The organism is Mesorhizobium sp. WSM4313 (assembly GCF_002294725.1).
Lineage (GTDB): Bacteria > Pseudomonadota > Alphaproteobacteria > Rhizobiales > Rhizobiaceae > Mesorhizobium.
Genome location: NZ_NSFT01000005.1, coordinates 281,200 through 335,603, shown reverse-complemented (window position 1 = coordinate 335,603; position 54,404 = coordinate 281,200). Strand labels below are relative to the sequence as shown.

The window sequence follows — 54,404 nt, the reverse complement described above, 5'->3', positions numbered from 1 at the left end:
GTCGGCCGCTTCGAACATGACGCGTTCCGGCGCGGCATTTGTTGCCGTGCCGGTCATGATTTCGCCGGAAACAGGGCGCGCGGTTCTCTCGTCAGCCATTACGGCACCAGTGCAGTCTTCGTTTCTTTTGCGTAAACGCAATTGGTTAACGCTTCCCCACCGGAATGGCTTTGATGCATGCTGGACGTTGCAAAATTAACCGCCGGTTAACCATGCCGGCCGATGGTCTGTTAGAGTAGATTGTGGCGCGTCGCCGCCGAGAGTTTCCAGGTCGCCGAACGTGATCCGCTTCGAAAATGTCGGCCTCCGCTATGGCATGGGTCCGGAGATCCTCCGGGACATCTCCCTGCACATTCCGGAGCGCTCCTTCCAGTTCCTGAGCGGCCCCTCGGGCGCCGGCAAGACGACCCTGCTGCGCCTTTTGTTCATGTCGCTGAAGCCGACGCGCGGCCTGATCACCATCTTCGGCAAGGACCGCTCGCGCATTTCGCGCGGCGAGCTGCCGCTGCTGCGCCGCCGCATCGGCGTGGTGTTCCAGGACTTCCGCCTGCTCGACCATATGACGACCTACGAGAATGTCGCGCTGCCCTTGCGCGTGCGCGGGCGCGAGGAGGCGAGCTACCGCACCGACGTCACCGAGCTGCTGAAATGGGTCGGGCTCGGCGACCGCATGCATGTGCTGCCGCCGGTGCTGTCGGGCGGCGAGAAGCAGCGCGCCGCGATCGCCCGGGCCTTGATCGAACAGCCGGAGATCCTGCTTGCCGACGAGCCGACCGGCAATGTCGATCCGCCGCTGGCGCGCAGGCTGCTAAGACTGTTCATCGAGCTTAACCGGCTGGGCACCGCCGTGGTGATCGCCACCCACGACCTCGGCCTGATGGAACAGGTCGATGCGCGTCGCATGATCCTGGCCGGTGGAAGGTTGGACGTTTATGACTGACCTTCCGGCCGATCACCTCCAGCACGAAACGCTCGAGAAGACGACGGTCCGGCGTGTCCAGCGCAAGACGGCGCCGATCGTGCCGGCGCAGAACATCGCTGGACGGGCGCTGGTGCTGGTCATCGCCATCATGACCTTCCTGTCCTGTCTCACCTTCGGCGCCGTGACGCTGGTGCGCGATACCGCCTCCGTCTGGGAGAACCAGATATCGCGCGAGGCGACGATCCAGATCAAGCCGGCCGACGGTCTGGACATGGAGGCGGCCCTTGCGCAGGCCTCGCAGATCGCCAGCGAGTTCCCCGGCGTGAAGGGCACCAAGATCATCGACCGCGACGCGACCGCGCGTCTTCTGGAACCGTGGCTGGGCAGCGGCCTCAACATTGACGAGCTGCCGGTGCCGCGCCTCATCATCGTCACCATCGACGAGGCCAGCCCGCCCGATTTTGCCGCCATGCGCGCCGCCATCACGCCGAAAATACCGACCGCGGCACTCGACGATCACCGCACCTGGGTCGACCGGCTGGTCGCCATGGCGCGCACGACCGTGACGATCGGCATTGCCGTTCTGGTGCTGATGCTCTCGGCAACCGTGCTGACGGTGGTGTTCGCCACACGCGGCGCCATGGCCGGCAACGGCCACATCATCGAGGTTCTGCATTTCGTCGGTGCCGAGGCGCGCTTCATCGCGCGCGAATTCCGCTGGCATTTCCTGGTCACCGGCATGAAGGGCGCGGCCGCCGGGGGCGCCCTGGCGATCGCCGTCTTCATCGTCTTTTCCTGGTGGTCGTCGCGCAACATGGCGACGCCCCAGGCCGACCAGGCAACCGCGCTGTTCGGCAATTTCGCCATCGGTTCGGCCGGCTATTTCGGCGTCGGTCTGATGGTGCTGGTGATCGGCGCGCTGACCGCGGCCACCTCGCATGCGACCGTCGTCGCCTATCTCAGCGATATCGACGTTCGCCAGCCGGATGCGGGCTGACCCATGAGATCAATCGGAAACCGGCGCAAAGCGCTATAAACAAACAAGACAATGATCACACGCGGGATACCTGCCGTAACGCAATGTGCGCCGTCTCACCTATCAACGGCCGCATTTCGGAGTTAACCATTAGAGGCTTTCAGGATTAACCTGGGGATGATGGAAGCGCGGGATTCGATCGAGACGGCTGGACGAATGCCGGCGATGCGTGTGCGCAGCGCTGCCTTCGCCGGGTTCGGTCGTTTGAGGCTCGCCCTGCGCGTCTGCGGTTTCGTGGTTCTCGCCGCGCTGGCGCTTTTTGCCGGCGGCTTCGGCTGGTTTGCCGACAGGGTCAGCCATATGACGACTCCGGCCAATCCCGCCAGGGCCGACGCCATCATCGTGCTCACCGGTGGGCAGTCGCGGCTCGACGCGGCGATGGACCTGTTAGCCTCCGGCAAGGGCGAACGGCTGCTGATCAGCGGCGTCCATCCGTCGGCAACCAAGCGCCAGCTGCAGGCGGCGATGGGCGGCGACAAACAGCTCTTTTCCTGTTGCGTCGATATCGACCGCGCCGCGCTCGACACCATCGGCAATGCCGAGGAAAGCGCCAAATGGGTGGAGAACCACGCCTATGGCAGCATCATCATCGTCACCAACAATTACCACATGCCGCGCAGCCTGCTTGAGATGGGCCGGCTGCTGCATGGCGCGCGCCTGGAGCCCTATCCGGTGGTCAACACCAATCTCGGCAACGGCGGCTGGCTGACCAAGCCGGAGGCCCTGCGTGTGCTGCTCACCGAATACAGCAAATATGTGCTGTCTCTGGCGCGCGGCTTCCTTCCGCTGCGCGCGACGCCCGAAGGCGTCGCGCTCGCCGAAGCCTCGACGGTGGTGAAGAATTAGACTTCGCCTGGCGTGCGCAGGCGCGCAATCTCCTGCTCCAGGCCGGCGATGCGCCGGTCGCGCTCGGCAAGTGCGGCCGCGACATCCGCCGCCTCGAAGCGCTGCGGGATGTGCTGCGGGCAATTGGCGTCCCAGGCGGAGACCGTGAACAGGATCGCCTGCTCCGGCCGCGCCTTGTAGTCCGCGGGCATCAGCTTCGCCGTCAGCTCCGGGTCATTCTCGACGACGCGCGCCCTGCCCCAGATCTTGATGCGCTGCCGGAGCATATAGTCAATCAGGAACAGGAAGGCCTGGTCATTGTCCTCGAGATTGCCCTGGGTGATGAACTGCCGGTTGCCGGAAAAATCCACAAAGCCGATCATGTGCTCGTCCAGCACCTTGAGAAAACCGGCCGGCCCGCCGCGATGCTGGATATAGGGCTGGCCTTCGGCGTTGGCCGTCGCCAGGAACACGCTGGTCTGCGCTTCGATGAAGGCGGCGAGGTCCGGCGTGATTGTTGCCCGCCAGCCGCCGCGCTGCTCGACGCGCGCATAGGAATCGCGCGAGCCCTTGCGGGACTGGATGGCCTTGACGGTCGGCGTGAAGGCGACGTCGCTGGTGAATTCATTCATGCCGGCGCTCCGCGAACGGGGTCGCTCACCAATTAGGCTCTTCCGAAAACCGGATGTAGAGAGCATATTTGCAATCTGTCTTTCCATATTTCGGAAGAATAATGGATCGCCTCGACGCTATGTCCCTGTTCGTCGCCACGGCCGAGGCCGGCAGCCTTTCCGCCGCCGCGCGCCGCGCCGGCATCCCGCTGGCGACCGTGAGCCGCAAGCTCTCCGAACTGGAGAAGCACTTGGGGACGCGCCTGCTCAACCGCTCGACGCGGCGCCTGACGCTGACCGATGCCGGCCAGTCATACCTGGCTGCCTGCCGTCGCATCCTCGACGAGGTGAGCGAGGCCGAGCGCGATGCTGCCGGCGAATATTCGAGCCCAACCGGCGAGCTGGTCATCACGGCGCCGGTCGTGTTCGGCCGCCTCCATGTGCTGCCGGTGATCGCCGGCTTTCTCGCCGTCTACCCGCGAGTGGATGTCCGCTTGACCCTGTCGGACCGGATCACCCAACTGGTCGAGGAGCATATCGATCTCGCCCTGCGCATCGGCGAGCTGCCGGATTCGGCGATGGTTGCGATCCGCGTCGGCTCGATCCGCCGTATCGTCTGCGCAAGCCCCGCCTATCTCGCCTTGCATGGCACGCCGACGACCCCGCAAGACCTTGCCGGCCACGACTGTGTCACCTTCGAAGGTCTCGCCGCTCCCGCGGCATGGAGCTTCGGAACCGGCAAGACGGAAACGACAATCCCTGTTCGCTCGCGCCTGCAAGTCAACACCGCCGAAGCGGCCATCGATGCCGCGATTGCCGGGCTCGGGCTGACGAAAGTGCTCTCCTACCAGGCGGATGCCGCCGTGCGCGCCGGCGCGCTGCGGCTGGTACTGCAGCCCTTCGAACCGCCGCCCTGGCCGGTGAGCCTCGTCCATGCCGGCCAGGGCCGGCTGCCGGTCAAGCTGCGCGCCTTCCTCGATTTCGCCGCGCCACGTCTCAAGGAACGGCTGGCCAGGTCACTCTAGCGGCACCATTCGACAATGGCGGCGTTTCCTTTTTGCCGCCGCTTGGTGTAACCAACGCACACTTCCTCACGGGCCCCTTGCATGCTCATCATCCGCTCGCTGGCGTTCAACTTCGTCTTCTATCTCAGCCTGATCGTCCAGATGATCTTCTGGACGCCTTTCTATTTCCTGTCGCCGCGCCACCGCGCCTGGTTCGTGCCGAAATTCTGGTCGCGGACCTCGATGTGGCTCTATGACAAGATCGCCGCGACGAAGAGCGAGATCACGGGTGTCGAGAACCTGCCCGAAGGCTCCTTCATCCTGGCGCCGAAGCATCAGTCCTTCTGGGACGCAATCGCCTTCTTCCCCTATCTCGACGACGCGCTCTACATCCTGAAGCGCGAGCTGACCTGGATCCCCTTTTTCGGCTGGTACATCTTGAAGATGCGCATGATCCCGGTCGACCGCGGCAACCGTTCGAAAGCGCTGAAGGCGGTCGTCGTCGCGACCAGGCAGGAGATGAACCGCAATCCGCGCCAGCTCATCATCTATCCCGAAGGCACCCGCCGCCCGCCGGGCGCCGAGCCGTCCTACAAATACGGCATCGTCGAGCTCTACACGCAGCTCGGCGTTCCTGTGGTCCCGGTGGCCCATGTTGCCGGTCTCTACTGGCCGCGCCGCAAGTTCCTGCGCTATCCCGGCACCATCAAGGCCCGCTTCCTGCCGCCGATCCCGCCAGGGCTCGGCAAGGAGGAATTCATGCAGCGGCTGATCGGCGAGACCGAGGCCGCCTGCGACCAGATGCTTGTCGAGGCGGCGCAGGCGCCGAACCCGCCGCCGATGCCGCCGACGGCGGTGAAGCGGCTGTCGGAACTCGGCGTAACCGCGAAGACCTGATCGGCTACCGCAGCACCGCGAACAGGGTCGTCAGCACCAGCGTGGCGGCAAACACCAGGTTGATGATCCGCGAGGCCAGCGGAAGGCGCAGGACGCGTGCGAACGCTGTTCCGGCAAGCAGCCACACAACGTGGATGGCGACGATCATCGCGGCAAGCACCAGCAGCCTTGTGGAAACGCCGAGCGCATCGGCCTGCGACGCGGCGCCGGCGAAAACCGCTGCGATCGCCACATAGGCTTTTGGATTGGCGACGGCGAGCATGAAGCCGCCGAGAAAATCGGGCTTCGTCCCCGTGCTCCCGCGCTCCGCCAATGGCGGCGCTGTCGCTATTTTGAAGGCGAGATAAAGGATGTAGCCTGCCGAGGCGACCGCCAGCACCGGCGCCACTCCCGGCACCGAGGTCAGCATGCCGAAAATCCCGCCCGCCACCGTCAGAAGCACGGCTATCGTGCCGAGCACCACGCCGGACGTGTAACCCAGGGAAGGACGCAGACCGAAAGCCGCGCCGACCGCGGTCATGCTGATCGTCGCAGGTCCCGGGCTGCCCATGACGACCATCGCCGCCAGGATAAGCGCCAGCACCTGCTGCCAGGTCTGCGCCTCGTTCAAGATGCCATCGGCCATGCCGAACCCTCCTGCCGCCGCGATGCGACAGGACTTAAGCGGGTTTTGTCATGGCGGTCTTGGATGTTCGTGCGCAGCGCCCATCTCAGGCGCTGGCCCGGTCCAATGCCGCGATATCGTCCGCCGAAAGCTTGAGCGACGCGGCCCGAATCAGGCTGTCCATCTGGGCCGGGGTCGTGGCGCTGGCGATCGGCGCGGTGACGCCCGGCCGCGCGACGATCCAGGCCAGCGCCACCTCCGCCTGCTTGGCCGAATGGCGCTCGGCCACGGCATCGAGCGCGGAAAGGATGCGCATGCCACGCTCGTTGAGATATTCGGCGACGTCTTCGCCGCGCGCGCTCTGGCCGAGATCGGCCTTGCTGCGGTATTTGCCGCTCAGGAATCCCTTAGCGAGGCTGAAATAGGTGATGATGCCGATATCCTCTGCCTTGCAGAGGTCGAGCAGCGGTCCGTCGAGCGACGAGCGGTCGTACAAATTGTATTCGGGCTGCAGCACCTCGTAACGTGGCAGGCTGCGCAAGCTGGCGACGTCGAGCGCGGCGCGCAGCTGCCCGGCATCGAGATTGGAGCAGCCGGGATAGCGGATCTTGCCCTTTTCGAGCAGGCGCTGATAGGCGCCGAGCGTTTCCTCGTAAGGCGTGGCCGGATCCGGCCAGTGCGACAGATAGAGGTCGATGACATCGGTTTGCAGCCGCTTCAGTGAAGCGTCGACCGCCTTTTCGATATAGGCAGCGGAGAGGTCGCGCTTGCCCTGGCCCATGTCCGAACCGACCTTGGTGATGACGATGACCTGATCGCGGTTGCCGCGGCTCTTCATCCAGTTGCCGATGATCGTTTCCGATTCGCCGCCCTTGTTGCCGGGAACCCAGCGCGAATAGGCATCGGCCGTATCGATGGCGTTAAAGCCGGCAGCGACGAACCGGTCGAGCAGATCGAAGGAGGTCGTCTCGTCGGCGGTCCAGCCGAAGACGTTGCCGCCCAGGACCAGCGGCGCGATGGAAAGGTCGGTGCGACCGAGACGACGTTTCTGCAAGACTGATCTCCGTGATGCTGGAACGGGCCTGACGCCCAAGGATGGGATGCCGCTAAGCTAGGTCGCGGCCGGGCGAGGTCAAAGGCATGGTTTTGTTTTTTGATCGGACCAGAGCAATTCCAGCAAAAGTGCGTCGCGGTTTTGCGTCTGGAATTGCGTAAAAACAAAGAGATAGAGCATTGGAGGCGAAATTATTTCGCCGAAAATGCGCGTCACGAAGACGCGACCCGACGGCCCACCTCCTCCAGCCAGTGATCGCGGATGCCGAGCGCCTCGAGATGCTCAAGTGTGCTCAAGACATAGTCCTCGTTCCGGCCGGATTGGCCGACCGCGCCGCGAACGATCCTGGCCGCATGATCGGCGTCGAGCGCGCCGGCATACTGCTCATGCTGGCGGTCGACGGTGTAGGCGACCGCCTCGACCGCGCCTCCACCATCCAGCCGGACATCGAGAATGCGCTCGAGATAGATGCTGGTGACCAGCTCGCGCTCGCGCAGATAGGAAAGCACCTCGTCGCGCAAATTGCCGGGAACACGGTAGGCGAGGCCGACGCAGGAGCCGCCCCGGTCGAGGCCGAGCACCAGGCCCGGCCGCGCGCGCGTGCCGCGATGCACGAATGAATAGACGCAAAGCGAGCGGCGATAGCCGTAAAGCCGGGCGCGGCGCGTCTCGACATGGGCAAATCCGGGCCGCCAGATCAGCGACCCGTAGCCAAAAACCCAAAAATCGCCCATATCGCCAAGCCTGATCGCATTCGAGTGAACGACACCGCACCGCCGAGGTGCTTCTTCTGGCCCCCGCTTGTTTGCGTATTGGTAAATGCCCGCTCGCCGGGTTAACGAGAGCCGCAGCATGACGTCAAGTGACGAGCGATCGCCCAAACTTCGCCGCCGGCTGTTCTGGCTTGCCGCACTCCTTGTCGTGCTGTTCGCCGCCTATAGCGGCGGCTGGTTCTATCTCGCCGACAGGCTCAAGACCGAGGCAGATCAGGCGGTGGCGAGACTGGGCAGCAAAGGCATCGCCGCCGGCTGCGCCAACCTCGTCGTCAGCGGCTACCCGATGAGCTTCACGGTTTCCTGCGACAACATCGCCTATGAAGACGACGCCCGGAAGGTCGCCGCCTCCACCGGCAGCTTCAACGCCGTCGCCGGCCTCACCGGCCCCCTGTCGCCGGTCGCCGACCTGCGCGGGCCGCTTAGGATGATGGCGCCCGGCATGCCGCCGCTCTGGATCGACTGGGACCGGTTGCAGGCCAATGTCAAAGTGTGGTGGCCGTTGCCAAGGAGCGTTTCCGTGCAGGCTGAAGGCCTGAACGGTCAGACCGACCCGCAGGACGACACAGATCCGATGCAATTGTTCAGCGCCGGCAAGGCGGCCGGCCGATTGCAGCCGGCCGGCCAGGACATCAATTATGTCGGCAGCTTCGGCGACCTGGAGATCAACGCGGATGCCATCGACGGACGCGTGCTGCCGGCGCTGGACGGCAGTGGCGACGTGACGCTGAAGAACGGCGTGGCGCTGATGGCAGCGCCCCCGAAGAGCCTGCGCGGCCAGTCGATCGAGATCGCTAAGCTCGACCTGTCGTCGGGCACGGCGCGTGTCACCGTGTCCGGACCGGTCTCCGTGGATGCGGAAGGGCTGGTCAACGGGGACCTGACGATCAAGCTCAAGGACCCGAAAGCGGTGGCATCTATCCTTGCCGGCGCGATTCCCGAGCATAAAAGCGAAATCGAGCAGGGTTTTTCTGCCATTGCCATGCTTGGCAAGGAACCCTCCTTGCCGCTCAAGATCGTCAAGGGCAAGGCTTCGCTGGGCTTCATCCCGCTCGGCAAGGTCAAGCCGCTTGAATAGAGCGTGGTCCCGAACCGAAGGTCAGCATAGCAAAAGGTGGGGACCGGTTTTCGGGTGAGATCATGCCGACTGAGAAGAGTAAAGCAACGATGCCGAAGCCGGTCAGACTGCTCAGCGTCGGCGCCTTCACCCTCGATACGATCCTTCGCGTCGAGACGCTGCCCGCGCATCAGGGCAAGTTCATCGCCAGCGACGGCGTCCAGATCGCTTCCGGCATGGCGACGAGCGCCGCCTGCGCCGCACATCGCCTCGGCGCCGAGGTCTCGCTTTGGGCAAGCACGGGCGACGATCCGGTCGGCGACCAGCTTATCGCCGACATTCAGGCCGAAGGTATCGACTGCAGCCTAATCCGCCGGGTTCCCGGCGCGCGATCGGCGCTGGCCGCGATCGTGGTGGACGCGCATGGCGAGCGCGTCATCGTCCCCTTCTACGACAAAAAGGCTCAAGCCGATCCCGAGGCGCTGCCGCTTGCCGACCTCTCCGGCTTCGACGCCGTGCTGGTGGATGTCCGCTGGCCGGGCGCCGCGGCGCTGGCTTTGGGCGCGGCCAGATCGACCGGCCGTCCGGCGATCCTGGACGCCGACACCGCGCCGATCGAGGTGCTGGAGCGGCTCTTGCCCTTGGCCTCGCACATCGTCGCTTCCGAACCGGCGGCGCGCATCGTCTGCGGCCACGCGCTCGACCCCGAAAGCGCCTGCGCCGACCTCGCTTCGCGCACCGATGCCTTTGTCGCGGTGACCGGCGGCGCGGCCGGCACCTGGTGGCACGACCGCGCGACTCGGCGCGTGCGCCATGTCGAGGCGCCGAAGGTCAAGGCGATCGACACGCTCGCCGCCGGCGACGTCTTCCACGGCGCCTTCGCCGTCGGCCTTGCCGAGGCCATGCCCATGGAGGAAGCCCTACGCTTTGCCAGCGCCGCCGCGGCGCTCAAATGCCTGCGCTTCGGCGGCCGCCTCGGCGCGCCGGATCGGGCCGAAACGCTGGCGATGATGGCGGCGCACTGGCCGCCAGCCCAGGGGTAGAACGCAAGAGTATCTCGGCTATTTCCGCGAAATCGGCACAAATGCTGGGGTTGGCGTAAGCCGCTCAACCTCGTCATTCCAGGGCGGAGCAGTCGCGAGGCGGCGTCGCGGAGACCCTGGAATCCATTCCGTGACCTGAGCCATGGAACGCGGCGGAGCAGAATTCTGCACCGCGACAGCGCTCGGAAGTCACGGAATGGATCCTCGGGTCTGCGCGCGTCGCTTCGCTCCTTGCTCAGCCCGTGGATGACGATCGCGATGGGCGTTTCGGCCAATCTCCAGCGCATGCGCCTGCCCAGGCTGACAGGTCAATCCACGCCAGAGAACGAGGGAAAAGCCTAAGGCTTGGCCGGGTGCTCGACCGCCTGGCGACCGAAATCCGGCACATCGATATCCTGGCCGGCCTCGATGATCGAGCGGCGGATTGCGCGGGTGCGGGTAAAGAGGTCGAACAGCTTCTCGCCGTCGCCCCAGCGGATCGCCCGCTGCAGCGAGGCCAGATCCTCCGAGAACCGCGCCAGCATCTCCAGGATCGCGTCCTTGTTGTGCAGGCAGACGTCCCGCCACATGGTCGGATCGGAAGCGGCAAGGCGGGTGAAGTCGCGGAAGCCGGAAGCGGAATATTTGATGACTTCGCTTTTGGTCACCGCTTCCAGATCGTCCGCCGTGCCGACGATGTTGTAGGCGATGATATGCGGCAGATGCGACACGATCGCCAAGGTCATGTCGTGGTGCTGCGGGTCCATCGTATCGATGTTGGAGCCGCAGCGCCGCCAGAATTCCGAAAGCGTCTCGAGCGCCGCGGGATCGGTGCCCGGCAGCGGCGTGAAGATGCACCAGCGGTTCTCGAAGAGATCGGCAAAGCCGGCATCGGGTCCGGACTTTTCCGTGCCGGCCAGCGGATGTCCGGGGATGAAGTGCACGCCTTCGGGCACATGCGGCTGCATTTGCGCGATGACTGAGGCTTTGGTCGAGCCGACATCGGTGAGGACGGCGCCCTTCTTCAGCGCAGGCGCGATCTCGGCCGCAACCTCGCCGGACGAGCCGACCGGAACCGAGACGATGACGAGATCGGCGTCACGCACCGCTTGGCTGGCGTCGGTGCTGTAAGAATCGCCAAGGCCAAGCTCCTCGGCGCGCTTGAGCGTCGAAGCGCTACGCGTCGCTATGGCGATATGGCGCGCCAGGCCCTCGCGGCGGATGACGCGGGCGAGCGACGAGCCGATAAGGCCGATGCCGACCAGCGCTATTTTCTCGAACATCGGTGACGCCATGGTGTCTAGCTTTTCAGGAAGGTCTTAAGCGCATCGATGACGCCGCGATTGGCTTCCTCGGTGCCGACGCTCATGCGCAGCGCGTTGGGGAAGCCGTAGCCGGTGACGCGGCGCAGAATGTAGCCGCGGGCGCTCAGATAGTCGTCCGCGGCCGCCGCCGAATGTTTCTCGCCGTCGGGGAAATGGATCAGCACGAAATTGCCGACGCTCGGCGTGACGCGCAGGCCGAGCCCGGTCAGCTCGGCGCTGAGCCAGGCCAGCCATTTCTCGTTATGCGCCACGCTGCGCTCGATATGGGCGCGGTCGCGGATCGCGGCGATGCCGGCCTCGATCGCTGTGGCGTTGACGTTGAAGGGGCCGCGAATGCGGTTGATCGCATCGACGATATGCGCCGGCCCGTACATCCAGCCGACGCGCGCGCCGCCGAGCCCGAGCTTGGAGAAGGTGCGGGTCATCACCACGTTCTCGGAACTGCCGGCGAGCTCGATGCCGGCCTCGTAGTCGTTGCGCCGCACATATTCGGCATAGGCCGCGTCGAGCACCAGGAGCACGTTCTTCGGCAGGGCAGCGTGCAGCCGGCGCACTTCCTGGAACGGCACGTAAGTGCCCGTCGGATTGTTGGGATTGGCGAGGAACACGATCCGCGTCGCCGGCGTCACCGCGGCCAAAATCGCGTCGATGTCGGCGCGCTCCTCGGTTTCCTTGACCGCCACCGGCTTGGCGCCGGCCGCCTGGATATAGATCTTGTAGACCATGAAGGCGTGCTCGGTGAACACGGCCTCGTCGCCCGGCGCAAGATAGCTCTGCGCCAGCAGCCCCAGGATCTCGTCGGAGCCGTTGGAGCAGATGATGTTGGCCGGGTTCAGCCCATGCACCTCGGCGATCGCCTCGCGCAGCCGGCGGGCAGAGCCGTCCGGATAGACATCGAGCTTCGCCGCCACTTCGCGCGCGGCCTCGATCGCTTTCGGCGAGGGCCCGAGCGGATTTTCGTTCGCCGACAGCTTGTAGACTTTCGCCACGCCGGCCGGCGCGGTGCTTTTTCCCGGTACATAGGCCTCGATGTCCATGATGCCCGCGCGGGGCGTCGGACGGGGCTGATCCTGCTTCATGTCACAAATCCGTCGAGAAGGCCTTCAAGGCCGCAGCGGAAATACAGGCCACGGGCTGGAATGTCGAGTGCCGGCGGCTGGCACCCGTATCCGGTCGCGAGGAGGCCACCCGTTGACGAAGCGCGGCGCTGGTCCTAGAAGGATTGCCAGACTCCCGTGGTGATTTGGCCGGTCGGCTTGCAGCCACGTTAAACAATTCGCTAAAGGGCCGTTTGCAACCCTGTAACCGGCTTTGCGACGGCAATGCCGGTTTTTTATTGTCCGCTGCCGGCCGGACACCGCGTCGGGACGAAACCGATGCGGGACAGGATGAGGACGGACATGGCCGCTCAGCGTGCTGCAAGAACCAACGACGAGGCCGACCATCCGTCGAGCCCGGTGCTGCGGTTCGGCCCCGACAAGCCGCTGAAGCTCGACGCCGGCACCTTTCTTGCGCCCTTCCAGATTGCCTACCAGACCTATGGCACGCTCAACGACGCGCGTTCCAATGCCATCCTCGTCTGCCATGCGCTGACCGGCGACCAGCATGTCGCCAACACCAATCCGGTGACCGGCAAGCCGGGCTGGTGGGAAGTGCTGATCGGGCCCGGCAGGATCATCGATACCAACCGTTTCTTCGTCATCTGCTCCAATGTCGTCGGCGGCTGCCTCGGCTCGACTGGTCCGGCCTCCACAAACCCGGCGACCGGCAAGCCCTACGGGCTCGACCTGCCGATCATCACCATACGCGACATGGTGCGCGCGCAGACGATGCTGGTCGATCATTTCGGCATCGAGAAGCTGTTTTGCGTCCTTGGCGGCTCGATGGGCGGCATGCAGGTTCTTGAATGGGCGGCGAGCCATTCGGAGCGCGTGTTCTGCGTACTGCCCATCGCCACCGGCGCCCGCCATTCCTCGCAGAACATCGCCTTCCATGAAGTCGGCCGACAGGCCGTCATGGCCGATCCCGACTGGCATGGCGGCAAATATCTCGATTTCGGCAAGCGGCCGGAAAAAGGGCTCGCCGTCGCGCGCATGGCCGCTCATATCACCTACCTTTCGGAAGCCGCGCTCCACCGCAAGTTCGGCCGCAATTTGCAGGACCGCGAGGCGCTGACCTTCGGCTTCGACGCCGATTTCCAGATCGAGAGCTATCTGCGCCATCAGGGCATGACTTTCGTCGACCGCTTCGACGCCAATTCCTACCTCTATCTGACCCGCGCGATGGACTATTTCGACCTTGCCGCCGATCACGGCGGGCGCCTCGCCGACGCCTTCGCCGGCACCAAGACGCGTTTTTGCCTGGTTTCCTTCACCAGCGACTGGCTGTTCCCGACCGAGGAGAGCCGATCGATCGTGCATGCCTTGAACGCGGCGGGCGCTTCCGTCTCCTTCGTCGAGATCGAAACCGATCGCGGCCACGACGCCTTCCTGCTCGACGAGCCGGAACTGTTCGCGGCCATCAACGGCTTCATCGCCTCCGCCGCCCGCGCCAGGGGGCTAAGCCTATGACCCCGAACCGAAGGTCAGCGAACGCAAAAAGTCGCCGACTTTTCGGACCGGGATCATGCGCCATGCAGGAGGCGAAGCCATGAGCGTCAATCGCGCCCAGCGTGTCGACCTCGAGGTCGTCACCGATCTCATCCCGGCCAATTCGCGCGTCCTCGATGTCGGCTCGGGCGACGGACTGCTTCTGGAACTCCTGCAGGAGACCAAGCAGGTCGACGGCCGCGGGCTGGAACTGTCGCAGCGCGGCGTCAACGAATGCGTGGCGCGCGGCCTTTCCGTCGTCCAGGGCGATGCCGACAAGGACCTCGAATTCTATCCCGACAAGGGCTTCGACTTCGTCGTGCTCTCACAGACCCTGCAGGCGACCCGGAACCCGAAGCTGGTGCTCGACGAGCTGCTTCGTATCGGCAACCGCGCCATCGTCTCCTTCCCCAATTTCGGCCACTGGCGCGTGCGCTTCTCGCTGTTGGTCAAGGGCAGGATGCCGGTCACCAAGGACCTGCCCTACTCCTGGTACGACACGCCCAACATCCATTTCTGCACCATCCGCGACTTCGTCAACCTGTGCGAGGAACTCGGCGCGACCGTCGAGAAGGCAACCGCGCTCGACGCCAACGGCCAGAAGATCGGCCTGTCGATGCCTTGGTGGTTCTGGAATTTTTTTGGTCAGCAGGCGGTGTTTTTGCTGAGGCGATGACGGTAGCTTTGGTCGAACCTTGTGTTTTCTGCGATTACGAGATGGGTGCGAACGGTGGCAATGGAACATCCAACCTATTCGATTGTGATTGAAATGGAAAATGCCAGATCCGTCGACTGGGACGAGATCGGTTTGGGATTGAAGGCCCTGGCGCGCGAGATCGCCGCTGTTTCCGCAAAAGGCTTTGCGCGACCGAAGGTTATTATCTCGCATGCCGGGTCAAGACGCCGACGCCTCGATCCTGCAAAGCCACATTAAGGCCGAAGCGCCGCAGTTGGGCGAAGCCGCCGAGATGATCTTCGCCGCCTGCCCAGGTGGCCGGTATTACGAGCTCAAGAACAATGGCGTGCGTTTAGCCGAAGGGAACGCAGTCATTTTCACGGATTCCGACACGGTTACCGAGCAGGGTTGGCTCGCAGCTATGCTGACGCCCTTTCGCGATAACGAAACCGTCTGCGTCAACGGTCATACCTATCTTTGGTACGATGATTTCTCTTCGCGAACCTTCGCCTTGATCTGGTTCTTCCCGATGGCCCGTGGAGACAAGAGATTTGCGGCGAAGCGAGCCATCAATGCCAACAATGTCGCCTTCCGGCGCGACTGGATTTCCAGTCATCCCTTCCGGAACACAATGGTTTCAAGGTGTCTTGCACGCTGTTGATGCATCAGCTTTGGCGCGAGGGCCACAAAATCGTCAATGTCGACGCGCGCGCTTACCACTACCCGCCGCGCGGTTTGCGTTTCTTCTGTTGGCGCGCTCTGGTGACTGGCAGGGATGCCGATCGGAAGTTCGTCGCGCTTCATGCCCCTAATCGCGCCCGGCGGATCGCCAAATCGTTCTCTCGCTGGGGAACGATGTCGTGGCGCACAACACGTCGCGTGATCGCTCATGCGCCACAGGCTGGCATGCCTTTCTGGCAGATTCCGTTTTCGCTGGCGCTCGGCCTAGCATTCTACACCCTTGCCTTTCTCGGTCATTTCGGCCTGGCTGCCGGCATCGTTCGCGACCAGATCGAGACCTTGCCCGATTATACCGGGCACAGCTAATTTAGGCAGTGCGCACGCCGTCGGCCGTTAAACCAAGCACATCCGTAGCCTTGTGCGGATGCTCGACGCCGTCGAGGAAGATCACGTCGGACTGCGAGTTCTGGGTGCGCAGCGAAAGGATAGGCCGGTGAATTGTACCAGTCCCGCATATGCTGCCTGCCGGGGAATTCGATGACGATCAGGTGCCCGGGCCAGCTGTTCTCGACGACCTCGACGTCGCCGCCGTGGACGACGAAGCGCCCGCCGAACGGCGCCAGCGTGGCGTCTATCCTCTCGAGATATTCGAGTATCCAGGGACCCGGAGTGACTTGGCGCATGTGGGCAACGGCGTAAGCGGTCATGATCCTGCTCCTTGATGAAACAAAGCCGATCGGTCGGCTTCTTGGAGATCACCATGCGGCAGCTAGGTAGTTCGGTCGATTACCTCAGAAATAATCGGGACAAAACCGTCCGTTGGTTCCTATTGGCGGGCCGCCTAATCAACAGGAAGGCCAGTTGTGTTGCCATCAGACCGCAATGTTGCGGAAAAACCGCTAATTTCGGCATTTCTCGGCCGGCCTGGCGTGACACAAAGGGGGGTTTTTTGTAGCGTCGGCCGCAAATCAGAGGTGGGACACGAAGATAGCCATCGGACCCATCCGACAAACGCTAGATCCGACCGGTGGTGGCAGCCCGATGTCGAGCCAGGACGTTCCGCTGATCTCAGTGATCACGCCAACCCACAATCGCCGCAGCCAGGTCGTGCGCGCGGTGGAAAGCGTTCTGGCGCAGACACTTACCCGCTTCGAGCACATTGTGGTCGACGACGGTTCGACCGACGGGACGGCCGCTGCGCTCGCCGAAATCCGCGACCCGAGGCTGATTTATGTCGGCGCCAAATGGCGCGGCGCCAATGCCGCGCGCAATGCGGGTATCGAACGCGCACGGGCGCCGGTCGTGACGTTTCTCGATTCGGACGACGTCTATCTGCCGGACCGGCTGGAACGAACACTGGCGCGCTTCGACCAGAACCCCTCGCTCGAAGTCCTCATCAGCTCGTTCGTATCGCTGAAGGGCGGCCGCAGCACCAAATGCATCAATCGCGACGCCTTCCTCGACAAGAGCACGCTGCAGCGCGCCCTGGTCTCGCAGACCATCTTCATTGCCGGCTCGGCGATCACCGCAAGACGCGAGTCGCTGCTCGCGATCGGCGGCTATGACAGCGACATCACGCGCATGCAGGATCGCGAATTGCTGCTGCGCTTTGCCCAACGCGGCGGCGCCTTGCTGTCCGAGGATATCGACTGGAAGAAGTACAATTCGGAGAATTCGATCTCCGGCCGCCGCGATGGCTATGTCGAGGCCTATGCCAGTCTGATCGATAAGCATCCTTATATCGCCGACCGATATCCCGACGTTCCGCCTTACATGATAGCGCGCCAGATCATCGCCGATATCCTCAAGGGCAGGTTGCCGCAGGCGTTTTCGGGCTATCATGCCAACCGGTCGTCCAAGTCGCTCGGCTACTCGCCCGCCGAACTCTTGCGCGGCTATGTCGTCGGCCGCCGCTGGCGGCGCGATTGCTACGACGAGTTCCGCGCCAAATACAGCGCCCGGGCGGTCTGAGAACCGCAAGACGGCTATCTGTCGAGTTCCGGGAAATAAGGATCGGAAAACCGCTGCCGCAGGCGCTCGCCCAGCAGGCAATCGACCGGCATCGCATCCTCGACGTGGAAGGATCTGGCGTCTGTCAGGCCGCTGACTTCCTGGACCAGCTTGCGGCGGACGGCGGTCGAGAATTCGGACGCCGCATAGATCGGCAGCACGAACGAACCGGCTCCTCCGGTCACGCAGTCGGCGTAGTAGCGGTCGAGACGGCCAACACTCGGCGACGGACTGATCAGTATAGGCAGGCCGTTGATGACGACACCGCTGGCAACGGCGGCATCGCGGACTGCCGTGACGGGCAGCCCGGTATTGTTGGGCCCGTCTCCCGATATGTCGATGACGCGGCGTGGCGCCGAAAAGCCGGTTCTCTCCAGGAGCCCGGCGCCGAAGCCGAGGGCGCCCGAGATCGAGGTGCCGCGGAAGCTGCGGAACGGCCGCGTGGCGATCTTGTCGGCGAAGGCGTTGGCGCTGTCCTCGCCGTCGATGATCTGCCAGGCAATGGCCCCGTCCTCGCGCACGACGCCCGCCCATTCGAAATAGGCGAGCGCTATGCGGCCATTTGGACCCGCGCGTACGGCGTTGATGAAGTCGGGATGGCGCAGCGCTTCGACATAGCCGGCGCGCTGCAGGGCGAGTTCACGCTGGTCCATCGACTGCGAGATGTCGACGGCAAGCACAAGTTCCACGTCCACCGGCGCGCCTTTGCCCGGCATCGGCAATGGCGCCGCCTCGGCGCAGGCAAGGCACACAAGCAGGCCGAGCATCGCAAGCATGGCAGCCTCGAACGACCCGGCGGATTTTCCCGGCGATCGCGGCGAAAATAAAGCTATTTCTTCCCCTGGCGGGCAGCGATGGGTGGCGGCTCGATCGCGCCGGCGCGGACACGGGCCGGCTTCAAAGCCGGTGCGCCGGTATCCTTCACGATATTCAGCGCGCGCGGGAAGAACTGGGTGTTGTGCTGGCCCCGCCCGATATTGATGATTGCGGTTTCGGGCAGGCGCTTCTGCAGCATGGCCAGCACCCGCCGCAACGTCGGCCCGTCGAACGCATCCAGGGCTTCGTCGATGATCACCCATTTCGGCTTGCGCAAGGCGAGCCTGGCGAAAGCCAGCGCCCGTTGTTCGTCATCGCCGAGTTCGCGTTCCCATCGCCTGGGACGATCAAGGGTGGTTGCCAGTGGATCGAGGCCGACCTCGCCAAGCACCGCCGCGATCTCGGCATCGCTGGCCGGGGCCTCGCCGTTCGGATGATCGAGCACCTCGCGCAGCGTGCCGGTCGGGAAATAGGGCACGCGCGGCACGAAGATGGGGGTCTCGCCGGCCGGCAGGCCGATCCGCCCGCTCCCCCACGGCCACAGGCCGGCAAGGGCGCGGAAGAACAATGTCTTGCCGGCGCCCGGCTCACCGGTGATCATGACGCGCTCGCCGGCGTGGATTTCGACATCCGTCTGGGCAAGCTTGGTGCAGCCTTCCGGCGAAGCCACCTGAAGCGTGTCGAAGGTTAGGCTGCCATTGGCGTTTTCGCCGAACTGGATGTGTTTTTCCGTATCATGCAGCGCGTCGGTTTCGGTGAGCGCGATGCGGAAATCGGCCACGCGCATCAGAGTCGCGCGCCAGTCGGCTATGCTGCCGATGTTGTTGATGAACCAGCGCAGGGAAGAATGAACCTGGTTGAAGGCGCCGACCGCCATCATCAACCCGCCGAATGAGATGTCGCCCGAGAAATAGACCGGCGAAGCCACCAGGATAGGCGCCACCACCGTTATCCAGCCATAGGTGTCGGTCACCCAGGCCAGGTTGATCTGGGCGGCGAAGATGCGCCGCATGGCGCCCAGCACCGTGCCGAGATCGAGCTCGAGCCGGCGCCTGGCGTCTGGTTCGCCATGATAGAGCGCGATCGCATCGACATTCTCGTTGACCCGCACCATGGAGGAGCGCAGCTCCGCCTCGCGGGTGTAGCGCTCGCTGTTGAGGCCGATCAGCGGACGCCCGACCAGCCAGCTCAGCCACGAGGCGATGCCGGCATAGAGGAACGCGGCCCAGACCATGTAGCCCGGTATCTCCAGCGAATGGCCGCCGACATGGAACACGAAGCCGGAAGACAGCTCCCACAGCACGCCGATGAAGGAGACAAGCAGAATGAACGACTGCAGCAGGCCGACGCCCAGATCCGTCGACAGATCCGACAAATGAGCGGCATCCTGCTGCATGCGCTGGTCGGGATTGACGCCGATGGCGCCGGCATTGGCAAGTCGGAAGGCCCGCGCCGGGCGCATCCATTGATCGATCAGGTCGAGCGTCAGCGCCTCGCGCAGCCTCAGACGGATCATCTGGTTGAGCCAGGTCTGGCCGATATTGAGCACCAGAAGCCCGCCGGCGATCATTGCAAAGACCAGAAGCTGGTGCAGGAAGGCCGTCATGTCGCGCCGGGCCAGCGCATCGTAGAAAGGCTGGTTCCAGCGATTGAGCAGGACCTGTCCGACCGAGGTTGCGACGATGACCGCGACGATACCGATGGAAACCCAGGCAAGTTGCCTGCGCACCGGCGAGGATTTCAACCCCAGCTTGATCGTCGCCACCTGGTCGGCGAGGCTGCTCGCCTCCACCGAGACAACGGGTTTCTGCGGCCCCGGCTTTTTATTGGTCTGGTCGTCCATGAAGAATATTCCTGGTTTCCGCTGCGGTCATGAACGCTGCGCCGAGCGAGCATGCCTTAGCTCGGGCATGCCTCAGATAGGGTGACGATTGCCGCGCGATGCAAGGCGCGGCGATCACGAACGCGTCACTTGGCCAGGCGCGGCATCAGCCGCACGCCGGCCAAGCCGCGTTGCCCCCTGCGGCGAGAAGACCGGCACGAAGACGCGGCGAGAGGCACGCTGCGCGACCGGCACGCCCTGGTAGAGCCGCTTCTGCGCCTCGACGACGATGACGCCGGAAAAGATCGGCCAGAACCGCCGGCCGGCCTTCTCCAGCACATTGTGGAAGCGCATCATGAAACGCCGTGGCGACGGCGGGAAGAACAGCGCATCGCTCCATGTCGCCGGGGTGAAATTCGCCTCGCGCAGCAGCTCGGTCAACTGGCCACGCGAGAACGGCCGGCCATTGCCGAAGGGCGTGTGCTCGAACCGCGCCCAGACGCCGCGCCGGTTGGGCACGACGATGACAACGCGCCCGGCCGGCGACAGCACGCGCCAGATCTCGTTCAGCGTCTCGCGCGGATTTTCGGCATGTTCGAGCGAATGCACCAAAAGCACGCGGTCGATGCAGGAATCGACCAGCGGCAGTTCCTCGTCGAAGACCAGCGCCGTCGCCGTCGGCCCCGACACCGGCCACACCACCGCGCCTTGCGTTGCCGGCATGAAGGCGAAGACGCGCTCGGCATCGGTGCCGAAGCGTTCCAGCCATGGCAGCGCATAGCCGAGGCCGACCAGCCGCTCATTGGGAACGGTCGCCCATACGGACGACAGCGCCATGGTGATCGAATGCTCGGCCAGGCGCCCGAGCGTGGTCGAATAGAAGGAACGCAGGTCGACGATATCCGAATGCATGCGCGCGACGGTAGCTGCGAAGGGGCCCAAGTTCAACAAAGGCGGAAAGTTCAACAAAGGTGCCGAGTTCAACAAACCCGGATGACATCGGCGGCCGGCCGCCCTATGTCTGCGACGACAAAGGGAGACATGCGATGGCGGTCGAAATCGAGCAGTTCATGTGCCGCACCGACAATTTCGGCGTGCTGGTCCACGATCCGAAAAGCGGACAGACGGCGATCATCGACGCGCCGCAAGAAGCGCCGATCCTGGCGGCGGTCAAGCGCACCGGCTGGACGCCGACATTGATCCTCACCACGCACCATCATGCTGACCATGTCGAAGCCAATCTGGCGCTGAAGGAACGCTTCAAATTGCGCATCGTCGGCCCGGAAGCCGAGAAGGCGAAGATCCCCGGCATCGACGAGACGGTCAGCCAAGGCTCGGTCGTGCTCCTTGGCGAGGAACGCATCGAGGTCATCGAGACGCCCGGCCATACCGCCGGCCACGTCTCCTACTATCTGCCGGCTTCGAAAGTGGCCTTCACCGCCGACACGCTGTTTTCGCTGGGTTGCGGCCGCCTGTTCGAATGCAAGCCGCCGGTCATGTATGACTCTTTGAAGAAGCTGGCGGCGCTGCCGGCGCAAACCGCCATCTATTGCGGCCACGAATACACCTTGGCCAATGCCCGTTTCGCGGTGACGGTCGACCCGACCAACTCCGCGCTGAAGCAGCGCGCGGCGAGGATCGAAGCGCTGCGCGCCGACGACAAGCCGACATTGCCGACGACCATCGGAGAGGAACTGTCGACCAACCCGTTCCTGCGCTGGCACGACCCGGCGATCCGTAAGCATCTCGGCATGGAGAAAGCCTCGGACGCCGAGGTGTTTGCAGAGATCCGCAAGCGCAAGGACAATTTTTAGTTCCACCGCATGTCGACCAAAAGGCTCGACGTTCGTCGCAGCAAAGGCCGCCAATGACCAGCGCCGCCGAGATCATCACAACGCTAGGCCTCGAGCCGCATCCGGAGGGCGGCTGGTACGCCGAGACCTTTCGCGACGCCACAGGCGGCCCGCGCGGTCATTCGACCGCGATCTATTTCCTGCTCGAGCACGGCCAGCTTTCGGCCTGGCACCGGGTGAAGGATGCGGCCGAGGTCTGGCATTTTTATGCCGGAGCGCCGCTGGCGCTGTCGATGCATGAGGAAGGCGCAGGCACCGTCATCGAGCAGGTGCTTGGCACGGCCCTTACCGCCGGCGAGCGGCCGCAGATCGTCGTGCCGGCCGGCTGGTGGCAGTCGGCGCGCAGCCTGGGCGAGTGGACGCTGGTCGGCTGCACCGTGGCGCCGGGCTTCGATTTCGCCGCTTTCCAGCTGGCCGAGCCGGGCTGGCAGCCGGCTAGAGCAATTCCAGGAAAACTGTGAGCGGTTTTCCGTCCGGAATTGTGTAAAAAACAAAGAGATAAAGCGTTTCGTCGTTTCCGTTAAACGGTGAAACGCACTAGGCGAGTAGAAGTCCCAGCGTGATCGCCAACTGGGCGGCATAGTAAAGCACCCAGACCGCATAGCGCATCCAGACGCGATGCGGCGAGATCGCCGCGAGCAGGAAGCGCTCGGCCGCCAGCAGCCCGTCCGAGGCGATGAACAGCACCGCGCCGGCAATCACCCAGGGATAGTCCGTGGTGAGCGCCGAAATGCCCATGGCGAGGACCGCCGCGACATAGACGGCGACCGGCGCGCGCAGTTGCGGGCCGACGCGGCGCCAGAGCGCGGCAAGCATGACGGTGCTGAATGCGGCCATGGCCAAGGCGATCGCGCCGCGCCAGGGTTCGGCGCTCAACAGGCCGAGCCCGCCGCCTGCCTGCGAAAACAGCGCTACATAGGCGATATGACCGGCGAGAAAGCTCGCCAACCCGCCGAGAAAGGCCTTTTCGTCGTCGCGTGACAGAAAGGCGTCGCCGACGGCGCTGAGTGCCAGCGCCGCGACGAGCAGCAGCGGACCGCCCTGCATGGCGGCAAGCACGGCCAGCAAAGCCACGGCAAGCGTCTTTGCCGCCGTGCGCGTCCACTTCGGCGGCATGTCGAGCGCAAAGGCGTAGATCACGGCCGCGACGAACGAGAACAAAAGCGTCGCGTTGGCGTTGGCCTCGATGCCGCCGGAAAACGGCATCATGCGTTGACCTCTTTCGCCGCCGGCTTGCGCATCAGCAGCGACTTCGCCGCGAGGGCAGCGCCACCGGTGATGAGCACGCAGGCCGCGAGGATGCGCAGCGACGGCTCGGCGACGCCAGCGGCGATCAGCACCAGCGTCGACAGAAGCGGCGCGGCGTAGCTCGCGGCGCCCAGCACCTGGATGTTGCCGCGCTTGACGCCGATATCCCAGGCATAGAAGGCCGCGCCCACCGGCATCAGGCCGAGCCCGATGACGGCCAGCCATTGTCCGAGGCTGTCCGGCAGCACCGTCTTCTCAAGCAGCAGATGGCAGGCCAGCGACAGCGCCGACGTCGCCGCGCAGAACCAGGTGACGATCGAGGTCGGCACCGACGGAAAACGCCGCGACAAGAGCGAATAGGACGACCACAAGAGCGCGCAGACGGCCGCCATCGCATAGCCGAAGGCGTAGCGCGCGTCGAAGGCCAGCCCGCCGCCCTTGGTGACGATCAGGAAGGTGCCGGCAAGGCCGAGCAGCGCCCCGACGACATGGTTCCAGGCAAGCCGCTCGCCCGGCATCAGCGCCGAGCCGAGCACGATCAGCAGCGGCCACAAATAGGCGATCAGGCTCGCCTCGACCGCCGGCGCATTGCGCAGCGCCGTGAAGTAGAAGAAATGATAACCGAACAGCCCGGCAATGCCGATCACCCAGACTTGGCGAGGGATCTTCCGGCCCCGGTCGGAAGCCGGCATCACCAGCCGCGCCACGAGCCCGACGCAGGTGCCGATGGCGAAGGTGATGGCCGACAACAGGAAGGGTGGCACCTGTCCGGAAGCGTTGGTGAGCAGCGCCAGCAGCGCCCACATGGCGACCGCCGAAAACCCGATCAGTGTTGCGCGCCCCATATTTCCCCCGCCGGCGCGCGGTGGCGCCTGTCCTAATTTACCGCCTCGAACCGTCTCGCGCTGATGGTCAGCGGACCAATCTGGGTCCCGACCGTGGCGCGGATCGGCGCATATATGCCGGATTGGCCGAGCGGTGCAAACGTCACCAGCATGCGGCTCTTGTTCTTCAGGAAATTCAGTGCCTTGCGGCCCTTGCGATAGCCCGCCACCGGCTCGAAGCCCATTTTGCAGGTCACCGTGTCGCCCTTGTAGCCCGGCACCGAGATCGATCCCTTGGAGGCATAGGTCAAGGTCAGGTCGGCGCGCATCTCGCCATCATAGAACTTGACCGTGCGTCCGCAGACCTTGTCCAGGCTGTCGGCATGGATGACGGTCGCGGCCATCGGATCGAGCACCGATTTCAGGTCGCTATCGCCCAGCGGCACCCAGCTCTTCGGATCGCGCTTCTTTGGCGCGGGAACGACTTGCGTGGAGGTGACGGCGCCGTTGTTGAAGCGGATATCGACCATCGAGGCCTTCTTGCCCGACGTATAGTCGGCCCGGAATGCGTGCGGCTGCATCTGTTTGCCGGAAATGGTGCCTTTCGAGGAAATCGTGCCTTTCGTGTCGTCGAACAACTTGCCGAGGCCGGCGGCCGAGACGGTGCCGTCAATGGCATAGTTGTCGCCTTGGTATCGGCTGGAGAAAGTCGCCCTGGCGATCGAAAGGCCGAGAAACGACACCGTATACTCGCCCTTGAACGACTGCGGCGGCGCGGCGGCGAAGCTCGTTGCCGGCACGGCAACGGCAAGCAGGGCGGCAAGTGCATAAGAAGGACGGAGCATGGCGGCTGGCTGATCCCTGGCGGTTCGGCCGGAACGCAGCGGCTCCAGCCTGGCAGATCCCTTCGCGATGGGCTTATACTGTGAAATCCGGCCTTTATATGGAGCGTGCCTGACAGCGGGGCGCGTGCCGGAGCTTGACGCAGTGGTGAAATGCCACTATGGAACGCCAACTTTTCCAAAGGCCGCCTGACCGAGACCGCGCGCCGCCCGGCGCGGGCAGAATGGTTTGGCAGGCTTAGAACTGAGGTTAGACAAGATGTCCCGCACCTGCGAACTCACTGCCAAGGCAGTCCAGACTGGCAACAATGTGAGCCACGCCAACAACAAGACCAAGCGTCGCTTCCTGCCGAATCTGGTTAATGTGACGCTGATTTCCGAAGCGCTGAACCAGAATGTTCGCCTGCGCATTTCGGCCAACGCGCTGCGTTCGGTCGAGCACCGCGGCGGCCTCGACGCTTTCCTGGCCAAGGCCGACGTCAAGGAATTGTCGCAGCGCGCCCGTCTGCTCAAGAAGCAGATCGCCAAGAAGCTGGCCGAGCAGTCGGCCGCTTAAAGCCGCAGTTTTTAGGCGGGGGACGACCGCCTCGAGCCCCGGCCAGACCGGTGCTCGAAACAGGAGCGAGCGTCGGCATGACGCTCGGCTGGTTCCATTACCCAGGATAAAAAAATGTATTTCCTGACGCGATATTTGCCCTTCGTGGCCGCCATGGCGCTTGTCGTCGTGGCGTCGAATATCCTCGTGCAGTTCCCGATGCAGGGCCAAGTCGGCGGCCTGTCGCTGGCGGACCTGCTGACCTGGGGCGCCTTCACCTATCCTTTCTCCTTCCTGGTCACCGACCTCGCCAACCGCCGCTATGGCCCGGCCGTGGCGCGCAAGGTGGTGTTCGTCGGCTTCATGACCGCGGTGACCTGTTCGATCCTGATTCCGCCCTTCCTGTTCCGTCATGGGCTGATCGAGTTCGAGACCGCCGCCGACCGGCTGGTGCGCATCGCCGGCGCTTCCGGCGCTGCCTTCCTCGCCGCGCAATTGCTGGACGTTACCGTCTTCAACCGGCTGCGCCGGCAGAGCTGGTGGCGCGCGCCGATCATCGGCACGCTGGTCGGCTCCATCTTCGATACCGTCGTCTTCTTCGGCGTCGCCTTCTCCGCCGCCTTCGCCTTTGCCGGTCCCAACGACAGCTTCGCACTGGAGACCGCGCCGCTGATGGGCGTGCTGCCGGTCGAGACGATGCGCTGGGTCTCCTGGGCGCTCGGCGACCTTTCGGTCAAGCTGATCATCGCCGTGGTGGCGCTGATCCCCTACCGGCTGCTCGCCGCGCGCTGGAGCCAGCCGGCGGTCGCGTTCTAGGCCATGAACCCAGCAAGTGGAATCAGGCCGTGATCCCCTGGGTTCAGCTCGACTCCGCCCGCACGCCCGATGGCGGCCAGGAGCTGCGCCTGAAGCGGCGCGGCGCTGAATTCTCGATCATGCTCGGCACCAACGAGCTGATGAACAGCCGCCTCAGCGGTTCCGAGGAAGCGCTGGCCAGGCTTTCCTGTCAGCGTATCGCCGGACGCGAGCGGCCAAGCATCCTTATCGGCGGGCTCGGCATGGGCTTCACCTTGCGCGCCGCCCTCGCCGCGCTCGATCGGAACGCTGCCGTCACCGTGGCCGAACTCGTCCCCGCGGTCGTCGACTGGGCACGCGGCCCCATGTCGGGGATCTTCGGCGGCTGCCTCGACGATCCCCGCGTCACCATTCGCGAGGCCGATGTCGGCCAGGTGATAGGGGCGGAGAAAGCCGCCTGGGACGCGATCCTGCTCGATGTCGACAACGGTCCCGAAGGCATCGTCTACGAGGGCAATGACACGCTCTATGGCGCCGCCGGCCTTGCGGCCGCGCGCGCCGCGTTGAGGCCCGGCGGCGTTCTGGCGGTCTGGTCGCAGGGGCCGGACAGTGGCTTCACCCGACGGCTGAAACATGCCGGCTTCGCGGTCGAGGAGATCAGCACGCGGGCCAACGGCAAGCGCGGCGCCCGCCACGTCATCTGGATCGCTGCCAACCAGGGCTGACGCTTTCAGCCACAGCCGCGGCGGCTTTACGCTTTGTTACGCCCGATCGTGCAGGATCGCGAAAATTCTCCAGAGTGGTCCGCCGTTTCACGGAAACGGCGGACCACTCTATCTCTTTGTTTTGACGCAATTCCTGACGGAAAACCGTGGCACACTTTTCCTGGAATTGCTCTAGGGCATTGCGACCAGCATGACCGTGCAAGGCACCGGTTGGAAAAACGACCTTCTGCTTGCGCTGTGCGCCACGCTGGTGGTGCTGACGATCAACGCCGTTTCCGGTTTTCCGACCCTTGGCGACTATGGCGCCGATAATGACAGCATGCTGCGGCTGGTCGAGGTTCGCGACCTGCTAGGCGGCCAAAGCTGGTTCGATCTCCACCAATACAGGATGGGCATCTCGGGCGGCTTCGTCATGCATTGGTCGCGGCTTGTCGATACGCCGCTCGCGCTGATCATCATGGCCTTCGATGCGCTGGGCGCCAGCACGGCCACGGCCGAGCGCGCCGCGCAGATCATCTGGCCGACCCTCCTCTACGGGCTGACCATATTCGTGCTGATGCGCGCCTCGCAGCGCTTCGCCGCTGCGAATGTCGCGATGCCGGCAGTCATTCTGTCGACGGCGGCGCTTTTCTACCTGGTGATCTACAGCCCGGGCGTGATCGATCACCACAATGTCCAGCTGCTTCTCACGGCGGCCGGCCTCTGGCTTCTGATGGAAGCGCCCTCCTGGCGGCCCGCGGCCCTTCTGTCGGGCATTTGCGCCGGCCTGACGCTCGCGGTCGGCATGGAGACGGCTCCCTATGTGGCGGTGCTCGGCATCTGCGCCGCTGTCCTGTTCATCCTCGACGACAAGGAGCGCGGCACGGCACGAGGCTTTGGCATCGGATTTGCCGGCATCGCCTCCCTGGTCTTCGTGGCGACCATCCGGCCCGCCGACTGGGGCGTGGCCCAATGCGACGCCTTCTCCTCCTTCCAGTTCGCCGTGGCCGCATTGTCCGGCTTCGGCCTCGTGATCGCCAGTACCTTTGCCGCATCGAGCCGCCGGGCGCGGCTGGTTTCGATGCTGGCGCTGATGGCGGCGGTCGCGGTCGTTGTGATCGTGTTCTTCCCGCAATGCCTGGCATCGCCCTATGCGGACATGGACGAACGTATCCGCACCTATTGGCTGGCCGACGTGGTCGAAGCGCAGCCCTTCTGGAGCGTCGCCATCCACCAGCCGAAGCTGATGGCGGCGCGCTATGTGACGCCCTTCATCGCGATCCTGCTGGTCGGCTTTCAGCTCCGAAGCCGTCGCCTGCGCCGCGCCGAGATGCTCGCCACCATCCTGCTCGTCGTCGCCTTCGGCGTCAGCCTATGGCAGGTGCGCGGCTCGACCTTCTCCGTCGCCATCGCCGTGCTGCCGCTTTCGGCCTGGATCGCGAGAATCCGCCTGCGGGCGGACGCCGCGCCCTCGTGGCGCCTTTCCACCGGCATCGTCATGGCGTGGCTGGTCTCGCTCAACGCGACCTGGGCCGGGGTCGCGGTGGCGGCGCAGTCCGTGGTTCGGCAGGCGCCACAGCGGGTTAATTCCGACCCCGACCATGCCGTGACCTGCGGCAAGCCGGGCGACTTCCACGATCTTGCCGCGATGCCCGCGACGACGGTGCTTGCCTCGTCCAATCTCGGCTCGGGAATATTGACCTTCACCGGCCATCGGGCGCTGGCCGGCCCTTACCACCGCAATGTCGGCGGCAATCTCGCCATGCTCGACGCTTTCATGGGGACGCCGGAGGCCGCCCGCGCCGTCATCGAACGCGAGCATGTCGGGCTGGTCGCGATCTGCCGCGGCAACACGGAAGAGATATCGCTGGCTCTGGACGCGCCGAAGGGCCTTGTCGCGGCGTTGCTGCGGGGCGACCTGCCGGAATGGCTCGAACTGGAGCAGTCTACAGCCGGGAAGCCGATCGAGATCTACAAGATCCGCTGAATATCGGCCCGCGGCCATATCAGCATCGTCGACAGCGCCCTCGCAACACGGCTGCTCTGCGCTGATGCAATTTCACTGCGTGATTTAGAAAACCGCTATCGAAATCAGTTCCGTGGATCGTTGCAATCCAGCCTGTGCTTTGGTTAGCATTTCGTTTAGGCGGCGATATATGTATTCAAGAAATTTGGATTCGGGGTTTTAGCTTGGGGAGAAGACATCCATGTCGGCCATAGAGGGCGCGGCGGCGCCAGCATCAGCCACACAAACGCTGCAGCATGTTGTCTCTCACATGGTGGACGCCGTGAACCGCGCCGCCTTTGTGGAAAAGCCCTTCTGGCATCTGGAAATGACCGATGTTTTCCCGGCGGACCTTTATCAGCGCATGCGCGCCGCCATGCCAGAGGCGCGCGAATATCGTGCGCTCAAGGGACGCAACAATGTGAATATCAAGGCTGACGGCACCGCAACGCGGATCAAGATCGACCTCTACCCCGAATACATCCGCCATCTGCCGCAGGAGAAGCGGGCGATTTGGTCCCTGGTTGGCAAGGCATTGCATGCGCCGCAGCTGAAGGACGCATTCATGCGCCGCCTTGCCCCAGGCTTGGAGCGCCGGTTCGGCTCGGACTTCATGAAGGTCGGCATGTATCCGGTGCCGATGCTGACGCGCGACGTGGCGGGCTACAAGATCGGCTTCCACACCGACACGAAATGGAAAGGGATCACGGTCCAGTTCTACCTGCCGGAGGACGACTCGATCAACCATATCGGCACCCGCTTCGCCGAGCGCATGCCGGACGGGCGTTTCGAGAATTCGCACCGGATGTCGTTTTCGCCGAACACCGGCTACGCCTTTGCGGTCGGCACCGACACCTGGCACGCGGTCGACACCGTCGGGCCGGAAGTCCGCACCCGCGACAGCATCCTTCACACCTATTTCGTGGACAACACCGCGACGCTCAAGATCCGTAACCGGAGCAAGCGCGCGGCCAATTTCGTGATGAACGAAGTCCGCCACGTCGGCCGGTAGAGCAATTCCAGGAAAAATGCGGCATAGGTAGCAGTCACACCTAATTTCGACCGTCACCTGGCCCCTAGGCCCAGGTTAACGCGCATTTGTTCATCGATGGACTGCAACGCCGCTCCAAGTTTCCCGTCGAGGTCATCGAGGCCCTTGTAGGCGTCCTTCCTGTCTCGGATCACTAGAACCACAAGCAAGCGCTCACGTAAGATATGATAGATAATCCTGTGATCGTGACCCGCCTTTATGCGGTAGAAATCAGGATGTCCCTGAATCTTTTCCACCCCTCTTGGTCGAGGGGTCTTTTGCAATTCTTCAAGAGTTTCAAGTACTAGGCGTTGAGTATCGCGGGCAAGCTTTTTTATCTCCCGCCGAGCGGCGGGAGAAAACACGACTTCGAGATCGTCCAACGGAGGCCTCCCCCCAGGTTATAGGAGTCAGTCAAATCCCAACTCCTTTCTGATTTGTGACATAGGTGTTCCTCCCGTCTTCAGAAATTCCTTCAACGCCCTACGCGCCTTCAGCGTGTCATTCTTCGCTTCTAGGTCCGCAAGCGATTCTAGAAGCTCCATCGATATGATAGCTACCGTCTTGGAATGCTTTCGCACCACAACCGGATTGCCATAATATGCAGCGTCAAATACCTCCGAAAATTTGCTACGGGCCTCTGACGCCGAAATTTCCCGTATAGCCTCTGCCATGATCACTCCTTCTGGATTTTGTACAATATGTACGTTTTGTACAAGTTGCTGTCAAGGGGGTGATCAAAACGAAAACGATGCGTAAACGCCCGCTCCCTCTCGGGAGGAGATCGGGAGCGGCGGCATTCAGTGTTTAGTCAGCGTAGTATAACTGGATGCTGGTTCCAAACACCAAATATAGTGTTAACGGATCATTTTTTCCAGGCCGACAATTCTCCCTTTCGCCCACCCAAGCCCTAACGATCCCAACTATTCCGCCGGCCTCGTGAACAGGCGGAAATCCGGGCAAAACGCACAAAATCCGGGAAAAAAGACCGGCCTCAGAACTCTCCGGTCGCGCCCGCTACAGGAGCGCATGGCCGAGTAAAATGGACTCGTTCGCACCCGTCAAGGATTCGTTTTTGTAGCTTTTGTGACCCCCAATATCTTGTGTGTCACATATGTGGATAACGCGGACAGAACCATCCGCCTTAAACTAGCCTTTGATCTTCCAAAAAATATGCTTTCCAAGCCCTTCGGTGGAGATCAGTAGACCTCGCGCTCTGTGATGGCGCGACATGAGCCCACGCGTTTGCCAACTATTTTGACAAGCCGCTTATCCGCCGTGTTCATGCTGCGTTCTGCCTCGACGTGCATCTTGCGTGCTGCATGGCCGCCCCGCCTGTCACAAGGTCGAAAGGACCAGTCGCGCTACCTCGCCCTTATAGGCTGCATGGCGGGGCGGGAGCGGCTTCGGCTTGATCTCGGCTAAACCATGACAAGCTGGCGCGCCCGCTCCTGGTGATGCTCAAGGCGTCCGGCAAGCTCCGCGCGTTTGGCAATCAGCCTGCTGAGAACATGAGGTTGTGACATTCATTTTCTCCTATTCGGTAGCCGACCGCTGCCAATAGCCGGACCAGACATTGGAAGTGGGTGGTTAAGCGCGGCGCCGACGAGCGTTAGAAACTGCTCTCCATTGCTCATGCGGCGATTGTCTTCACGCCACGACACTTCCGAAGCGTAGGCGTGAAGGTATTGGCTACTAATGCTGTGATGGGTTCCGATCTCGGCACGACGCAGACGGGAAAAGAAGCCCTCGGCCTGATTGGTGCAGGCTTCGTCTGTCGAGTGGGCTTGTTGAGGGTTGTTGCGCTTGGTCAGGAAGCGCGCATGAAGCGAGTCCCAATGCGACGCCTCGTCGGCGTAAACTGTGGCGGCCGGATGGACCTTCGTGGCGATATGTATGACGACCGAACAATGTCGCGCCGCCCGTGGGTGGCTGGATCTATCTCAGTCGGAATTAGCCGAAGCCGGCGGCGTGTCGCTTTCCACGGTGCGGGATTTCGAAAAGGGGCGCCGTATTCCCATCGGCAACAATATGAATGCCTTGCGCGCGGCACTTGAATCGCGGGGCATTCACTTCACAGAAGATGGGATAACCGGGCCTTTTTGAAAACGGCCCGGTTTGACCGATTCTTCCGGGTTTGCTACACTTCCTGTAGCGTGCTTCGGTGGAGGCGGGGGGAGTCGAACCCCAGAGAGGACCCTTGCAAATGAGCCTCTGGCCCGGCCTTTATCCGCCCCCGTTGAAGTCCGACCCGCGCTAGCACGGGTCGGGATGATAGAAGCCTAGGCTACTATTATCATGTACCACCTCCCGGACCGGCTTCACGGCCTTGCGCTTCGGGTTGATCGGACAAACCCGCTGACGGCTCCTGACCGGAACTGACGTCAGCGGGTTTTTCGTTTTCTGGCGACGGCTCGCCGCCAGAAGATTCCAGGGTCCAGCCGGCTCTGCCGTGCGAGACAAATTCAGGGTGATGATAGAGAAGGGCAGACAGGTTATTGGCCGGCAAGTTGCCGCGGAGCGTGATGCCGCGCGAGACGAGTTGCTTGTACAAGTCTCCCGTCTTCATGGGACTGCGTGCCAGCCCCAGAATTTCGCGGGCGGCGTCGACCGCTGCTTGCCTCATGGGGTCGGGCTGCCGACCGCGGCGGGCTGTCCGACCTTCATCGTCTGCACCGGCACGAGGCGCCGCCGCAGATGGCGCGGAAGGTGCCTCGCCATTGTAAATGGCAAGGAGGCGGCGGGCTTCATGCAGCTTGACAAGCCTCGGGTCCGGATTCGCCTTCAACGAAGCTTCGAGGTTGGCAATCTCATCTTGCAGGGCGGTCTTAAAGTCCATGGCATGGGTGCCTTTGTTGGTTGACGCCCATATGCCAAAATTCCAGAAAGTTAACAAGCCCCCACCCCACACAAATAGCCAATCTATGGGAAAATTTTGTAGAGAGGAACTTCAGATTTCGCTTGACTCGCGATTCGTGACTGGCGAACGGACCCGGAACCAATACACTCCCTTCCCATCCATAAATTGATTGTAGGTGTGGACAGCTACATAATGCCGGAAAAATGTGAACGGCTTTTCCGTGGGGCCGACGGGGCCCGCCTCCTCAGTCCTGGTGCAGGATGAATTCCAGATAGAGGTTGCGCTGCAGGATCGAATGGTTGTCGTCGGATATCAGCGACACCATCAGCGCGCCATCCTCGCGGGTCCAGACATCCAGCCCTTCCATATTGTCGATCTGGTAGCCCATATCGGCCTCCATCAGCACCGGCCCGTCGGCGACCGCGCCCTCCTCGACGCTTTCGCCAAAGATGCGCCGCAGCCGCATTTTCACCCCGCGCGCGATCGAAAAACTGCGCTCCAGCAGCAACAGGTCGCCATCCGGCAGGAAGGCACCGTCGGTTATGTCGAAATCGCCATCGCGCTTCACGGTGAAGACGCCCTTATGCGGCCCCTCGATGATGGCGGCGTAGACGTTGCCGGCTTCATCGAGGCTCCTCTCCGAGACCACGACCAGGCCGCCCGCGTGCTGCCCATAAGGATTGGCATGGGTGACGGTCTCGAAGCCGCGGTTCTGGCGCAGCTCCCGGGCGGGGATCTGGTAATCGAGCTGCCGGATCGGCGCTTTCATATTGTCGGGATCGATCCTGAACTGGGCGACGCGCTGGTCGCGCTCAAAGCCGACGGTGGCGATACCGTCCCTGACCGCGAGCCCCTCAGCGTCGACCTTCCATTTCCGGTCGATCGGCCGGCCCGAAGCGTCGACCATCTGCTGCATGCGGAAGTTCGAAACGCCCGACGGACGTCGGTCGGCGTCATGCGTGATCGTGCCGAAGAACCAGAAGCCGGTGTCGGCGACGCCGATGAAGTCGCGGCCCGGCTTCAGAAAGCGAAAGGCCGACAGCGCGCCGAAATCGCGCGCCTGCGAAGTCATCTCCAGCCCGCCGACGAATTCAAGCGGCCCGAACCGCGTCTCGTCGCGGCCGATATGGAACTGGCTGATCGGCCGCGCCGAAATCCCGACTGTTTCGACGGGAGTTCCCGGAGCGGCCATGGCCGGTGAGGCGCAGGCCAGCACGCAGGCGAAAAGCGTCCGCCGCGCACACCGCCCCGAAAGGATCATCCGGCGCGTCGCAATCCGCCGCGCCGCGTGTCGCGTGCGCTTTCCTCGCCGAAGAGCGAGGCGAGCTGCTCGGTCATGGCGCCGGCGAGTTCCTCGGCATCGACGATGGTGACGGCGCGGCGATAATAGCGCGTGACGTCGTGGCCGATGCCGATCGCCAGAAGCTCGACCGGCGAGCGCGTCTCGATCAGTTCGATGACTGCCCGCAGATGGCGTTCCAGATAATTGCCCGGGTTGACCGAGAGCGTGGAATCGTCGACCGGCGCGCCGTCCGAGATCATCATCAGGATCTTGCGCTGCTCCGGCCGGCCGATCAGGCGGTTATGCGCCCATAGCAGCGCCTCGCCGTCGATGTTTTCCTTGAGCAGGCCCTCGCGCATCATCAGCCCGAGATTGCGCCGCGCGCGCCGCCACGGATGATCGGCGGACTTGTAGATGATGTGGCGCAGGTCGTTGAGTCGGCCGGGATTAGGCGGCTTGCCGTCCTTCAGCCATTTCTCGCGCGCCTGCCCGCCTTTCCACGCCCGCGTGGTGAAGCCGAGGATTTCGACCGAAACGCCGCAACGCTCCAGCGTGCGCGCCAGGATGTCGGCGCAGGTCGCGGCGACGGTGATCGGCCGGCCGCGCATGGAGCCCGAATTGTCGAGCACCAGCGACACCACCGTGTCGCGGAACTTGGTGTCGCGCTCCTGCTTGAATGACAGCGGCTGCATCGGGTCGATGACCACGCGCACCAGGCGGGCCGGATCGAGATAGCCTTCTTCCAGGTCGAAATCCCAGGAGCGGTTCTGCTGCGCCATCAGCCGGCGCTGCAGCCGGTTGGCGAGCCGCCCGACGACGCCGGAAAGGTTGGCGAGCTGCTTGTCGAGGAAGGCGCGCAGCCGGTCGAGCTCCTCTTCCTCGCACAGTTCCTCGGCGCCTACCGTCTCGTCGAAGGCGGTGGTGAACACCTTGTAATCGATCTCTTTCGGCAGGTTCAGGAACGGGTTGTCGTTTCGCTTGGCCTCGCCCGGCGTCTCGGCGTCGGCGTCGTCCTCATCGGACAGGTCGTCGGAGGTGGCGTCGGTCGCTTCGGTCTCGGCCGACTCTTCGTCGTCGGCGGAGGCTTCGGCATCTTCCGACTGCGACTGCTCGGAGCCTGAATCCTCCTCGCCGCCTTCCTCGCTCTGTTCCTCGCCCTGCTGCTCGTTCTCTTCGTTTTCCTCCGAGTCGTCGGTTTCCTGGTCTTCGCCGAGTTGCTCGGCCATTTCCATGGAAACCAGCATGTCGCGCACGACGCGGGCAAAGGCCTGCTGGTCCTCGAGCTTGGCCGACAGGCCGTCCAGCTCGCCGCTCGCCTTTTCCTCGATCCAAGGACGCCAGAGATCGACCAGCCGCTCGCCGCTCTTCGGCACGGAACGTCCGGTGAGCTTCTCGCGCACCATCAGCGCAATCGCTTCCTCGAGCGGCGCGTCCGCCTTGTCCCTGACGTCGACGAGGTTCGCCTTGGCGTATTTGTCCTCGAGCATCGAGCCGATATTGTCGGCCACGCCCTGCATGGCGCGGCTGCCGATCGCCTCGACGCGCGCCTGCTCGACGGCGTCGAAGATGGAACGCGCCAGCTTGCCTTCCGGCGCCAGCCTGTTGTGGATGCGCTGATCGTGACAGGCGCGCTTCAGCGCCATGGAATCGCCCAGGCCGCGCGTGATCGCAATGTCGTTGCGGGACGCTTTCTTCGGCAATTCGGGCAGGCGCGCGCGGTTGCCGGCCAAAGCCGGCCGGTCCTTGGCAAAACCGACCTCGAGGTCCTTGTCGCCGGCGACGGCGCGCATGCACACGGTCACCGCGCGTTTGAAGCTGTCGGCTTCAGACCCGTTCTTCGGCTTGTTGCGCGTGTTGTCGCCTGGACCCGCCATGATCATTCCCTGCGCGATTCATGCTGAAAGGCCGGAGGCCTTTTCAGCCGCGCGCCTACCCCAGCACCACGTTCGCGGCGCTCTCCGGCAGATCCTCGCCGAAGGCGCGTTGGTAGAACTCGGCCACCACCGAACGCTCCAGCTCGTCGCACTTGTTGAGGAAGGTCAGCCGGAACGCCATGCCGATATCGCCGAAAATCTCGGCGTTCTCGGCCCAGGTGATGACGGTGCGCGGGCTCATCACGGTCGACAGGTCGCCATTGATGAAGGCTGAACGCGTCATGTCGGCGACGCGCACCATCTTGTTGACGATGTCCTTGCCCTTGCTGTCGCGATAGTGCTTGGCCTTGGCCAGCACGATGTTCACTTCATTGTCGTGCGGCAGGTAATTGAGCGTGGTGACGATCGACCAGCGGTCCATCTGCGCCTGGTTGATCTGCTGCGTACCGTGATAGAGGCCCGTGGTGTCGCCGAGACCGACCGTGTTGGCGGTGGCGAACAGCCGGAATGCAGGGTGCGGGCGGATGACCCGGCTCTGGTCGAGCAGGGTCAGGCGGCCCGACGATTCCAGCACGCGCTGGATGACGAACATCACGTCCGGACGGCCGGCATCATATTCGTCGAAGCAGAGCGCCACATTGTGCTGATAGGCCCAGGGCAGGATGCCGTCGCGGAATTCGGTGACCTGCAGCCCTTCCTTGACGACGATGGCGTCCTTGCCGACGAGGTCGATGCGGCTGACATGGCTGTCGAGGTTGACGCGCACGCAGGGCCAGTTGAGCCGCGCCGCGACCTGCTCGATATGCGTCGACTTGCCGGTGCCGTGATAGCCCGACACCATGACGCGGCGGTTGTAGGCAAAGCCGGCGAGGATCGCCAGTGTCGTCGCCTTGTCGAACAGATAGTCGGGGTCGATGTCCGGCACATGCTCCGTCGCCGCCGAATAGGCGGGAACGATCATCTTGGAATCGAAGCCGAATTTCTCCTTCACCGGCACGGTCGTGTCGGGCAGGTTGGCAATGTCGCGATCGACCTTGTTCATCACTATCAACGTCTCCACGGGCGAAACGCCGCGTTTCGCCGGCAATCGATTTTGTCCGGGGGCGGTCTTAGAGCCTTTTCCAACCATATGAAAGTTGGAAAAACGACTTGGTACCGTGGGGCCGCTCAGCACAATCCTGCTTGCTTGAGCACCCGATAAGCCTGCAGCACATCGCGGAACCGGTCTTCCGAACCTCTGTCGCCGCCATTCGCATCCGGATGGTGGCGCTTAACGAGTTCCTTATAGCGCGCCTTGATGTCCTGACCAGTCGCCTTTGTGTCAAGGCCAAGCGTTTCCAGCGCCTTGGCCTCAAGTGGCTTTGCCTTGCGCTCGCGCGGCTCGCGTGCTCCGCCGCTGAACAGGTTGAAGGGATCGCGCATGCGGTTGTAGTAGCCGGCCCGCCCCGAACGCTGCTGCGCGAAATCCGGCGCCGAGCGCGTCCCGCCGCCATTGGCGCCCATGCGCCATGTCGGCCTGTGGCCGGTCAGCGCCTCCTTCTGGAAGCGGGCGATCTCAGTGTCCGACACGCCGGAGAAGTAATTGAAGCCCTTGTTGTATTCGCGCACATGGTCGAAGCAGAAGCGAAAATACTCGCCCTCCTTGAGGCGCCCGACCGGCGCGCGATGCGTGCCGGCTTCGTTGCAGCCGTCCCACTGGCAGATCGGGGCGCGCGACTTCAGCTCCGCGTCCTTCTCCGGCCGAATTCGAATTTTCTCGAAATATTTGGGGTACGCTTTCATCTCACCCATTTATGGGCTGTTCGCATGTGCGAAACAAGAATTGACATTTCGCCGATGATCGCCCTAACCGCTGAATCGCGGCTTAAAAGCGGTCGAAATTCAAGATTTTGCGGCTATGCCGCAGATGTGGGGAAGGGAAACCCGGATGTCCATACAGTCGACAATCGAAAACAAGCTGAAAGCGGCATTTTCGCCCGAACGGCTAGCGGTCATCAATGAGAGCCACCTTCACGCCGGTCATCATCACGTCGAGTCCGGCCACCACGCGACGTTCGACGGCGCCGGCGAGACGCATTTTCGCGTTCGCATCGTTTCGCCGAGCTTTGCCGGCATGGCTCGCATCGAGCGCCACCGTGCCGTCAACGAATTGCTCGCGGACGAACTGAAGGCCGGCGTGCATGCGCTGGCGATCGAGCCGGCGGCGCCCGGCGAGAAGACGCGCTGGTAAGCTCTCAGCCGACGCTCGCCTTGAGGAAGGCCAACACAGCCGCGGTCAAGGCGTCGCCGTCCTGGCCGAAATCGCGATTGATCGACATGTGCGTATAGGCGCTGCCGTCGAACAACGTGACCTTGGCGCCGGTGGCGCGCAGGCGTTCCGCGAAAGCCTTCGACGCCTCGCCTCGCCCGGGCGCGCGCGAATAGGCGATGAAGGTCGGTGGATGTTTCCTGCCGTCGACATAGGTCGACGGCGATAGCGCCGCCCATTGTGTCGGGTCGGGAAAGGCACGCGCATAGGCGCCCATCATGCCGCCATTCCTGGAAAGCGCCGCAAGATCATAGGCCCTGGTATCGTCCAGGATCAGCGCGGCGACGCCGGGCAACCCGCCGCGCATGGCGGTCAGCGCGATCAGATGGCACCCGGCCGAATGGCCCATGCCGACGATGCGACTGGGATCGCCGCCGTATCGGGCAATGTTGGCGCGCACATAGCCGTAGGCCTTTTCGACGTCGCCGGCCTGGGTAGCGACATCGGCTTCCGGCAGCATGCGGTAATCGATCGAGACGAACACGAAGCCATTGGCGAGCAGGAAGTCCGGCTTTGAGCCGACCTGGCCGCGTTTGCCGAACCGCCAGGCGCCGCCATGGATAAAGAAAACCACCGGCAGGTTGTTTGCGCCGTCCGGCGCGTAGACATCGAGCTTGGCCGGACCGTAATCGAGGGTTTGCGGTGCCTGCCGGCCCGGACGCCTAGCGGCTGACGCACCTGCCGGCAGCAGCGCCCCCAGGCATGCCGCGATGAAGCCGCGTCGATCGATCATCGTCATCTCCGGCCAGGTTGCGGCGCAAGCGCGCCGCGCACCTCGATTGGATCAATAATGACAACTTGTGGGCAGCAAACCAAATCAGGACCTTGAAGCTCCGCCGGCAATCACCACGTATTTCTCGGGCGAGCATTTTCGGCCGCGTCGGGTATCCCCCGGGTCAATGCCAGATTGCATGCGCTATCCTTCGTGTGAAGGGAACAAACAGTGCTTTCCGGCAGTTGATGCAGCGATGAGCCGATTGGCAGCCCACCGGCTCCGAGGCAAAGCACCATGCGCGAGAACCAATCAGACGTCTTCGATCTGTTTTCGGAGATTTATTCCAACGCGGCTCAGGAAGAGATCAGCCTGCAGCAATATCTCCTGGCCTGCCGCGAAGACAAATCCATGTATGCGTCGGCGCCCGAACGCATGGTTGAGGCGATCGGTGAGCCGAACCTGGTCGACACCAGCAAGGACGAGCGGCTCGGCCGCATTTTCTCCAACCGCACCATCAAGGTCTATCCCTCCTTCTCCGATTTCTACGGAATGGAGGATACGATCGAGCGCATCGCCGGATATTTCCGCTATGCCTCGCAGGGCCTCGAGGAGCGCAAGCAGATCCTCTATCTCCTTGGCCCGGTCGGCGGCGGCAAATCCTCACTGGCCGAACGGCTGAAGAAGTTGATGGAGGAGCGCCCGATCTACACGCTCAAGGTCGGCAATAAGATCAGCCCGGTCTTCGAATCGCCGCTCGGCCTTTTCCATCCCGATCGCATGGGCGATCTGCTGGAGGATAAATACGGCATCGCCCGCCGCCGCCTGAACGGACTGATTTCGCCCTGGGCGGCCAAGCGCCTCGACGAACTGTCGGGCGACATCTCCAAATTCAGCGTGGTCAAGCTGATGCCGTCGCGGCTGCGCCAGATCGCCATCGCCAAGACCGAGCCCGGCGACGAGAACAACCAGGATGTCTCGGCCCTGGTCGGCAAGGTCGACATCAGGCAGTTGGAGCACTTCAGCCAGTCCGACCCGGACGCCTACTCCTACAGCGGCGGCCTCAACCGGACCACGCAAGGGCTGCTCGAATTCGTCGAGATGTTCAAGGCGCCCATCAAGGTCCTGCACCCATTGCTGACGGCAACCCAGGAAGGCAGCTACAACGGCACCGAGAATTTCGGTGCCTTCCCCTATCAGGGCATCGTCGTGGCCCATTCCAACGAATCGGAATGGCAGCAGTTCAAGAACAACAAGAACAACGAAGCCTTCCTCGACCGCATCCTCGTGGTCAAGGTTCCCTATTGCCTTCGTGTTACCGAGGAGAGGCACATTTACGAGAAGCTGCTGCGCGAGAGCGAGCTGGCAAACAGCCCCTGCGCGCCCGAAGTGCTGGACATCCTCAGCCGCTTCACCGTCTCGACCCGCCTTGCCGAGCACGAGAACTCGCCGCTTTACACCAAGATGCGCGCCTATGACGGCGAGAACCTCAAGGAGATCGACCCCAAGGCCAAGTCGGTCCAAGAGTATCGCGACGCTGCCGGCGTCGACGAGGGCATGACCGGGGTCAGCACGCGCTTTGCCTTCAAGATCCTGTCGCAGACGTTCAACTACGACACCAAGGAGGTGGCGGCCGATCCCGTGCACCTGATGTACATCCTCGAGGAGGCCATCAAGCGCGAGCAATTTCCGAAAGAAACGGAAGCCGCCTTCCTCGAATTCATCAAGTCGGAACTCGCGACGCGTTATGCCGAGTTCATCGGCCATGAGATCCAGAAGGCCTATCTGGAATCCTACAGCGAGTACGGTCAGAACCTCTTCGACCGCTACATCGCCTATGCCGACGCCTGGATTGAGGACCAGGACTACAAGGACCCCGACACCGGCCAGATCCTCAACCGCGAGGTGCTGGACAAGGAATTGTCGCAGGTCGAAAAACCGGCTGGCATCGCCAACCCGAAGGACTTCCGCAACGAAGTGGTCAAATTCACCTTGCGTGCCCGGGCGCGCAACCATGGCCGCAATCCCTCCTGGACGAGCTATGAAAAGCTTCGCGAGGTCATCGAGAAGCGCATGTTCGGCCAGGTCGAGGACCTGCTGCCGGTGATCAGCTTCGGCTCCAAGCAGGACAGTGTCACGGAGAAACGGCACAACGAATTCGTGCAGCGCATGGTGGAACGCGGCTACACCCAGCGGCAGGTTCGCCGGCTGGTCGACTGGTATATGCGCGTGAACAAGGCGGGTTGAGCAAAGCCGGGACGGTTCCATGCCGATCTTCATCGACCGCCGCCTGAACCCGAAGGACAAGAGCCTGGGCAATCGCCAGCGCTTCCTCCGGCGCGCCCGTGATGAGCTCAAGCGCAGCATCCGCGACCACGTCCGGACAGGTCGTATCGCCGACATTGACCGCGAGCATGCCGTGCCGATGCCTCGCAAGGGCACCAGCGAACCGACCTTCGGCGACGACAAGGAAAGCGGCAGGCGCCAGCACATCCTGCCCGGCAACAGGACATTCAGCCCTGGCGATCTTATCTCCAAACCGGGCGGCGGCGGAGGCTACGGATCGGCTCCAGGGACCACGGAATCCGAAGACGATTTCCGCTTTGTGCTGTCACGCGAGGAAGTGCTCGACCTTTTCTTCGAGGACCTCGAACTGCCGGATCTGGTCAAGCTCAATCTCAAGCAGATACTGAGCTTCAAGCCGAGACGGGCAGGCTTCACGGCAAGCGGAGCGCCGACCAACATCAATGTCGGGCGCACGATGCGCAACAGCCATGGGCGCCGCATCGCGCTCAGACGCCCCAAGCAGGCGGAGTTGGACGCAATCGCCCTGCAGATTGCCGAGCTTGAAGCGAAGCCGGCAAGCACGGCCATGAGCGAACGCATCGCTGCCCTGCGCGAGGAGTTCGACCGGATCGAGCGCAGGCGCAGGCGAATTGCCTATGTCGATCCGGTCGATATCCGGTTCAATCGCTTCGATCCCCAGCCGGTGCCGAACGCCAGCGCGGTGATGTTCTGTTTGATGGACGTCTCCGGCTCGATGGGAGAGCGCGAGAAGGATCTGGCCAAACGCTTCTTCGTGCTGCTGCATCTGTTTCTGACACGGCGCTACGAACGCACCGAGGTCGTCTTCATCCGCCACACCCACGAAGCCAAGGAGGTGGACGAGCATACATTCTTCTACCACACCGAAAGCGGCGGCACTGTCGTCTCCACCGCGCTCGAGGAAATGCACCGCATCATCGAGGAACGCTACCCGGTCGCCGAATGGAACATCTACGCCGCACAGGCCTCCGACGGCGACAATTTCGCCACCGATTCCGAGCGCTGCATAGAACTGCTCGACCGCAAGCTGATGCGGCTTTGCCAGTATTTCGCCTATGTGGAGATCATCGACGAGCGGGAAAGCCACATTTTCGGCTCGACCGAGAACGGCACATCGCTCTGGCGCGCCTACAACGCCGTCGACGGAAAATGGCCGAATTTCCAGATGAGGCGCATCGCCGCGCCGGCCGACATATACCCGGTCTTCCGCGAGCTCTTCGCCAGGCAACCTGATCTGCGCAAGAGCGCTTGAGGACTGAGGCTCGAAGGGACATAGGCCGATGGTCAGCCAAGCGCGCAAATCCGAATTGCTGTTTTCCGGGTCGGACTGGGATTTCAACAAGCTGTCCCGGGTCTATGACGAGATCGAAGCGATCGGCCTCGAAGAGCTTCGCCTCGACATCTACCCTGTGCAGATGGAGATCATCTCTTCCGAGCAGATGCTCGACGCCTATTCGTCGGTGGGCATGCCGCTGATGTACCGGCATTGGTCGTTCGGCAAGCACTTCCTCTACAACGAACTGCTCTACCGTAAGGGCGCACGCGGTCTGGCCTATGAACTGGTCATCAACTCCAATCCCTGCATCGTCTACCTCATGGAAGAAAACACCATGGCCCTGCAGGCTTTGGTGACGGCGCATGCCGCGCTGGGACACAACCATTTCTTCAAGAACAATCACCTTTTCCGCCAATGGACGGACGCCGGCGGCATCCTGAGCTATCTGGATTTTGCCAAGAGCTACATAGCCCGATGCGAGGAGCGGCATGGCATGGCGGCCGTGGAGGCGATCCTGGATTCGGCCCACGCGCTGATGGAGCAGGGGGTGTTTCGCTATCATCGGCCGCCGAGACTGTCGTCCGAGCAGCAGCGCGAAGGGCTGCGCGAGCGCCTGGAATACGAGGAGCGTTCGTTCAACGATCTCTGGCGGACACTGCCGCCTTCGCAAGAGAGTGGCGATACCAAAACAGCCGGTGACGACGACGCGGCCGAGCGGAAGAAATCGCTCAATCTACCGGAAGAGAACCTGCTCTATTTCCTCGAGAAGAACAGTCTCGTCCTCGAGCCTTGGCAGCGCGAGATCGTCAGGATCGTGCGCGTCATCGCGCAATATTTTTATCCGCAGCGGCAGACCCAGGTGATGAACGAAGGTTGCGCGACCTTCGTGCATTACACGCTCATGAACATGCTGTTCGACCGTGGCCGCATCAGCGAAGGCGCCATGCTCGAAATCCTGCGCAACCACTCGAACGTGGTCTTCCAGCCGGCCTATGACGACCCCCGCTTTTCCGGCATCAATCCTTATGCGCTGGGTCTCGACATGATGCAGGACATCCAGCGCATCTCGACCGCGCCGACCGCCGAGGACCGCGACTGGTTTCCCGACATCGCCGGCCGCGGCGACTGGCGCGACACCTTGCTCGACGCCTGGGCCAACCATCGCGACGAATCCTTCATCCGGCAGTATCTGAGCCCAAGGCTCATCCGCAAATGGCGGCTCTTCGTGCTGGCCGACGGTGCCGACGAGCCGCACTATGAGGTAGCCTCGATTCACAATGAGCGCGGCTATGGCAAGATAAGGTCGGCGTTGGCGCAAAGCTACGATATCGGCGCCAACCGTCCCGACATCCAGGTGGTTGACGTCGACCTGCTCGGCGACCGGCATCTGCGGCTCCAGCACACGGTCAAGGACGGCGTCATGCTCGAGGGCCAGAGCCGCGACGCGACGCTGCGCCATATCCGCAACCTCTGGGGCTATGATGTCAGCCTGGCGGCAATCGATGCCGGTACCGGCGCGATACTCAGCGAGCGTTGGACCAAGGAACTTTGAGGGCATCGCCGGACATCGGCACGCCTTAGCCCTCGCTGGCGGGACGTATCCTCAATCTGGCGATGCGGTTCTTCTCGCGCTTCATCACCACGAAACGCTTGCCGTGGAAGGTGAAGGCCTGCTTTTCCTCCGGGATCGACTGCGTCTCATGAATGACGAGGCCGGCGATCGTCGTGGCCTCCTCGTCGGGCAGGTCCCAGTCGAGCGCGCGGTTCAAATCGCGGATCGGCACCGTGCCGTCGACGACGACCGAGCCGTCGGCCTCTTTCTTGACACCCTGCATGTCGATGTCGTGCTCGTCGGCGATCTCGCCGACGATCTCCTCCATGATGTCTTCCAGCGTCACCAGCCCTTCGACCTCGCCATACTCGTCGACGACGATGGCGAAATGCGCCTTGCGCCGCAGGAAGGCGTTGAGCTGCTCCTGCAAGGTGGTGGTGTCCGGCACGAACCACGGCTTGGCCGCGATCTTCATGACGTCGATCCGCGAAAAATCGTTGCCGACCTCGTTGAGGGCCCTCAGCAGATCCTTCGCATGCAACACGCCGACGATGTTGTCGAGCGAGCCCTTCCACAGCGGCATGCGGGTGTGCGGGCTCTGCAGGATCTCGCGCACCACCGCTTCCGGCGCATTGTCGGCATTGACCGAGCGCATATTGGTGCGGTGGACCATGACATCCGACACTTCGAGCTCGTCGAGATCGAACAGGCCCTCAAGCCGATTGCGCTCCTCGGCAGCCGTGTCATCGCGCCGGGGTTCGCCGCCGTGTTCATCCTTGCCATTGCGCTCGGACCGCTGCGGCGGCTCGATCGGCCGCAGCGCATAGCCGCAAGCGGCAAGCAATCGGGCGCGGAAGAAAAGCGCCAAAAGCACGATGGCGGCAAGGACGGCGGCGACGATCCAGCCGGCGCCGTTCATCTGGGATGGCTCATCTCGAGCCATCCGGGATGGCTCGAGATGAGGAAGGAGAGCACTTCCGACGACGGCACGTCCTTGGCGATGAAAGCCTGGCCGATGCCGCGCGTCAGGATGAAGGTCAGCGCGCCGCGCGAGACCTTCTTGTCCTGGGTGATGAAGCCGAGCAACGCCTCGGCGTCCGGCAGCTCGCCTGGAATGTCGGCCATCCGCCAGGGCAGGCCGACGGCGCGCAGATGCGCTTCGACGCGCTCCGCGTCGTCCGGGCTCGCCAGGTTGAGACGCGCCGAGAAGCGGTGCGCCAGCGCCATGCCGATGGCGACGCCTTCGCCATGGACCAGCCGGCTCCCGTCATACTGCGTGGCGGCTTCGAGCGCATGACCGAAAGTGTGGCCGAGATTGAGCAAGGCGCGGTCGCCGGTCTCGAACTCGTCGCGGGCAACGACGTCGGCCTTGGCGCGGCAGGCCTCGGCGATCGCCTCGACCCGCGCCGGACCGCCGGCAAAGACTTGCCCCCAGTTCTGTTCAAGCCAGGCGAAGAAGGCCGGGCGGTCGATCAGCCCGTATTTGGCAAGCTCGGCATAGCCGGCGCGGAACTCGCGGATCGGCAGCGTGTCGAGCACCTGGGTGTCGGCAAGCACCAGCCTGGGCTGGTGGAAGACGCCGACGAGGTTCTTGCCGCGCGCGCTGTTGATGCCGGTCTTGCCGCCGACGGAAGAATCGACCTGCGCCAGCAGCGAGGTCGGTATCTGCACGAAATTCATGCCGCGGCGCACAATGCCGGAAGCAAAGCCGGCGAGGTCGCCGATGACGCCGCCGCCGAGCGCGATCACCACGTCGCGGCGTTCGAGCCTTGCCGCGAGCACGCCGTCGACCACTTCCTCCAGATGGACGAAACTCTTGGTCTTCTCGCCCGCAGGCAGCTTGATGACGGCGGACTGGATGCCGCCTTTGTCCAACCCAGCCTTCAGCGTATCGAGATGTGCGGCGGCGACATTCTCGTCGGTGACGATGGCCGCGCGGGTACCAGGAAGCCGGCGCGCGATCTCCTCGCCGGAACGCGCCAGCAATCCTGAGCCGATCAATATATCATAGGCGCGGTCGCCGAGCCCGACCTCGACCTTCACCGGTTCGGCATCGCTCACGATTGAATCTCGCCAGTTGTGGCGCTCGTAGCGCCCGTTGCGATCGCGTCGATGCCGAGATGGGCGCAAAGCGCCGCGACGACTTCGCTGGCGATGATCTCCTTGCGGTCGTCGCGCGTCGGCACAGTCAGGTCGGCGATGGCATAGACCGGATAGCGCTCGCCCATCAGCCGCTCCAGCACACCCCGCGGATCGGGATTCTTGAGCAGCGGCCGGTTCTGCTTCTTGGAGACGCGTTCCATCAACAGGTCCAGATCGGCCTTCAGCCAGACCGATATGCCATGCGCGGAAATCGCCTCGCGCGTCTGCGCGTTCATGAAGGCGCCGCCGCCGGTCGACAGCACTTGCGGGCCGTTCTCCAGCAGGCGCAGGATCACGCGCTGCTCCAGCGCCCGGAATTCCGGCTCGCCATAGCGCTCGAACAACTCCGGCACCGTCATGCGCGAGACGCTTTCGATCTCCTGGTCGCTGTCCATGAAGGGCAACGACAGCATCGCCGCCACCTTGCGGCCGATCGCGGTCTTGCCGGCGCCCATCAGTCCGACGAAGACGATCGACCGGCTTCCGAGCCGTTCGATCAGCGCGGCGCGGCCTTCGTCCGTCGGATTTGGTGGCAGAGCGTTCATCGGGGCCTCTTTGCGCCGTATCGACATCAAAAGCCTGTTTGCGTCAAGCACGGCCGGACAAACGGCCGCGAAGCTTCCCCGGCAAAACCTCCTGTTCACCAGAATCCTTCCTGCTTGAATTGGCCGGATCGGCGTCCCATAAGGGCACAGGGCTTTGGAAAAGCAGAACAACAAGACGGGCGAAAATTGAATGCCGACTTTGTTTCGCTTCGTCGTGACGCTGGCGGTTCTTGCTGGCATTGCCTATGGCGCGATGTTCGCGCTGGCGATGTTCGTGGAGCCGAAAAAGGCCGAAATGAGCATCCGCATTCCGGCTGAAAAGCTCAACCCGAAGAAAAACTGACCCACGAACACCGACAAAGAGCTGATCCCGGCCGAATGAACAGCGCCGCCCGCATCGAAGCCTTCCTCGAGATGATGAGCGCCGAGCGAGGCGCGGCCGAGAACACGCTTTCGTCCTATCGCCGCGACCTGGAGGACGCTTCCGAGGCGATCAAGGGCGGACTGGCGGGCGCGGGATCGGCCGACATCCGCGCCTATCTCGACGACATCGCCGCGCGCGGCTTCGCGCCGACCTCGCAGGCGCGCAAATTGTCGGCGATCCGCCAGTTCTTCAAATTCCTCTACGCCGAAGGGCTGCGCGGCGACGACCCGACCGGCACGCTGGACAGCCCGCGCAAGGGCCGGCCGCTGCCGAAGACGATGAGCGAAGCCGAGACCGGGCGCCTGCTCGACCGGGCAGCGCAGGAAGCCGGAGAATCCGGGCCGGACGGCGACAGGCTGGCCGCATTGCGCCTGCACGCGCTGGTCGAAGTGCTCTACGCAACGGGCTTGCGCGTGTCGGAACTGGTCGGCCTGCCGGTCACGGTGGCGCTGCGCGACGATCGCTTCTTCATGGTGCGCGGCAAGGGCGACAAGGAACGCATGGTGCCGCTCTCGACCAAGGCGCGCGCCGCCATGCGCGCCTGGCTCGCCGCAAGGGCCGAGCGGCCGGCCTTTGCCGAGAGCCCGTTCCTGTTTCCGGCCTCTTCCGACAGCGGCCATCTCTCCCGGCAAGTCTTCGCCCGGGATCTCAAGGGCTTGGCCGCGCGGTCCGGCATAGCGTCGGCGAAGATCTCGCCGCATGTGCTTCGCCATGCTTTTGCCAGCCATCTCCTGCAGAACGGCGCCGATCTCAGAGCCGTTCAGCAACTTCTTGGCCATGCCGACATCTCGACCACGCAGATCTACACCCATGTGCTGGAGGAGCGGCTGATGCGGCTGGTCAACGATCATCACCCGCTTGCCGACTAGGCCTCATATCGCTATGTGAGGGCGACGTTCCACCGCCCGGAGCCGGCATTTCAGCGGTTCCGCCAGCCATTTGCCTTCCGACGGATCGGTCCGCTCAAGCATGTACAACTACCTCGACTTTGAAAAGCCGGTGCAGGATCTGGAGCTCAAGATCCTTGAGCTGAAGAAGCTTGCCGAGAACGGCGAGGCGGTCGATGTCGGCGAAGAGATCAGCAGGCTGGAAAAGCGCTCGCGCGACGCTTTGCGCGACCTCTACAAGGCGCTCACGCCCTGGCAGAAGGTGCAGGTCGCGCGCCATCCCGACCGCCCGCATTGTGTCGACTACATCAAAGGGCTGTTCACCGATTTCACGCCTTTGGCCGGCGACCGCAATTTCGGTGACGACCAGGCGATTGTCGGCGGCTTCGCGCGTTTTCGCGGCGAGCCGGTGGCGATCATCGGCCAGGAAAAGGGCTCGGACACCGCAAGCCGCATCAAGCACAATTTCGGCTCGGTGCGGCCGGAGGGCTACCGCAAGGCGGTGCGCCTGATGGAATTGGCCGACCGCTTCCAGATCCCGCTCCTGACGCTGGTCGACACGGCCGGCGCCTATCCCGGCGTCGGCGCCGAGGAGCGCGGCCAGGCCGAAGCGATTGCGCGCTCAACCTCGGCCTGCCTGGCGCTGAAAGTGCCGTCGATCTCGGTGGTCATCGGCGAAGGCGGTTCCGGCGGCGCCATCGCGATCGCCACCGCCAATCGCGTCTATATGCTGGAGCATGCCATCTATTCGGTGATCTCGCCCGAAGGCGCCGCCTCGATCCTGTGGCGCGACACCACGCGCTCGAGGGACGCGGCGACCAACATGAAGATCACCGCGCAGGATCTTCTCGAGATGAAGATCATCGACGCCATCATTCCCGAGCCGATGGGCGGCGCCCAGCGCGCGCCGGAAACGGTGATTGCCTCGACCGGCGACCTCATCGCCAGGACGATGAAGGATTTCGCCGGCGCCAACACCGATTTTCGCGAGCAGCGCCGCGAGAAATACCTGGCTATGGGCCGCAGCCTTTGACCTCTTAAGTCCGGCAAGACGTTCAACTGTGGCCGGAATAAGCAATTCCGCCACAAAAATGCCGCCGGATTCGGCTCAATGGAAATCGCCGTGAGGGGTTTGCCAAGGCTTGCGGTAAGGAATTTTCAAGGTTAACGGGCTTACGGTCCACTGGTGTTCAGCCTATGGGCCTGGCCATGCCGACAGCCGTTGGCCCGAGAGAAGAGACGTAGCCGTATCGATGTTTGCCAAGCTTGCCCGCACCGGAATCCTGATCGCCGCCATCGGCGTCGCCGGCTGCAACGATTCGTCGATGAAGGACTTCGCGCCGGAGGCCAACAAGCCGTTGCCCGACAAGATCCTTGCCGACATGAAGGCCAAGGGCATGGTGCGCACCTCTTCGGTGATGGCGCGCATCTTCAAGGAAGAAGGCAAGCTTGAGATCTGGAAGGCCAAGACCAATGGCCGCTACGATCTCGTCGCCACCTACGACATCTGCAAATGGTCGGGAAAGCTCGGCCCCAAATACACCGAGGGCGACCGCCAGGCGCCGGAAGGCTTCTATACGGTGCGTCCGTCGCAGATGAATCCGCGCTCGAATTACCATCTGTCTTTCAACATCGGCTTCCCCAACGCCTATGACCGCGCCAATGGCCGCACCGGTCAGAACCTGATGGTTCATGGCGCTTGTTCGTCGTCCGGCTGCTATTCGATGACCGATGCCCAGATCGAGCAGATCTATGCCTTCGGCCGCGACGCCTTCCAAGGCGGCCAGACCGAGTTCCAAATCCAGGCCTTTCCGTTCCGCATGACCGCCGCCAACATGGCGCGCTACCGCAACGACCCGAACTACGAGTTCTGGAAGATGCTGAAGGTCGGCTACGACAATTTCGAGATCACCAAGGTGCCGCCGAAGGTCGACGTCTGCGAGAAGCGCTACGTCTTCAACCAGGTGGCGCCGGAAGGCACGACCTTCGACCCGACCGGCCCCTGCCCCGCGACCATGCAGCCTGACTCGTTGAAAACGGCCTACGCCGACTACGAGAAGCGTTATGACGCGGCCTTCAAAGCAGCCGTCAATTCCAGCACGCCGCCGCCGAAGCCGACGATTGCCGGCATTAAGGAAGCGAGCATCGTTTCCGACTGGTCGAAGCGCCGCGCCCGCGGCGAGCGCGTGCCGATCGAGCCGCCGTCGCTGAATGCCGACGGCTCGGTGACGGAAACGACCCGCATGGGCCGCATCGATTCCCCGCTCGGCCGCAAGATGGCAGCAGCCGACGCGCAGAAGGAAGCCAAGCGCAAGGCCGAAGAGCAGCGCCTGGCCGCGATCGAGGCGGCCAAGGCCGCCAAGGAAGCGGCCAAGCAGCAGGCGCTGGCCGAGAAGGAAGCCGCCAAGCAGGCGGCGCAGCAGCCGGTCGTCACCGCTGGCGTCGAGGCTGCGCCCGCCCAGCCGGCGCAGGAAACGCAGGCCGCCGCCGACGCCGACCAGGGCACCGTGTCGAAGCTGAAGAAGAAGCTTCTCGGCATGTTCGGCGGCTGAGACTTCCGCTTGGCAAAGCCGCCCGCCATCTACGATCTCAAGGGACTGAACTGTCCGTTGCCGGTGCTGAAGGCCCGCAAGCGGCTGGCTGCGATGCGACCCGGCGCTCGGCTGTGGCTCGAAACCACCGATCCGCTGGCGGTGATCGACATCCCGGCCTTCTGCGCCGATGCCGGCCACCAGCTGCTCGAGACGGCGGCCGTCACTGGCGGCCACCGCTTCCTGGTGGAGCGCGGCAACGCGGCTGACCTGCTTGCTTCAGCTTAAAGCCCGGCAATCGCCAACGGATTGGCTTCCAACGCCGCGCGGTCCGGCGTGTCGATCGACGGCTTGTTGGTGAAGGCGGCGAACAGCCGCTGGATATAGTCATCCGGCATGTCGAGCGTGATCAGCACCAGCCTGGTGCCGCGCTGGCCGTCGGGCCAGGCCGGCAGTCTCGCCGGCGGATGCAGGATCTTCTGCACGCCATGGATGACCAGCGGCCGCAAGGGATCCTCCGCGAGTTCGATGACACCCTTCATGCGCAGGAGTTTCTCGCCATGCGTCGAGCGCAGCAGGTCGAGGAACATCTCGATCGCCGAGAACGGCACCGGGCCGTCATGGACAAGCGAGTGCGAGCGCACGCGCGTGTCGTGGCGATGCTCATGATGGTGGTGGCGATCATGGTCGCCGTCATGGTGGTGATGGTCGTGATCATGGTCGTGCGCCGCCTCCTCGCCAAGCCAGCGCCGCACGTCGGCGGACTTGGTTTCAGGATCATAGAGCCCGCAATTGAACAGCGCCGCGGCGCCGGCTTCCTCGACATCGAGCACGACGGCGCCCGGATTGATCTGCTTGAGCCTTGCCCGCAACGCCTCGACTGCGGCCGCGTCCGCAAGATCGGTCTTGGTCAGCACGACGCGGTCGGCCACCGCGGCCTGTTTCACCGCCTCGACATGGGCCTCCAGCGTCGCCTCGCCGTTGACGGCGTCGACCAGCGTGATGACGCCGTCGAGCCGGAACGCCTGCACCAGCGCCGGATGCGCCATGATCGACTGCAGCACCGGTGCCGGATCGGCCAGGCCCGTCGTCTCGACGACGACACGGGCCAATTTCGCGATACGGCCGGTCTGCAGCCGGTCGACCAGATCGGCGAGCGTATCGACCAGGTCGCCGCGCACCGTGCAGCAGAGGCAGCCGTCGGAAAGCTGGATGATGCCGTCCGAAGCCTGCTCCACCAGCAGATGGTCGATCGCCACCTCGCCGAACTCGTTGATGATCACCGCCGTATCGGCAAGCGCCGGATCCTTGAGCAGCCGATTGAGCAGCGTCGTCTTGCCGGCGCCGAGAAAGCCGGTGAGCACCGAAACGGGAATGGGAAAGCTGCTCATTGGTTTGCCTAGTTGGCGGCTTTGACGGGCTGGTCGCCCTGCGCTCCGGCAGCGGCGGTCGCCAGCGGCTCGGCGCCGGGCGGCGCCGGCCTGTCCGGTCGCCAGATCGGCAGCGGCACGTCGGCATAGTTCTGGTCAGTCTGGTCGACGAACGCCTTGGGCGCGGGTCCCGTGGCGCCGCCGAGGCCGACTGCGATGAGCGTGGGATGGGCGAGCTTCACCTGATAGGGCGATTTCGGTTTATTCTTGGCGGCAACCTCGGGCGCCGCCTCCGATTGCTCCGCCTTCGACTTTTTCGCGCAGATCTCGTCATGCATGTCGTTGGGTGACAGCGTGTCGCCATATGGCTTGAGAGCGGCGAGCGTGGTCGAACCGACCGCCGGCATCTCAAAACCCTGGTCGAGCAGCTTTGCCGCCGCTTCGGCGCGGCTGACCGCCGATTTTTCGCCAAGCACCACGGCGACGAGCGTGCGCCCGTTGCGCGTCGCCGAGCCGATCATGTTGAAGCCGGACGGGCAGACGAAGCCGGTCTTCATGCCGTCGGCGCCCGGATAGCGGCCGATCAGGAGATTGTAGTTCGGGAGCGCCTTCTTGCCGACGGCAAGGCCTTCGATCGAGAACCACGGGGCATATTGCGGAAAATCATTGCGCAACGCCGTCACCAGCACGGCAAGGTCGCGCGCGGTCGTATACTGGTCCGGCGAATAGAGCCCGTTCGGATTGACGAAATGCGTGCCCACCATGCCGAGCCGGGCCGCCTCGGCGTTCATGCGCTCGGCGAACGCGGCCTGCGACCCGCCGATATTCTCGCCGACCGCCATGGCTATGTCGTTGGCCGACTTGACCAGCATCATCTTCAGCGCATTGTCGAGCCGCATCACCGAACCCGGCTTGAAGCCCATCTTGCTCGGCGGCTCGCCGGCCGAATGCTTCGTCACCTTGATCGGCGAATCGAGCGCCACCTCGCCGGCCTGGATCGCGCGGAAGGCGACATAGGCGGTCATCAGCTTGCTGAGCGAGGCCGGATACCAACGCTTGAACGCGTCCTGGTGCTCCAGCACAGTGCCGCTCTTGAGGTCGAAAAGCACGACCGGATTGGCGCGCGCCGTGCCGGCAAGCACCGGAAGCGCCAGCGCGCCTGCCAGCAACAGGTTGAGGAAATGCCTTTGCCGCATGATTAAATCCGAAATCGCCTCTTGCCGTGATCGCCGCTGGCTCCGTAAGATTTCGTTACCCATCGCCAGCATAATGCGACCCGACCCTCGACCCCGGGCCGCATTGTTGCGGTGCTATTTACCCTATGTGACGCCAAAATGGCAAAGTGCCATATATTCACAATTGCTGAGCAGTGGCCCTGAACCGACTGCCGCCAGTCAACCAAGAGATGGACCGACCATGCCGATTCTGAACCGCGCCGCGCAAATGCAGGAAGAAGTTGCCGGCTGGCGACGACATCTGCACCAGACACCGGAGCTGAATTTCGACGTCTTCCAGACCGCCGGTTTCGTCACCGAGAAGCTGACGGCCTTCGGCTGCGACGAGGTGGTGACGGGACTGGGCAAGACCGGCGTCGTCGGCATCATCCGCGGCCGCAAGGGCGATGGCCCGACCATCGGGCTGCGCGCCGACATGGACGCGCTGCCGATCGACGAGATCACCGGCAAGCCGTGGGCCTCGACCGTGCCCGGCAAGATGCATGCCTGCGGCCATGACGGCCACACCGCCATGCTCTTGGGCGCCGCCAAATATCTGGCCGAGACGCGCAATTTCGCCGGCACCGTGGCGGTGATCTTCCAGCCGGCCGAGGAAGGCGGCGGCGGCGGCAACGAAATGGTCAAGGACGGCATGATGGAGCGCTTCGCCATCGAAAAGGTGTTCGGCATGCACAACATGCCGGGCCTGCCGGTCGGCCAGTTCGCCATCAAGCCCGGCCCGATCATGGCCGCGACCGCCGAATTCACCATCACCGTCAAGGGCCGCGGCGGCCATGCCGCGATGCCGCACGGCACGATCGACCCGATCGTCATCGCCAGCCAGTTGGTCGGCGCGCTGCAAACCATTGCCTCGCGCAGCACCGATCCGGTCGAGTCGGTGGTGGTGTCGGTGACGAAGTTCCACGCCGGCGACGCCTATAACGTCATCCCCGAAAGCGCCGAGATCGCCGGCACCGTGCGCACGCTGAAGAAAGAAGTGGCCAAGAAATCGGAAGAGCGCATTCGCGCACTCTGCGCCGGCCTCGCCTCCGCCTTCGGCGCTACCATCGAGGTCGATTACGACGCCAATTACCCTGTCACCTTCAACCATGCCGAGGAAACCGTGTTTGCGGGCGACATCGCCGCCGACATCGCCGGCGACAGCCACGTTCACCGCGCCATCCAGCCGGTGATGGGCGGCGAGGATTTTTCCTATATGCTGGAAGCGCGCCCCGGCGCCTTCATCTTCATCGGCAACGGCGACTCCGCCGGCCTGCATCACCCGGCCTACGACTTCAACGACGAGGTCATCCCGCACGGCATGAGCTATTGGGTGAAGCTGGCCGAGACCGCGCTCGCCACCTGAGCGCACGCAGGCGAAGGCGGCGAGCGTCCTGCCAAAACGGCTTGGCCCGCCCGGCCCGCCGAGATGAGTTACAGCCCAAGGGGAGGACAGCATGCCTCTTGGCGAACCGGCCCGAAGCGTTTATGTGTCGGGCCGCGTGGTCCCGTAGCTCAGTAGGATAGAGCGGCAGATTCCTAA

Annotated in this window: 57 protein-coding genes, 1 tRNA gene, 2 pseudogenes and 1 riboswitch (2 of these 61 only partly in view); of the genes and pseudogenes, 32 read left to right on the top strand and 28 right to left on the bottom strand. The window is 63.6% G+C overall.

The window, feature by feature from the left end; all coding sequences use genetic code 11:
* Positions 1-99: the 5' end (the start) of a hypothetical protein gene (locus tag CK219_RS14770; RefSeq protein ID WP_095767470.1), read on the bottom strand. 534 nt of this gene lie to the left of the window's left edge; only the first 99 of its 633 coding nucleotides appear in the window; it begins with the start codon at positions 97-99; the stop codon falls past the left edge of the window.
* A 181-nt stretch (positions 100-280) separates the two neighbouring features.
* On the opposite strand from CK219_RS14770, the gene ftsE reads away from it, so the two are divergent.
* The 3 genes from ftsE to CK219_RS14755 all read left to right on the top strand — a co-directional run bounded on the left by ftsE (position 281) and on the right by CK219_RS14755 (position 2,804).
* On the top strand, positions 281-940 hold the full coding sequence (gene ftsE, locus CK219_RS14765; RefSeq protein WP_027167480.1) for a cell division ATP-binding protein FtsE: 660 nt from the start codon (positions 281-283) through the stop codon (positions 938-940).
* Positions 933-1,919, top strand: a complete 987-nt coding sequence (locus CK219_RS14760) for an ABC transporter permease (RefSeq protein WP_095767469.1) — start codon at positions 933-935, stop codon at positions 1,917-1,919. Before ftsE ends, CK219_RS14760 begins: the two co-directional genes overlap by 8 nt.
* Before the next feature lie 156 nt (positions 1,920-2,075).
* The gene (locus CK219_RS14755; RefSeq protein ID WP_095767468.1) at positions 2,076-2,804 is read left to right on the top strand and encodes a YdcF family protein; all 729 of its coding nucleotides are present in this window, start codon (positions 2,076-2,078) and stop codon (positions 2,802-2,804) included.
* Here CK219_RS14755 and CK219_RS14750 read toward each other — a convergent pair.
* Entirely contained in the window at positions 2,801-3,415 is a 615-nt protein-coding gene (locus tag CK219_RS14750; protein WP_095767467.1) for a pyridoxamine 5'-phosphate oxidase family protein, read from the bottom strand. The two genes, CK219_RS14755 and CK219_RS14750, sit on opposite strands and share 4 nt — an antisense overlap.
* A 101-nt stretch (positions 3,416-3,516) precedes the next feature.
* On the opposite strand from CK219_RS14750, the gene CK219_RS14745 reads away from it, so the two are divergent.
* On the top strand, positions 3,517-4,419 hold the full coding sequence (locus tag CK219_RS14745) for a LysR family transcriptional regulator (RefSeq protein ID WP_095767466.1): 903 nt from the start codon (positions 3,517-3,519) through the stop codon (positions 4,417-4,419).
* A gap of 81 nt (positions 4,420-4,500) precedes the next feature.
* Positions 4,501-5,295 carry a 1-acyl-sn-glycerol-3-phosphate acyltransferase gene (locus CK219_RS14740; protein WP_095767465.1) on the top strand — a complete coding sequence of 265 codons (795 nt, stop codon included), beginning with the start codon at positions 4,501-4,503 and terminating at the stop codon, positions 5,293-5,295.
* Positions 5,296-5,299: 4 nt separating this feature from the next.
* Here CK219_RS14740 and CK219_RS14735 read toward each other — a convergent pair whose 3' ends face one another.
* The 3 genes from CK219_RS14735 to CK219_RS14725 all read right to left on the bottom strand — a co-directional run bounded on the left by CK219_RS14735 (position 5,300) and on the right by CK219_RS14725 (position 7,687).
* Positions 5,300-5,920 (bottom strand): LysE family transporter, encoded by a 621-nt coding sequence (locus CK219_RS14735; RefSeq protein ID WP_095767464.1) that lies wholly within the window; start codon positions 5,918-5,920, stop codon positions 5,300-5,302.
* Between the two features lie 85 nt (positions 5,921-6,005).
* Positions 6,006-6,953 carry an aldo/keto reductase gene (locus CK219_RS14730; RefSeq protein ID WP_095767463.1) on the bottom strand — a complete coding sequence of 316 codons (948 nt, stop codon included), beginning with the start codon at positions 6,951-6,953 and terminating at the stop codon, positions 6,006-6,008.
* A 212-nt stretch (positions 6,954-7,165) separates the two neighbouring features.
* Positions 7,166-7,687, bottom strand: coding sequence for a gamma-glutamylcyclotransferase (locus CK219_RS14725; RefSeq protein WP_095767462.1), 522 nt, complete (start codon positions 7,685-7,687; stop codon positions 7,166-7,168).
* Between the two features lie 118 nt (positions 7,688-7,805).
* On the opposite strand from CK219_RS14725, the gene CK219_RS14720 reads away from it, so the two are divergent.
* Complete coding sequence (locus tag CK219_RS14720; protein WP_095767461.1) at positions 7,806-8,804, top strand: DUF2125 domain-containing protein; 999 nt, start codon at positions 7,806-7,808, stop codon at positions 8,802-8,804.
* A gap of 89 nt (positions 8,805-8,893) precedes the next feature.
* Positions 8,894-9,826 (top strand): sugar kinase, encoded by a 933-nt coding sequence (locus CK219_RS14715; protein ID WP_095767563.1) that lies wholly within the window; start codon positions 8,894-8,896, stop codon positions 9,824-9,826.
* Between the two features lie 338 nt (positions 9,827-10,164).
* Here CK219_RS14715 and CK219_RS14710 read toward each other — a convergent pair whose 3' ends face one another.
* Positions 10,165-11,100: a prephenate/arogenate dehydrogenase family protein gene (locus CK219_RS14710; RefSeq protein ID WP_176477016.1), complete on the bottom strand. Its 936-nt coding sequence runs from the start codon at positions 11,098-11,100 to the stop codon at positions 10,165-10,167.
* A gap of 5 nt (positions 11,101-11,105) precedes the next feature.
* Positions 11,106-12,209, bottom strand: a complete 1,104-nt coding sequence (hisC, locus tag CK219_RS14705) for a histidinol-phosphate transaminase (RefSeq protein ID WP_095767459.1) — start codon at positions 12,207-12,209, stop codon at positions 11,106-11,108.
* A 146-nt stretch (positions 12,210-12,355) separates the two neighbouring features.
* A riboswitch (SAM riboswitch) is annotated at positions 12,356-12,433 on the top strand.
* A gap of 97 nt (positions 12,434-12,530) precedes the next feature.
* Between hisC and CK219_RS14700 the strand changes: the two genes are divergently transcribed.
* The 5 genes from CK219_RS14700 to CK219_RS32155 all read left to right on the top strand — a co-directional run bounded on the left by CK219_RS14700 (position 12,531) and on the right by CK219_RS32155 (position 15,441).
* Positions 12,531-13,700 (top strand): homoserine O-acetyltransferase, encoded by a 1,170-nt coding sequence (locus CK219_RS14700; RefSeq protein ID WP_095767562.1) that lies wholly within the window; start codon positions 12,531-12,533, stop codon positions 13,698-13,700.
* A gap of 79 nt (positions 13,701-13,779) precedes the next feature.
* Complete coding sequence (gene metW / locus CK219_RS14695; RefSeq protein WP_095767561.1) at positions 13,780-14,394, top strand: methionine biosynthesis protein MetW; 615 nt, start codon at positions 13,780-13,782, stop codon at positions 14,392-14,394.
* 60 nt (positions 14,395-14,454) lie between these two features.
* Positions 14,455-14,652 (top strand): hypothetical protein, encoded by a 198-nt coding sequence (locus tag CK219_RS32165; protein WP_245340480.1) that lies wholly within the window; start codon positions 14,455-14,457, stop codon positions 14,650-14,652.
* Positions 14,606-15,055 (top strand): glycosyltransferase, encoded by a 450-nt coding sequence (locus tag CK219_RS32160; protein WP_245340479.1) that lies wholly within the window; start codon positions 14,606-14,608, stop codon positions 15,053-15,055. Before CK219_RS32165 ends, CK219_RS32160 begins: the two co-directional genes overlap by 47 nt.
* 245 nt (positions 15,056-15,300) lie before the next feature.
* Positions 15,301-15,441 (top strand): hypothetical protein, encoded by a 141-nt coding sequence (locus CK219_RS32155; protein ID WP_245340478.1) that lies wholly within the window; start codon positions 15,301-15,303, stop codon positions 15,439-15,441.
* Between the two features lies 1 nt (position 15,442).
* Here the strand turns inward: CK219_RS32155 and CK219_RS14685 are convergent.
* Positions 15,443-15,782: pseudogene (locus CK219_RS14685) on the bottom strand (DUF1330 domain-containing protein).
* Positions 15,783-16,116: 334 nt separating this feature from the next.
* On the opposite strand from CK219_RS14685, the gene CK219_RS14680 reads away from it, so the two are divergent.
* Complete coding sequence (locus CK219_RS14680; RefSeq protein ID WP_095767458.1) at positions 16,117-17,046, top strand: glycosyltransferase family A protein; 930 nt, start codon at positions 16,117-16,119, stop codon at positions 17,044-17,046.
* Between the two features lie 14 nt (positions 17,047-17,060).
* On the opposite strand, the gene CK219_RS14675 is transcribed toward CK219_RS14680, so the two are convergent.
* The 3 genes from CK219_RS14675 to CK219_RS14665 form a co-directional block, all read right to left on the bottom strand.
* Entirely contained in the window at positions 17,061-17,861 is an 801-nt protein-coding gene (locus CK219_RS14675; RefSeq protein ID WP_095767457.1) for a DUF1194 domain-containing protein, read from the bottom strand.
* A 53-nt stretch (positions 17,862-17,914) separates the two neighbouring features.
* On the bottom strand, positions 17,915-19,744 hold the full coding sequence (locus tag CK219_RS14670; RefSeq protein WP_095767456.1) for an ABC transporter ATP-binding protein/permease: 1,830 nt from the start codon (positions 19,742-19,744) through the stop codon (positions 17,915-17,917).
* 114 nt (positions 19,745-19,858) lie between these two features.
* The gene (locus CK219_RS14665) at positions 19,859-20,635 is read right to left on the bottom strand and encodes a methyltransferase domain-containing protein (RefSeq protein ID WP_095767455.1); all 777 of its coding nucleotides are present in this window, start codon (positions 20,633-20,635) and stop codon (positions 19,859-19,861) included.
* A 134-nt stretch (positions 20,636-20,769) separates the two neighbouring features.
* On the opposite strand from CK219_RS14665, the gene gloB reads away from it, so the two are divergent.
* Positions 20,770-21,537, top strand: coding sequence for a hydroxyacylglutathione hydrolase (gloB, locus tag CK219_RS14660; protein ID WP_095767454.1), 768 nt, complete (start codon positions 20,770-20,772; stop codon positions 21,535-21,537).
* A 53-nt stretch (positions 21,538-21,590) separates the two neighbouring features.
* On the top strand, positions 21,591-22,037 hold the full coding sequence (locus CK219_RS14655) for a cupin domain-containing protein (RefSeq protein WP_095767453.1): 447 nt from the start codon (positions 21,591-21,593) through the stop codon (positions 22,035-22,037).
* Positions 22,038-22,113: 76 nt separating this feature from the next.
* On the opposite strand, the gene CK219_RS14650 is transcribed toward CK219_RS14655, so the two are convergent.
* The 3 genes from CK219_RS14650 to CK219_RS14640 are packed head-to-tail and all read right to left on the bottom strand — an operon-like array spanning position 22,114 to position 24,493.
* Positions 22,114-22,785, bottom strand: a complete 672-nt coding sequence (locus tag CK219_RS14650; RefSeq protein ID WP_095767452.1) for a lysoplasmalogenase family protein — start codon at positions 22,783-22,785, stop codon at positions 22,114-22,116.
* Entirely contained in the window at positions 22,782-23,669 is an 888-nt protein-coding gene (locus tag CK219_RS14645; protein WP_095767451.1) for an EamA family transporter, read from the bottom strand. Before CK219_RS14645 ends, CK219_RS14650 begins: the two co-directional genes overlap by 4 nt.
* 32 nt (positions 23,670-23,701) lie before the next feature.
* Entirely contained in the window at positions 23,702-24,493 is a 792-nt protein-coding gene (locus CK219_RS14640; RefSeq protein WP_095767450.1) for a DUF3108 domain-containing protein, read from the bottom strand.
* A 256-nt stretch (positions 24,494-24,749) separates the two neighbouring features.
* Between CK219_RS14640 and rpmB the strand changes: the two genes are divergently transcribed.
* From rpmB to CK219_RS14615, 5 genes are all read left to right on the top strand, one after another.
* Entirely contained in the window at positions 24,750-25,046 is a 297-nt protein-coding gene (rpmB, locus tag CK219_RS14635; protein ID WP_095767449.1) for a 50S ribosomal protein L28, read from the top strand.
* A gap of 114 nt (positions 25,047-25,160) precedes the next feature.
* Positions 25,161-25,841, top strand: a complete 681-nt coding sequence (locus CK219_RS14630) for a queuosine precursor transporter (protein WP_095767448.1) — start codon at positions 25,161-25,163, stop codon at positions 25,839-25,841.
* 29 nt (positions 25,842-25,870) lie between these two features.
* Positions 25,871-26,545 (top strand): hypothetical protein, encoded by a 675-nt coding sequence (locus tag CK219_RS14625; protein ID WP_095767447.1) that lies wholly within the window; start codon positions 25,871-25,873, stop codon positions 26,543-26,545.
* Positions 26,546-26,735: 190 nt separating this feature from the next.
* A complete protein-coding gene (locus CK219_RS14620; RefSeq protein WP_095767446.1) occupies positions 26,736-28,511 on the top strand; it encodes a polysaccharide biosynthesis protein GtrA in 1,776 nt (591 codons plus the stop codon).
* A gap of 220 nt (positions 28,512-28,731) precedes the next feature.
* Positions 28,732-29,541: a hypothetical protein gene (locus CK219_RS14615; RefSeq protein WP_095767445.1), complete on the top strand. Its 810-nt coding sequence runs from the start codon at positions 28,732-28,734 to the stop codon at positions 29,539-29,541.
* Between the two features lie 53 nt (positions 29,542-29,594).
* On the opposite strand, the gene CK219_RS14610 is transcribed toward CK219_RS14615, so the two are convergent.
* From CK219_RS14610 to CK219_RS14600, 3 genes and pseudogenes are all read right to left on the bottom strand, one after another.
* Positions 29,595-29,942 (bottom strand): type II toxin-antitoxin system RelE/ParE family toxin, encoded by a 348-nt coding sequence (locus CK219_RS14610; RefSeq protein WP_095767444.1) that lies wholly within the window; start codon positions 29,940-29,942, stop codon positions 29,595-29,597.
* Positions 29,943-29,969: 27 nt separating this feature from the next.
* Positions 29,970-30,233, bottom strand: a complete 264-nt coding sequence (locus CK219_RS14605) for a type II toxin-antitoxin system prevent-host-death family antitoxin (protein ID WP_141245347.1) — start codon at positions 30,231-30,233, stop codon at positions 29,970-29,972.
* 862 nt (positions 30,234-31,095) lie between these two features.
* Positions 31,096-31,451: pseudogene (locus CK219_RS14600) on the bottom strand (transposase); the annotation flags it as partial.
* 4 nt (positions 31,452-31,455) lie between these two features.
* Between CK219_RS14600 and CK219_RS14595 the strand changes: the two are divergent.
* Positions 31,456-31,665: a helix-turn-helix transcriptional regulator gene (locus tag CK219_RS14595; protein ID WP_095767441.1), complete on the top strand. Its 210-nt coding sequence runs from the start codon at positions 31,456-31,458 to the stop codon at positions 31,663-31,665.
* 190 nt (positions 31,666-31,855) lie between these two features.
* Here CK219_RS14595 and CK219_RS31185 read toward each other — a convergent pair whose 3' ends face one another.
* The 5 genes from CK219_RS31185 to CK219_RS14570 all read right to left on the bottom strand — a co-directional run bounded on the left by CK219_RS31185 (position 31,856) and on the right by CK219_RS14570 (position 37,366).
* Positions 31,856-32,398 (bottom strand): HTH domain-containing protein, encoded by a 543-nt coding sequence (locus CK219_RS31185; protein WP_141245346.1) that lies wholly within the window; start codon positions 32,396-32,398, stop codon positions 31,856-31,858.
* A gap of 265 nt (positions 32,399-32,663) precedes the next feature.
* Positions 32,664-33,680: an esterase-like activity of phytase family protein gene (locus tag CK219_RS14585; RefSeq protein WP_095767439.1), complete on the bottom strand. Its 1,017-nt coding sequence runs from the start codon at positions 33,678-33,680 to the stop codon at positions 32,664-32,666.
* Positions 33,677-35,575 (bottom strand): cobaltochelatase subunit CobT, encoded by a 1,899-nt coding sequence (gene cobT, locus CK219_RS14580; RefSeq protein WP_095767560.1) that lies wholly within the window; start codon positions 35,573-35,575, stop codon positions 33,677-33,679. Before cobT ends, CK219_RS14585 begins: the two co-directional genes overlap by 4 nt.
* A 55-nt stretch (positions 35,576-35,630) precedes the next feature.
* Entirely contained in the window at positions 35,631-36,617 is a 987-nt protein-coding gene (cobS, locus tag CK219_RS14575) for a cobaltochelatase subunit CobS (protein WP_095767438.1), read from the bottom strand.
* A 125-nt stretch (positions 36,618-36,742) separates the two neighbouring features.
* Positions 36,743-37,366 carry a J domain-containing protein gene (locus CK219_RS14570; protein WP_095767437.1) on the bottom strand — a complete coding sequence of 208 codons (624 nt, stop codon included), beginning with the start codon at positions 37,364-37,366 and terminating at the stop codon, positions 36,743-36,745.
* A 136-nt stretch (positions 37,367-37,502) separates the two neighbouring features.
* On the opposite strand from CK219_RS14570, the gene CK219_RS14565 reads away from it, so the two are divergent.
* A complete protein-coding gene (locus CK219_RS14565; protein WP_095767436.1) occupies positions 37,503-37,805 on the top strand; it encodes a BolA family protein in 303 nt (100 codons plus the stop codon).
* 4 nt (positions 37,806-37,809) lie between these two features.
* Here the strand turns inward: CK219_RS14565 and CK219_RS14560 are convergent, their stop codons facing one another.
* Positions 37,810-38,616, bottom strand: coding sequence for an alpha/beta hydrolase (locus tag CK219_RS14560; protein WP_095767559.1), 807 nt, complete (start codon positions 38,614-38,616; stop codon positions 37,810-37,812).
* Between the two features lie 276 nt (positions 38,617-38,892).
* Between CK219_RS14560 and CK219_RS14555 the strand changes: the two genes are divergently transcribed.
* From CK219_RS14555 to CK219_RS14545, 3 genes are read left to right on the top strand one after another with little or no spacing between them, the layout of a single operon-like run.
* On the top strand, positions 38,893-40,842 hold the full coding sequence (locus CK219_RS14555; RefSeq protein WP_095767435.1) for a PrkA family serine protein kinase: 1,950 nt from the start codon (positions 38,893-38,895) through the stop codon (positions 40,840-40,842).
* A 19-nt stretch (positions 40,843-40,861) separates the two neighbouring features.
* Positions 40,862-42,172 (top strand): YeaH/YhbH family protein, encoded by a 1,311-nt coding sequence (locus CK219_RS14550; protein ID WP_095767434.1) that lies wholly within the window; start codon positions 40,862-40,864, stop codon positions 42,170-42,172.
* Between the two features lie 28 nt (positions 42,173-42,200).
* A complete protein-coding gene (locus CK219_RS14545; protein WP_095767433.1) occupies positions 42,201-43,748 on the top strand; it encodes a SpoVR family protein in 1,548 nt (515 codons plus the stop codon).
* Between the two features lie 25 nt (positions 43,749-43,773).
* Here CK219_RS14545 and CK219_RS14540 read toward each other — a convergent pair whose 3' ends face one another.
* Genes CK219_RS14540 through CK219_RS14530 form a run of 3 tightly spaced genes read right to left on the bottom strand, consistent with a single transcriptional unit; the run spans position 43,774 to position 46,435 of the window.
* Positions 43,774-44,667, bottom strand: coding sequence for a transporter associated domain-containing protein (locus CK219_RS14540; RefSeq protein WP_095767432.1), 894 nt, complete (start codon positions 44,665-44,667; stop codon positions 43,774-43,776).
* Positions 44,664-45,809, bottom strand: coding sequence for a 3-dehydroquinate synthase (gene aroB / locus CK219_RS14535; RefSeq protein WP_095767431.1), 1,146 nt, complete (start codon positions 45,807-45,809; stop codon positions 44,664-44,666). The genes CK219_RS14540 and aroB overlap by 4 nt, the downstream gene beginning before the upstream one ends.
* Complete coding sequence (locus CK219_RS14530) at positions 45,806-46,435, bottom strand: shikimate kinase (protein ID WP_095767430.1); 630 nt, start codon at positions 46,433-46,435, stop codon at positions 45,806-45,808. Before CK219_RS14530 ends, aroB begins: the two co-directional genes overlap by 4 nt.
* Before the next feature lie 190 nt (positions 46,436-46,625).
* On the opposite strand from CK219_RS14530, the gene CK219_RS14525 reads away from it, so the two are divergent.
* From CK219_RS14525 to CK219_RS14505, 5 genes are all read left to right on the top strand, one after another.
* Positions 46,626-46,778, top strand: coding sequence for a hypothetical protein (locus CK219_RS14525; protein ID WP_042643428.1), 153 nt, complete (start codon positions 46,626-46,628; stop codon positions 46,776-46,778).
* Between the two features lie 35 nt (positions 46,779-46,813).
* Positions 46,814-47,728, top strand: a complete 915-nt coding sequence (locus CK219_RS14520; RefSeq protein WP_095767429.1) for a site-specific tyrosine recombinase XerD — start codon at positions 46,814-46,816, stop codon at positions 47,726-47,728.
* Between the two features lie 100 nt (positions 47,729-47,828).
* Positions 47,829-48,779, top strand: coding sequence for an acetyl-CoA carboxylase carboxyltransferase subunit alpha (locus CK219_RS14515; protein ID WP_095767428.1), 951 nt, complete (start codon positions 47,829-47,831; stop codon positions 48,777-48,779).
* A gap of 220 nt (positions 48,780-48,999) precedes the next feature.
* On the top strand, positions 49,000-50,298 hold the full coding sequence (locus CK219_RS14510) for a murein L,D-transpeptidase family protein (RefSeq protein WP_095767427.1): 1,299 nt from the start codon (positions 49,000-49,002) through the stop codon (positions 50,296-50,298).
* A gap of 9 nt (positions 50,299-50,307) precedes the next feature.
* The gene (locus CK219_RS14505; protein WP_095767426.1) at positions 50,308-50,565 is read left to right on the top strand and encodes a sulfurtransferase TusA family protein; all 258 of its coding nucleotides are present in this window, start codon (positions 50,308-50,310) and stop codon (positions 50,563-50,565) included.
* Here CK219_RS14505 and CK219_RS14500 read toward each other — a convergent pair.
* Together CK219_RS14500 and CK219_RS14495 are read right to left on the bottom strand one after the other, a co-directional pair.
* The gene (locus CK219_RS14500) at positions 50,562-51,668 is read right to left on the bottom strand and encodes a GTP-binding protein (RefSeq protein ID WP_095767425.1); all 1,107 of its coding nucleotides are present in this window, start codon (positions 51,666-51,668) and stop codon (positions 50,562-50,564) included. The genes CK219_RS14505 and CK219_RS14500 overlap by 4 nt on opposite strands.
* A gap of 8 nt (positions 51,669-51,676) precedes the next feature.
* On the bottom strand, positions 51,677-52,843 hold the full coding sequence (locus CK219_RS14495; protein ID WP_095767424.1) for a D-alanyl-D-alanine carboxypeptidase family protein: 1,167 nt from the start codon (positions 52,841-52,843) through the stop codon (positions 51,677-51,679).
* Positions 52,844-53,063: 220 nt separating this feature from the next.
* Here CK219_RS14495 and CK219_RS14490 point away from each other — a divergent pair, with 220 nt between their 5' ends.
* Positions 53,064-54,227, top strand: coding sequence for a M20 aminoacylase family protein (locus tag CK219_RS14490; protein ID WP_095767423.1), 1,164 nt, complete (start codon positions 53,064-53,066; stop codon positions 54,225-54,227).
* Positions 54,228-54,365: 138 nt separating this feature from the next.
* Positions 54,366-54,404, top strand: a tRNA-Arg gene (locus CK219_RS14485) (it continues 38 nt past the right edge of the window).

Excerpts from the sequence above, each read along its gene's own strand:
- CK219_RS14760 (WP_095767469.1), top strand. The coding sequence starts at position 933 with ATGACTGACCTTCCGGCCGATCACCTCCAGCACGAAACGCTCGAGAAG.
- CK219_RS14755 (WP_095767468.1), top strand. The coding sequence starts at position 2,076 with ATGATGGAAGCGCGGGATTCGATCGAGACGGCTGGACGAATGCCGGCG.
- CK219_RS14750 (WP_095767467.1), bottom strand. The coding sequence starts at position 3,415 with ATGAATGAATTCACCAGCGACGTCGCCTTCACGCCGACCGTCAAGGCC.
- CK219_RS14745 (WP_095767466.1), top strand. The coding sequence starts at position 3,517 with ATGGATCGCCTCGACGCTATGTCCCTGTTCGTCGCCACGGCCGAGGCC.
- CK219_RS14740 (WP_095767465.1), top strand. The coding sequence starts at position 4,501 with ATGCTCATCATCCGCTCGCTGGCGTTCAACTTCGTCTTCTATCTCAGC.
- CK219_RS14735 (WP_095767464.1), bottom strand. The coding sequence starts at position 5,920 with ATGGCCGATGGCATCTTGAACGAGGCGCAGACCTGGCAGCAGGTGCTG.
- CK219_RS14725 (WP_095767462.1), bottom strand. The coding sequence starts at position 7,687 with ATGGGCGATTTTTGGGTTTTTGGCTACGGGTCGCTGATCTGGCGGCCC.
- CK219_RS14720 (WP_095767461.1), top strand. The coding sequence starts at position 7,806 with ATGACGTCAAGTGACGAGCGATCGCCCAAACTTCGCCGCCGGCTGTTC.
- CK219_RS14715 (WP_095767563.1), top strand. The coding sequence starts at position 8,894 with ATGCCGAAGCCGGTCAGACTGCTCAGCGTCGGCGCCTTCACCCTCGAT.
- CK219_RS14710 (WP_176477016.1), bottom strand. The coding sequence starts at position 11,100 with ATGGCGTCACCGATGTTCGAGAAAATAGCGCTGGTCGGCATCGGCCTT.
- hisC (WP_095767459.1), bottom strand. The coding sequence starts at position 12,209 with ATGAAGCAGGATCAGCCCCGTCCGACGCCCCGCGCGGGCATCATGGAC.
- CK219_RS14700 (WP_095767562.1), top strand. The coding sequence starts at position 12,531 with ATGGCCGCTCAGCGTGCTGCAAGAACCAACGACGAGGCCGACCATCCG.
- metW (WP_095767561.1), top strand. The coding sequence starts at position 13,780 with ATGAGCGTCAATCGCGCCCAGCGTGTCGACCTCGAGGTCGTCACCGAT.
- CK219_RS32165 (WP_245340480.1), top strand. The coding sequence starts at position 14,455 with ATGGAACATCCAACCTATTCGATTGTGATTGAAATGGAAAATGCCAGA.
- CK219_RS32160 (WP_245340479.1), top strand. The coding sequence starts at position 14,606 with ATGCCGGGTCAAGACGCCGACGCCTCGATCCTGCAAAGCCACATTAAG.
- CK219_RS32155 (WP_245340478.1), top strand. The coding sequence starts at position 15,301 with ATGCCTTTCTGGCAGATTCCGTTTTCGCTGGCGCTCGGCCTAGCATTC.
- CK219_RS14680 (WP_095767458.1), top strand. The coding sequence starts at position 16,117 with ATGTCGAGCCAGGACGTTCCGCTGATCTCAGTGATCACGCCAACCCAC.
- CK219_RS14675 (WP_095767457.1), bottom strand. The coding sequence starts at position 17,861 with ATGCTTGCGATGCTCGGCCTGCTTGTGTGCCTTGCCTGCGCCGAGGCG.
- CK219_RS14670 (WP_095767456.1), bottom strand. The coding sequence starts at position 19,744 with ATGGACGACCAGACCAATAAAAAGCCGGGGCCGCAGAAACCCGTTGTC.
- CK219_RS14665 (WP_095767455.1), bottom strand. The coding sequence starts at position 20,635 with ATGCATTCGGATATCGTCGACCTGCGTTCCTTCTATTCGACCACGCTC.
- gloB (WP_095767454.1), top strand. The coding sequence starts at position 20,770 with ATGGCGGTCGAAATCGAGCAGTTCATGTGCCGCACCGACAATTTCGGC.
- CK219_RS14655 (WP_095767453.1), top strand. The coding sequence starts at position 21,591 with ATGACCAGCGCCGCCGAGATCATCACAACGCTAGGCCTCGAGCCGCAT.
- CK219_RS14650 (WP_095767452.1), bottom strand. The coding sequence starts at position 22,785 with ATGATGCCGTTTTCCGGCGGCATCGAGGCCAACGCCAACGCGACGCTT.
- CK219_RS14645 (WP_095767451.1), bottom strand. The coding sequence starts at position 23,669 with ATGGGGCGCGCAACACTGATCGGGTTTTCGGCGGTCGCCATGTGGGCG.
- CK219_RS14640 (WP_095767450.1), bottom strand. The coding sequence starts at position 24,493 with ATGCTCCGTCCTTCTTATGCACTTGCCGCCCTGCTTGCCGTTGCCGTG.
- rpmB (WP_095767449.1), top strand. The coding sequence starts at position 24,750 with ATGTCCCGCACCTGCGAACTCACTGCCAAGGCAGTCCAGACTGGCAAC.
- CK219_RS14630 (WP_095767448.1), top strand. The coding sequence starts at position 25,161 with ATGTATTTCCTGACGCGATATTTGCCCTTCGTGGCCGCCATGGCGCTT.
- CK219_RS14620 (WP_095767446.1), top strand. The coding sequence starts at position 26,736 with ATGACCGTGCAAGGCACCGGTTGGAAAAACGACCTTCTGCTTGCGCTG.
- CK219_RS14615 (WP_095767445.1), top strand. The coding sequence starts at position 28,732 with ATGTCGGCCATAGAGGGCGCGGCGGCGCCAGCATCAGCCACACAAACG.
- CK219_RS14605 (WP_141245347.1), bottom strand. The coding sequence starts at position 30,233 with ATGGCAGAGGCTATACGGGAAATTTCGGCGTCAGAGGCCCGTAGCAAA.
- CK219_RS14595 (WP_095767441.1), top strand. The coding sequence starts at position 31,456 with ATGACGACCGAACAATGTCGCGCCGCCCGTGGGTGGCTGGATCTATCT.
- CK219_RS31185 (WP_141245346.1), bottom strand. The coding sequence starts at position 32,398 with ATGGACTTTAAGACCGCCCTGCAAGATGAGATTGCCAACCTCGAAGCT.
- CK219_RS14585 (WP_095767439.1), bottom strand. The coding sequence starts at position 33,680 with ATGATCCTTTCGGGGCGGTGTGCGCGGCGGACGCTTTTCGCCTGCGTG.
- cobT (WP_095767560.1), bottom strand. The coding sequence starts at position 35,575 with ATGGCGGGTCCAGGCGACAACACGCGCAACAAGCCGAAGAACGGGTCT.
- cobS (WP_095767438.1), bottom strand. The coding sequence starts at position 36,617 with ATGAACAAGGTCGATCGCGACATTGCCAACCTGCCCGACACGACCGTG.
- CK219_RS14570 (WP_095767437.1), bottom strand. The coding sequence starts at position 37,366 with ATGGGTGAGATGAAAGCGTACCCCAAATATTTCGAGAAAATTCGAATT.
- CK219_RS14565 (WP_095767436.1), top strand. The coding sequence starts at position 37,503 with ATGTCCATACAGTCGACAATCGAAAACAAGCTGAAAGCGGCATTTTCG.
- CK219_RS14560 (WP_095767559.1), bottom strand. The coding sequence starts at position 38,616 with ATGATCGATCGACGCGGCTTCATCGCGGCATGCCTGGGGGCGCTGCTG.
- CK219_RS14555 (WP_095767435.1), top strand. The coding sequence starts at position 38,893 with ATGCGCGAGAACCAATCAGACGTCTTCGATCTGTTTTCGGAGATTTAT.
- CK219_RS14550 (WP_095767434.1), top strand. The coding sequence starts at position 40,862 with ATGCCGATCTTCATCGACCGCCGCCTGAACCCGAAGGACAAGAGCCTG.
- CK219_RS14545 (WP_095767433.1), top strand. The coding sequence starts at position 42,201 with ATGGTCAGCCAAGCGCGCAAATCCGAATTGCTGTTTTCCGGGTCGGAC.
- CK219_RS14540 (WP_095767432.1), bottom strand. The coding sequence starts at position 44,667 with ATGAACGGCGCCGGCTGGATCGTCGCCGCCGTCCTTGCCGCCATCGTG.
- CK219_RS14530 (WP_095767430.1), bottom strand. The coding sequence starts at position 46,435 with ATGAACGCTCTGCCACCAAATCCGACGGACGAAGGCCGCGCCGCGCTG.
- CK219_RS14525 (WP_042643428.1), top strand. The coding sequence starts at position 46,626 with ATGCCGACTTTGTTTCGCTTCGTCGTGACGCTGGCGGTTCTTGCTGGC.
- CK219_RS14520 (WP_095767429.1), top strand. The coding sequence starts at position 46,814 with ATGAACAGCGCCGCCCGCATCGAAGCCTTCCTCGAGATGATGAGCGCC.
- CK219_RS14515 (WP_095767428.1), top strand. The coding sequence starts at position 47,829 with ATGTACAACTACCTCGACTTTGAAAAGCCGGTGCAGGATCTGGAGCTC.
- CK219_RS14510 (WP_095767427.1), top strand. The coding sequence starts at position 49,000 with ATGTTTGCCAAGCTTGCCCGCACCGGAATCCTGATCGCCGCCATCGGC.
- CK219_RS14500 (WP_095767425.1), bottom strand. The coding sequence starts at position 51,668 with ATGAGCAGCTTTCCCATTCCCGTTTCGGTGCTCACCGGCTTTCTCGGC.
- CK219_RS14495 (WP_095767424.1), bottom strand. The coding sequence starts at position 52,843 with ATGCGGCAAAGGCATTTCCTCAACCTGTTGCTGGCAGGCGCGCTGGCG.
- CK219_RS14490 (WP_095767423.1), top strand. The coding sequence starts at position 53,064 with ATGCCGATTCTGAACCGCGCCGCGCAAATGCAGGAAGAAGTTGCCGGC.